This is a genomic window from Sphingopyxis sp. BE259, assembly GCF_031457495.1.
In the GTDB taxonomy this organism is placed as follows: domain Bacteria; phylum Pseudomonadota; class Alphaproteobacteria; order Sphingomonadales; family Sphingomonadaceae; genus Sphingopyxis.
Window position 1 is genome coordinate 1011062 of sequence record NZ_JAVDWM010000001.1, and the last position, 56480, is coordinate 1067541.

The 56480-nt window shown below is 60.1% G+C and carries 58 protein-coding genes and 1 pseudogene (2 of these 59 running past the window's edge); 40 read left to right on the forward strand and 19 right to left on the reverse strand.

Going from position 1 to position 56480, the window contains the following annotated elements; genetic code table 11:
- The 4 genes from J2X44_RS04880 to J2X44_RS04895 form a co-directional block, all read left to right on the forward strand.
- Positions 1–1188, forward strand: partial view of a TonB-dependent receptor plug domain-containing protein gene (locus tag J2X44_RS04880; RefSeq protein WP_310088278.1) — the 3' portion only. 906 nt of this gene lie to the left of the window's left edge; the window shows 1188 of its 2094 coding nt (coding positions 907–2094); its start codon lies off the left edge, out of view; its stop codon occupies positions 1186–1188.
- Positions 1189–1205: 17 nt separating this feature from the next.
- Positions 1206–1580 carry a reverse transcriptase-like protein gene (locus tag J2X44_RS04885; RefSeq protein ID WP_310088279.1) on the forward strand — a complete coding sequence of 125 codons (375 nt, stop codon included), beginning with the start codon at positions 1206–1208 and terminating at the stop codon, positions 1578–1580.
- Positions 1581–1673: 93 nt separating this feature from the next.
- Complete coding sequence (locus J2X44_RS04890) at positions 1674–2150, forward strand: hypothetical protein (RefSeq protein ID WP_310088280.1); 477 nt, start codon at positions 1674–1676, stop codon at positions 2148–2150.
- 223 nt (positions 2151–2373) lie between these two features.
- Positions 2374–3414: a rod shape-determining protein gene (locus J2X44_RS04895; RefSeq protein ID WP_310088281.1), complete on the forward strand. Its 1041-nt coding sequence runs from the start codon at positions 2374–2376 to the stop codon at positions 3412–3414.
- Between the two features lie 378 nt (positions 3415–3792).
- Here the strand turns inward: J2X44_RS04895 and J2X44_RS04900 are convergent, their stop codons facing one another.
- Together J2X44_RS04900 and J2X44_RS04905 are read right to left on the reverse strand one after the other, a co-directional pair.
- Positions 3793–4818, reverse strand: a complete 1026-nt coding sequence (locus J2X44_RS04900; RefSeq protein ID WP_310088282.1) for an adenosine deaminase — start codon at positions 4816–4818, stop codon at positions 3793–3795.
- The gene (locus J2X44_RS04905; protein WP_310088283.1) at positions 4811–5386 is read right to left on the reverse strand and encodes a phosphoribosyltransferase family protein; all 576 of its coding nucleotides are present in this window, start codon (positions 5384–5386) and stop codon (positions 4811–4813) included. The genes J2X44_RS04900 and J2X44_RS04905 overlap by 8 nt, the downstream gene beginning before the upstream one ends.
- 118 nt (positions 5387–5504) lie before the next feature.
- Between J2X44_RS04905 and J2X44_RS04910 the strand changes: the two genes are divergently transcribed.
- The 6 genes from J2X44_RS04910 to ligA all read left to right on the forward strand — a co-directional run bounded on the left by J2X44_RS04910 (position 5505) and on the right by ligA (position 12141).
- On the forward strand, positions 5505–6233 hold the full coding sequence (locus J2X44_RS04910) for a peptidylprolyl isomerase (protein ID WP_310088284.1): 729 nt from the start codon (positions 5505–5507) through the stop codon (positions 6231–6233).
- A gap of 90 nt (positions 6234–6323) precedes the next feature.
- Complete coding sequence (locus J2X44_RS04915) at positions 6324–6590, forward strand: GIY-YIG nuclease family protein (protein WP_310088285.1); 267 nt, start codon at positions 6324–6326, stop codon at positions 6588–6590.
- 104 nt (positions 6591–6694) lie between these two features.
- Positions 6695–7486: an outer membrane protein assembly factor BamD gene (locus J2X44_RS04920; protein ID WP_310088286.1), complete on the forward strand. Its 792-nt coding sequence runs from the start codon at positions 6695–6697 to the stop codon at positions 7484–7486.
- A gap of 146 nt (positions 7487–7632) precedes the next feature.
- The gene (gene recN, locus J2X44_RS04925) at positions 7633–9303 is read left to right on the forward strand and encodes a DNA repair protein RecN (protein WP_310088287.1); all 1671 of its coding nucleotides are present in this window, start codon (positions 7633–7635) and stop codon (positions 9301–9303) included.
- Complete coding sequence (locus J2X44_RS04930; protein ID WP_310088288.1) at positions 9303–9992, forward strand: GNAT family N-acetyltransferase; 690 nt, start codon at positions 9303–9305, stop codon at positions 9990–9992. Before recN ends, J2X44_RS04930 begins: the two co-directional genes overlap by 1 nt.
- A gap of 1 nt (position 9993) precedes the next feature.
- Positions 9994–12141 (forward strand): NAD-dependent DNA ligase LigA, encoded by a 2148-nt coding sequence (gene ligA, locus J2X44_RS04935; RefSeq protein WP_310088289.1) that lies wholly within the window; start codon positions 9994–9996, stop codon positions 12139–12141.
- Between the two features lie 353 nt (positions 12142–12494).
- Here ligA and J2X44_RS04940 read toward each other — a convergent pair whose 3' ends face one another.
- From J2X44_RS04940 to J2X44_RS04955, 4 genes are all read right to left on the reverse strand, one after another.
- Positions 12495–13316, reverse strand: coding sequence for a hypothetical protein (locus J2X44_RS04940; protein WP_310088290.1), 822 nt, complete (start codon positions 13314–13316; stop codon positions 12495–12497).
- Positions 13261–14127 (reverse strand): hypothetical protein, encoded by an 867-nt coding sequence (locus tag J2X44_RS04945; protein ID WP_310088291.1) that lies wholly within the window; start codon positions 14125–14127, stop codon positions 13261–13263. The genes J2X44_RS04940 and J2X44_RS04945 overlap by 56 nt, the downstream gene beginning before the upstream one ends.
- 54 nt (positions 14128–14181) lie before the next feature.
- The gene (locus tag J2X44_RS04950; RefSeq protein WP_310088292.1) at positions 14182–15099 is read right to left on the reverse strand and encodes a 3'-5' exonuclease; all 918 of its coding nucleotides are present in this window, start codon (positions 15097–15099) and stop codon (positions 14182–14184) included.
- A gap of 189 nt (positions 15100–15288) precedes the next feature.
- Positions 15289–16044, reverse strand: a complete 756-nt coding sequence (locus tag J2X44_RS04955; protein ID WP_310088293.1) for a hypothetical protein — start codon at positions 16042–16044, stop codon at positions 15289–15291.
- Positions 16045–16370: 326 nt separating this feature from the next.
- Here J2X44_RS04955 and J2X44_RS04960 point away from each other — a divergent pair, with 326 nt between their 5' ends.
- From J2X44_RS04960 to J2X44_RS04980, 5 genes are all read left to right on the forward strand, one after another.
- Positions 16371–17036, forward strand: a complete 666-nt coding sequence (locus tag J2X44_RS04960; RefSeq protein ID WP_232014889.1) for a hypothetical protein — start codon at positions 16371–16373, stop codon at positions 17034–17036.
- Positions 17037–17278: 242 nt separating this feature from the next.
- Positions 17279–17713, forward strand: coding sequence for a transposase (locus tag J2X44_RS04965; RefSeq protein ID WP_310089486.1), 435 nt, complete (start codon positions 17279–17281; stop codon positions 17711–17713).
- A 26-nt stretch (positions 17714–17739) separates the two neighbouring features.
- Positions 17740–18066 (forward strand): IS66 family insertion sequence element accessory protein TnpB, encoded by a 327-nt coding sequence (tnpB, locus tag J2X44_RS04970; protein WP_310089488.1) that lies wholly within the window; start codon positions 17740–17742, stop codon positions 18064–18066.
- A gap of 31 nt (positions 18067–18097) precedes the next feature.
- Positions 18098–19621: an IS66 family transposase gene (gene tnpC / locus J2X44_RS04975; RefSeq protein ID WP_310089490.1), complete on the forward strand. Its 1524-nt coding sequence runs from the start codon at positions 18098–18100 to the stop codon at positions 19619–19621.
- A gap of 166 nt (positions 19622–19787) precedes the next feature.
- The gene (locus tag J2X44_RS04980) at positions 19788–20066 is read left to right on the forward strand and encodes a hypothetical protein (protein ID WP_310088332.1); all 279 of its coding nucleotides are present in this window, start codon (positions 19788–19790) and stop codon (positions 20064–20066) included.
- Positions 20067–20841: 775 nt separating this feature from the next.
- Here J2X44_RS04980 and J2X44_RS04985 read toward each other — a convergent pair.
- The gene (locus J2X44_RS04985; RefSeq protein ID WP_310088333.1) at positions 20842–21447 is read right to left on the reverse strand and encodes a GGDEF domain-containing protein; all 606 of its coding nucleotides are present in this window, start codon (positions 21445–21447) and stop codon (positions 20842–20844) included.
- Between the two features lie 201 nt (positions 21448–21648).
- On the opposite strand from J2X44_RS04985, the gene J2X44_RS04990 reads away from it, so the two are divergent.
- The 4 genes from J2X44_RS04990 (at position 21649) to J2X44_RS05005 (ending at position 23645) form a co-directional block, all read left to right on the forward strand.
- Positions 21649–21957, forward strand: coding sequence for a hypothetical protein (locus J2X44_RS04990; protein ID WP_310088334.1), 309 nt, complete (start codon positions 21649–21651; stop codon positions 21955–21957).
- 469 nt (positions 21958–22426) lie between these two features.
- Entirely contained in the window at positions 22427–22735 is a 309-nt protein-coding gene (locus tag J2X44_RS04995; protein ID WP_310088335.1) for a PadR family transcriptional regulator, read from the forward strand.
- Entirely contained in the window at positions 22732–23301 is a 570-nt protein-coding gene (locus tag J2X44_RS05000) for a hypothetical protein (protein ID WP_310088336.1), read from the forward strand. Before J2X44_RS04995 ends, J2X44_RS05000 begins: the two co-directional genes overlap by 4 nt.
- Positions 23268–23645 (forward strand): hypothetical protein, encoded by a 378-nt coding sequence (locus J2X44_RS05005; protein ID WP_310088337.1) that lies wholly within the window; start codon positions 23268–23270, stop codon positions 23643–23645. Before J2X44_RS05000 ends, J2X44_RS05005 begins: the two co-directional genes overlap by 34 nt.
- A gap of 252 nt (positions 23646–23897) precedes the next feature.
- Here J2X44_RS05005 and J2X44_RS05010 read toward each other — a convergent pair.
- From J2X44_RS05010 to J2X44_RS05020, 3 genes and pseudogenes are all read right to left on the reverse strand, one after another.
- Positions 23898–24092 (reverse strand): annotated as a pseudogene (locus J2X44_RS05010) (transposase); the annotation flags it as partial.
- Positions 24093–24191: 99 nt separating this feature from the next.
- On the reverse strand, positions 24192–24578 hold the full coding sequence (locus J2X44_RS05015; RefSeq protein WP_310249206.1) for a hypothetical protein: 387 nt from the start codon (positions 24576–24578) through the stop codon (positions 24192–24194).
- The gene (locus J2X44_RS05020) at positions 24575–25075 is read right to left on the reverse strand and encodes a hemerythrin domain-containing protein (RefSeq protein ID WP_310088339.1); all 501 of its coding nucleotides are present in this window, start codon (positions 25073–25075) and stop codon (positions 24575–24577) included. The genes J2X44_RS05015 and J2X44_RS05020 overlap by 4 nt, the downstream gene beginning before the upstream one ends.
- Before the next feature lie 306 nt (positions 25076–25381).
- Between J2X44_RS05020 and J2X44_RS05025 the strand changes: the two genes are divergently transcribed.
- Both J2X44_RS05025 and J2X44_RS05030 read left to right on the forward strand, forming a co-directional pair.
- Positions 25382–25681, forward strand: coding sequence for a DUF6471 domain-containing protein (locus J2X44_RS05025; protein ID WP_310088340.1), 300 nt, complete (start codon positions 25382–25384; stop codon positions 25679–25681).
- Between the two features lie 54 nt (positions 25682–25735).
- On the forward strand, positions 25736–26575 hold the full coding sequence (locus tag J2X44_RS05030) for a Fic family protein (protein ID WP_310088341.1): 840 nt from the start codon (positions 25736–25738) through the stop codon (positions 26573–26575).
- Between the two features lie 114 nt (positions 26576–26689).
- On the opposite strand, the gene J2X44_RS05035 is transcribed toward J2X44_RS05030, so the two are convergent.
- Both J2X44_RS05035 and J2X44_RS05040 read right to left on the reverse strand, forming a co-directional pair.
- Positions 26690–27169 carry a YetF domain-containing protein gene (locus J2X44_RS05035; RefSeq protein ID WP_310088342.1) on the reverse strand — a complete coding sequence of 160 codons (480 nt, stop codon included), beginning with the start codon at positions 27167–27169 and terminating at the stop codon, positions 26690–26692.
- A complete protein-coding gene (locus tag J2X44_RS05040) occupies positions 27169–27705 on the reverse strand; it encodes a hypothetical protein (RefSeq protein ID WP_310088343.1) in 537 nt (178 codons plus the stop codon). Before J2X44_RS05040 ends, J2X44_RS05035 begins: the two co-directional genes overlap by 1 nt.
- A gap of 201 nt (positions 27706–27906) precedes the next feature.
- On the opposite strand from J2X44_RS05040, the gene J2X44_RS05045 reads away from it, so the two are divergent.
- From J2X44_RS05045 to J2X44_RS05080, 8 genes are all read left to right on the forward strand, one after another.
- The gene (locus J2X44_RS05045) at positions 27907–28362 is read left to right on the forward strand and encodes a PA2169 family four-helix-bundle protein (protein WP_310088344.1); all 456 of its coding nucleotides are present in this window, start codon (positions 27907–27909) and stop codon (positions 28360–28362) included.
- 393 nt (positions 28363–28755) lie between these two features.
- A complete protein-coding gene (locus tag J2X44_RS05050; RefSeq protein ID WP_310088345.1) occupies positions 28756–29265 on the forward strand; it encodes a hypothetical protein in 510 nt (169 codons plus the stop codon).
- An 18-nt stretch (positions 29266–29283) separates the two neighbouring features.
- Complete coding sequence (locus tag J2X44_RS05055; RefSeq protein WP_310088346.1) at positions 29284–29610, forward strand: PilZ domain-containing protein; 327 nt, start codon at positions 29284–29286, stop codon at positions 29608–29610.
- Positions 29611–30265: 655 nt separating this feature from the next.
- Entirely contained in the window at positions 30266–31195 is a 930-nt protein-coding gene (locus J2X44_RS05060) for a hydrogen peroxide-inducible genes activator (RefSeq protein ID WP_310088347.1), read from the forward strand.
- A gap of 208 nt (positions 31196–31403) precedes the next feature.
- Positions 31404–31583 (forward strand): DUF465 domain-containing protein, encoded by a 180-nt coding sequence (locus J2X44_RS05065; RefSeq protein WP_310088348.1) that lies wholly within the window; start codon positions 31404–31406, stop codon positions 31581–31583.
- 3 nt (positions 31584–31586) lie between these two features.
- A complete protein-coding gene (locus J2X44_RS05070; protein ID WP_310088349.1) occupies positions 31587–31883 on the forward strand; it encodes a zf-TFIIB domain-containing protein in 297 nt (98 codons plus the stop codon).
- Positions 31884–32024: 141 nt separating this feature from the next.
- Positions 32025–33017, forward strand: a complete 993-nt coding sequence (locus J2X44_RS05075; RefSeq protein WP_310088350.1) for a TerC family protein — start codon at positions 32025–32027, stop codon at positions 33015–33017.
- Positions 33018–33213: 196 nt separating this feature from the next.
- Entirely contained in the window at positions 33214–33819 is a 606-nt protein-coding gene (locus tag J2X44_RS05080; RefSeq protein WP_310088351.1) for a carbonic anhydrase, read from the forward strand.
- Positions 33820–34519: 700 nt separating this feature from the next.
- On the opposite strand, the gene J2X44_RS05085 is transcribed toward J2X44_RS05080, so the two are convergent.
- The 4 genes from J2X44_RS05085 to J2X44_RS05100 all read right to left on the reverse strand — a co-directional run bounded on the left by J2X44_RS05085 (position 34520) and on the right by J2X44_RS05100 (position 38011).
- A complete protein-coding gene (locus tag J2X44_RS05085; RefSeq protein ID WP_310088352.1) occupies positions 34520–35104 on the reverse strand; it encodes a DUF488 domain-containing protein in 585 nt (194 codons plus the stop codon).
- Positions 35104–35688, reverse strand: a complete 585-nt coding sequence (locus tag J2X44_RS05090) for a uracil-DNA glycosylase family protein (protein WP_310088353.1) — start codon at positions 35686–35688, stop codon at positions 35104–35106. Before J2X44_RS05090 ends, J2X44_RS05085 begins: the two co-directional genes overlap by 1 nt.
- Before the next feature lie 349 nt (positions 35689–36037).
- Positions 36038–36937, reverse strand: a complete 900-nt coding sequence (locus J2X44_RS05095; RefSeq protein ID WP_310088354.1) for a hypothetical protein — start codon at positions 36935–36937, stop codon at positions 36038–36040.
- Positions 36938–37324: 387 nt separating this feature from the next.
- Entirely contained in the window at positions 37325–38011 is a 687-nt protein-coding gene (locus tag J2X44_RS05100; protein WP_310088355.1) for an MgtC/SapB family protein, read from the reverse strand.
- 402 nt (positions 38012–38413) lie between these two features.
- Here J2X44_RS05100 and J2X44_RS05105 point away from each other — a divergent pair, with 402 nt between their 5' ends.
- Together J2X44_RS05105 and J2X44_RS05110 are read left to right on the forward strand one after the other, a co-directional pair.
- A complete protein-coding gene (locus tag J2X44_RS05105) occupies positions 38414–38686 on the forward strand; it encodes a metalloregulator ArsR/SmtB family transcription factor (RefSeq protein ID WP_310088356.1) in 273 nt (90 codons plus the stop codon).
- Between the two features lie 196 nt (positions 38687–38882).
- Positions 38883–41468 carry a PAS domain-containing protein gene (locus J2X44_RS05110; protein ID WP_310088358.1) on the forward strand — a complete coding sequence of 862 codons (2586 nt, stop codon included), beginning with the start codon at positions 38883–38885 and terminating at the stop codon, positions 41466–41468.
- A gap of 45 nt (positions 41469–41513) precedes the next feature.
- Here the strand turns inward: J2X44_RS05110 and J2X44_RS05115 are convergent, their stop codons facing one another.
- A complete protein-coding gene (locus J2X44_RS05115; protein WP_310088359.1) occupies positions 41514–41876 on the reverse strand; it encodes a response regulator in 363 nt (120 codons plus the stop codon).
- Positions 41877–42565: 689 nt separating this feature from the next.
- Positions 42566–43078 carry a hypothetical protein gene (locus J2X44_RS05120; RefSeq protein ID WP_310249208.1) on the reverse strand — a complete coding sequence of 171 codons (513 nt, stop codon included), beginning with the start codon at positions 43076–43078 and terminating at the stop codon, positions 42566–42568.
- Between the two features lie 15 nt (positions 43079–43093).
- Between J2X44_RS05120 and J2X44_RS05125 the strand changes: the two genes are divergently transcribed.
- The gene (locus J2X44_RS05125; RefSeq protein WP_310088361.1) at positions 43094–44101 is read left to right on the forward strand and encodes a hypothetical protein; all 1008 of its coding nucleotides are present in this window, start codon (positions 43094–43096) and stop codon (positions 44099–44101) included.
- Here the strand turns inward: J2X44_RS05125 and J2X44_RS05130 are convergent.
- Positions 44089–45243: a hypothetical protein gene (locus J2X44_RS05130; protein WP_310088362.1), complete on the reverse strand. Its 1155-nt coding sequence runs from the start codon at positions 45241–45243 to the stop codon at positions 44089–44091. The genes J2X44_RS05125 and J2X44_RS05130 overlap by 13 nt on opposite strands.
- Before the next feature lie 755 nt (positions 45244–45998).
- On the opposite strand from J2X44_RS05130, the gene J2X44_RS05135 reads away from it, so the two are divergent.
- From J2X44_RS05135 to J2X44_RS05170, 8 genes are all read left to right on the forward strand, one after another.
- A complete protein-coding gene (locus J2X44_RS05135; RefSeq protein WP_310088363.1) occupies positions 45999–46661 on the forward strand; it encodes a hypothetical protein in 663 nt (220 codons plus the stop codon).
- A 2-nt stretch (positions 46662–46663) separates the two neighbouring features.
- Positions 46664–48898, forward strand: a complete 2235-nt coding sequence (locus J2X44_RS05140) for a hypothetical protein (protein WP_310088364.1) — start codon at positions 46664–46666, stop codon at positions 48896–48898.
- A 2-nt stretch (positions 48899–48900) separates the two neighbouring features.
- Positions 48901–49887, forward strand: a complete 987-nt coding sequence (locus tag J2X44_RS05145; RefSeq protein ID WP_310088365.1) for an ATP-binding protein — start codon at positions 48901–48903, stop codon at positions 49885–49887.
- Between the two features lie 205 nt (positions 49888–50092).
- On the forward strand, positions 50093–52024 hold the full coding sequence (locus J2X44_RS05150; RefSeq protein WP_310088366.1) for a hypothetical protein: 1932 nt from the start codon (positions 50093–50095) through the stop codon (positions 52022–52024).
- Between the two features lie 215 nt (positions 52025–52239).
- Positions 52240–53409, forward strand: a complete 1170-nt coding sequence (locus tag J2X44_RS05155) for a sterol desaturase family protein (protein WP_310088367.1) — start codon at positions 52240–52242, stop codon at positions 53407–53409.
- Between the two features lie 131 nt (positions 53410–53540).
- Positions 53541–53933, forward strand: a complete 393-nt coding sequence (locus J2X44_RS05160) for a DUF2946 family protein (protein ID WP_310088368.1) — start codon at positions 53541–53543, stop codon at positions 53931–53933.
- A gap of 139 nt (positions 53934–54072) precedes the next feature.
- Positions 54073–56082, forward strand: coding sequence for a TonB-dependent receptor domain-containing protein (locus tag J2X44_RS05165; RefSeq protein WP_310088369.1), 2010 nt, complete (start codon positions 54073–54075; stop codon positions 56080–56082).
- Positions 56083–56097: 15 nt separating this feature from the next.
- Positions 56098–56480: the beginning of a PepSY domain-containing protein gene (locus tag J2X44_RS05170; protein WP_310088370.1), read on the forward strand. The gene runs 973 nt beyond the window's last position; the window shows 383 of its 1356 coding nt (coding positions 1–383); the start codon lies at positions 56098–56100; its stop codon lies beyond the right edge, outside the window.

The following is a 56480-nucleotide window of genomic DNA, read 5'->3' on the forward strand; positions in this document are numbered from 1 at the left end:
AGTCACGAGCCCTATGTGCAGGAGATTGTGACGACGCCCGAGGGCGGGACCCCGATCGGCGACCGGTTCGCGCAGACGGGCGACCTGGGCGAGACGATCGGACGCGGCGAATATCAATGGAAGATGCTGGGCGGCGACTGGCAATTGTCGGGCGAGGCAGCGTTCAACACGTTGGACAATGTCGCGTCGATTGCGGTGCTCGATCCGTCGGGGGTGTTCGTCGCGCAGCCGTTTGCCGGCGGCACCGGCGGGGTCAGCGAGGATCGCTATGAAGGATTGCTGAGCTTTGGCCGCAAGCTGACCGACAAGCTGAATTTCCAGATCATCGCAGGCGCCGAACATTCGACGATCACCCAGACCGGGATGAACGGCCTGACCCGCACCTTTTTTCGCCCCAAAGGATCGATCTCGCTGGCGTGGACGCCGACCGCCGATTTCGACGTCTCCGTAAAACTGCGGCGCCGGGTGCTGCAACTGTCCTTCTACGATTTTCTGGCGCGGGCGTTCCTGAACGACGGCAACCAGAACGAGAGCAACAACGACCTGCGTCCGCAGCAGGACTGGACCTATGAGGCCGAGATCAACAAGAAATTCGGCGCTTGGGGTTCGACCAAGCTCGTGCTGATCTATCGCGACGTCGAGGACCGTGTCGACGTCGTCCCGGTCGGCGCGACGGGCGAAGCGGTGGGCAATATCGCCAAGGCGAAGGCGGGGGCGATCGATTGGACCGCGACGATCAACCTCGACCCCGCCGGGATCAAGGGCATGAAGGTCGAAACCAGGGTGCTGCTGCAGAAATCATCGCTGCGCGACCCGTTCACCGGCGAGAAGCGCCAGTGGAGCGGCTTTACCGACAAAGTGATCGAGGCAAGTGTGCGTCACGATATTCCGGGCAGCGATTGGGCATGGGGCGCAGGCGCCAATTACGGCCATTACCAACCAAGCTACCGCCGCAGCCAGGTCGACAAGCTGTGGGAAGGGCCGGTGTTCGCCAATGTGTTCGTCGAGCATAAAAATGTGATGGGGTTGACGGTCAGCGCGTCGATCCGCAACATCGCCAATGCGCGGTCGAAGCGCGACCGGATCGTCTACACCGGGCTGCGCGGGGAGAGCCCGATTGCGTTTGTCGAAGCGCGCGATCGGTTGATCGGGCCGATTTTCTCCTTTTCGGTACGCGGCAAGTTCTGATCGGCTAAGGGGGGCGGATGACCGCCCGCCGCACCAAAATCTATTTCGATGGCGGGTGCCGCCCCAATCCCGGCGTGATGGAGATTGCCGTGGTCGTCGGCGGGGTCGCCGAAATCGACCGCGATGCCGGGACGGGCAGCAGCATGGACGCCGAGTGGCTGGCGCTGATCGCGGCGCTGCGGCTGGCGCAGGCACGTGGCATGAAGGACTTCTTGCTGCTCGGCGATGCGGCGGCGGTGGTGGCGCAGGCGAATGGCGCGGTCGCGGCGCGCGGCGGAGCGGCGGCGCATCTGGCGGCCTTTCGCGCGCTGGTCGGCGACGGCCCGCCGCCGCGGGTCCGCCATATCAAGCGCACCCAGAATCTGGCCGGAATTGCCCTGACGCGCCGCTGACGGCAATAAAATTGCCGCTTCGGTCGTAAATATATACTAGCCCATGGTAGGGGGCGCCGGTATCGCGATGCAAAATAACGAAAGACTGGTGCGTTGAAGCCGACCCATCCTTTGCCCGTTCACCATAGTTGGCCGCTGTACGAGCGCGAACGTTATTTCGAGCTGGGGCAGCTGCACGGCCCCGACACGCTGGATGCGGTTGCCGATATGGCTGACCTAGCCGCGCGCCGGAGCGCGGCACCGGGGCAGCCGGGCTGGTGGGAGTGCGACCTTACCGACAACAACCGGCTGCGCTGGTCGGGTGAAGTCTATGATATTTTCGGGTTGCCGCGCGGCGCCGCGGTGACGCGCGCCGAAACCGTCGCGCTGTATGAAGACGGATCGCGCGCGGCGATGGAAAAGCTGCGCGCCTATGCGATCCGGCACCGCCGGGGCTTTACCCTCGACGTCGAAATCAAACCGGTGACCGCGCCGTCGCGGTGGATGCGCCTGATCGCGGCGCCGCTGTGCGTCGACGACCGGATCGTCAAATTACAGGGGCTGAAGTTCATCGTGCCGACGTGCGGTTAGGGTTCGGATCGACGGTTCGGCGGTGGCAGGTTCGAGCGACGAGCTGTGGCGCGGCGACGGCGAATGGCGCTTTCGGCTCGACCGACCCTGATAAACCAACGGTCTGCGCCAGCGCCGTTGACGCGATTTAACCATCGTCACAAGCCGAAATCCACGGGTGTTGCGGGCGTGATCGCGCGCGTCCCCGATTCTCCATCCGCATGACCAGGGGCGTTCGGCGCATATGAAATTCTTTAATCGGTTCGGTTCGGCCGCGCATGACATGGCCATCGATCTGGGGACCGTGAACACCGTCGTTTATGTGCGTGACAAGGGTATCGTCTTGAATGAGCCATCGGTCGTCGCGCTGGAAACGCGCGACGGGGTGCGGCGCGTGAAGGTCGTCGGCAATGAAGCGAAGCTGATGATGGGCAAAACGCCGAGCAACATCCAGGCGATCCGCCCGTTGCGCGACGGCGTGATCGCCGACATCGACGTCGCCGAACAGATGATAAAGCATTTCATCGACAAGGCGCTGGGCGGGCCAAGCCGCCTGCGCCAACGGAGCAATGTCGTGATCTGCGTCCCGTCGGGATCGACGATGGTCGAACGCCGCGCGATTCGCGACGCCGCATCGAATGCGGGCGCGGTTTCGGTGCAGCTGATCGAGGAATCGCTGGCCGCCGCGATCGGCGCCGGACTGGACGTTACCGCGCCGCTGGGCGCGATGGTCGTCGACATCGGCGGCGGCACGACCGAGGTCGCGATCCTGTCGCTGGGCGGCATCGCGTACAGCAATTCGGTGCGCGTCGGCGGCGACAAGATGGACGACATGATCTCCTCCTACATCCGCCGCAAACATAATCTGATGATCGGCGAAATGACCGCCGAGCGGGTGAAACTGGCGATCGGCTGTGCGGTGGCGCCCGAGGGCGAGGGCATGACCATCGCGGTCAAGGGCCGCGACCTGGTCAACGGTCGCCCGGCGGAGGTGCAGGTGACCGAGGCCGAGATCGCCGAAGCCCTGGCCGAACCGGTCGGCCAGATCGTCGCCGCGGTGCGCGCCGCGCTGGAACAGACGCCGCCCGAATTGTCCGCCGACATCATCGATGAAGGCATCACCCTGACCGGCGGCGGCGCGTTGCTGCGCCGGATGGACGTCGCGATCGCCGAGGCGACGGGATTGTCGGTGCGGGTGGCGGAGAATGCGCTGATCTGCGTGGCGATGGGCGCGGGGTTGGCGTTCGAGGATCGGTCGTACCATGGAGTGCTGATCGCGGCTTGAGGCGCGGTTGGGTGAACGCGCGGGCCGCGTGATGGTCCAAAGTTCAGTAAAGGTCAGCCTTATGCGCGCCGCGATTTGGGTTTGCGCTCGGGACGTGCCCGGCGCGCGTCGCCTTGGCTGCCCGCAAGCGACCGGTTGATCCACCACATGAAAGAGCCGGATGAAGGCTGGCACAGTCGGATAATGTAGGAAAGGCCCAATTGAGGGCGATGTCGGCTTTGGGGTGGGGAGCGGATATTCCTCACGCTCGTCATTCCCGCGAAAGCGGGAACCCAGAGTGGGATCAGCGACGCACGCCCTGGGTTCCCGCTTTCGCGGGAATGACGAAGTGAAAAAACGGCGAACGTTCGCAACTGGTCGCTAGCGGATCGTCCATCTTCAGGCGTAGGCGTCGATCGTCGCAAGATGTTTTGCCTTGGTGGCGTCGTCCAAAAACGACCCGTTGAAGCTGTTACGGGCGAGCGTGACCAAGTCGGCGCGCGACAAGTCGAGCGCGTCGGCGACCGCAAGATAGTTTGCGTTGACATAGCCGCCGAAATAGCTGGGATCGTCGCTGTTCACCGTCGCGCGCAATCCGGCGTCCAGCATCGTTTTCAGCGGGTGATCGGCGATGTCGTTTACGACGCAGAGTTTGAGGTTCGACAGCGGGCAGACGGTCAGCGTGATGCCCTCGGCGGCGAGGCGCCGAACCAGTGCGGGGTCTTCGAGGCTACGGTTGCCATGGTCGATGCGATCGACGTTCAGCAGGTCGAGCGCCTCGTGCACATATTCGGGCGGACCTTCTTCGCCGGCGTGGGCGACGATTTTGAGGCCAAGGCCACGCGCGCGGGCGAAGACGCGGGCGAATTTCGACGGCGGGTGGCCGACTTCGGAGCTGTCGAGGCCGACGCCGTCGATGCGATCGAGGAAGGGCAGGGCTTCGTCGAGCGTGGCTTCGGCATCGGCTTCGTCGAGATGGCGGAGGAAACACATGATGAGTTTCGACGTCATGCCATGGCGTTCGCGGGCATCGTCCAGCGCGCGGGTGATGCCGGTGATGGCAGTGCCGAACGCGACGCCGCGTGCGGTGTGCCCCTGCGGGTCGAAGAAGATTTCGACGTGACGCACCGCATCGGCGTGGGCGCGGGCCAGATAGGCGGCCGTGAGGTCGAAAAAATCCTGTTCGGTGATCAGGACGCCCATCCCCTGATAATAGATGTCGAGGAAATCCTGGAGGTTCGAAAACGCATAGGCCGCGCGCACTTCTTCGACGCTGGCGAAGGGAATCGCGACATTATTGCGCTGCGCGAGGGCGAACATCAGTTCGGGTTCGAGCGAGCCCTCGATATGGAGGTGCAATTCGGCCTTGGGCAGCGCGGCGATGAAGGCGGCGCGATCGCCGGCCGAGGTGAAACCATCATGCATCGCGGTTGCCGTCCTCGCGCAGGATGATCGCCGCCTCGGGCTTGTGTTGGCGGATCTCCTCGATCGTCAGTCCGTCGATCTCGTGCGGAAAGATCAGCCACTGGTCGGTTTCGTGGACGAAAAAATCGGGGCGCAGGTCGGTGACGTTGCGCCCGGGTTTGAACCACACGGTCGCGATGCGGATGTCGCGCGGCAAATTGTGGCGGCAGCGTGCTTTCAGTTCGGCGATGAAGGCGCGGATGCTGCGTCCGCTGTCGAACACATCGTCGATGATCAGCAGCCGGTCGTCGGGGTCGAGCGTGTCGATCAGATAGCCCAGCGCGAACACCTTTACCTCGGGATCCTGGCGGTCGATGCCGTGGTAGGAGGAGGTGCGGATCGCAATATGGTCGCAATGCTGGCCGTGATAATCGAGCAATTCCTGCACCGCGATCCCGACCGGCGCGCCGCCGCGCCAGATGCCGACGAGGTGGGTGGGTTTGAACCCGCTGTCGATCACCTGCATCCCCAGCCGCAGCGAATCGGCGAGGAGGTCGTTGGCGCTGATAAAGATTTTGTCGGTGGTCATGGGGGAGGCGTAATCGGGTGGGGGTGGGATCGCAAGGTGGGCTGAACTCGATCTCGGGCAATGCATAGACGCAAATTCCGGCTTTCGCGGTGCTGCTGATCGGATCATAAGCAAGGTCATGCTGACCTTCATCCTCACGCTCGCTGCTGCGGCGCAAACCGCGCCGACTGTCGTTCCCCCGCCGCCGCGCCCGGTCGTCCAGCCGATGATGGCGCCGCCGCCGCCGCCGCCGGCTTTGCCGGTCCCCGTGCCAGTCCCGGTGCCGGTCGATGCGCCCGATACGCGCCCCTATGTCGCACTGGTCACCGACCTGGGCACCATCGTGGTGCGGGTCGAAAACAAGCGGGCACCGGTGACCAGCGCCAATTTCCTGCGCTATGTCGACACCAAGCGGATGGACGGATTCAAATTCTATCGTTCGACCAAAAGCTGGGGGCCGGCGAACCAGCTGATCCAGGCCGGTAATCGCGGCGACGCGCGCAAGAATTTTCCGCCGATCGCGCACGAGCCGACCAAGACCAGCGGGTTGACCAATTGCAAAGGCGCGCTGTCGATGGCGCGGCTGAACCCCGGTGACGCGACGACCGATTTTTTCCTGCTGTTGTCGGAGATCAAGGGCTTCGACAGCGACGCGCCGGGCAGCGACGGGGTGGGCTTTGCGGTGTTCGGCGAAATCGTCACCGGCGCCGATGTCGCCGATCGCATCTTTAACGCTCCGATCTCGCCGACGGCGGGCGATGGGGTGATGAAGGGCCAGATGCTGGAGCCGCAAGTGACGATCAAGACCGCTCGCCGCGTTCCGGCGGTGGCGGGAGCGCCAAAGGGGTGCGTGGTGAAGGCGCCGTAAACTGATTGTCTCTCTGCCCGTCACCCCCGCGAAGGCGGGGGTCCCGCTCAAAGCACCCAAGCCATGAGGAAGGGCGGTTGGGTTTGTATCATGGCCGACCGTTACCGTGGGGCGATGTACATTGGTGTGACGGCCTATCTGGCAGCGAGAATTGTGCAGCATCGAACCGGTGAGGGGGCGGACTTCTGCAAGCGGTATGGCCTATTCCGTCTTGTCTATGCCGAGCATCACGATGACATTGTTGCTGCCATCGCTCGCGAAAAGGCGATGAAAAAGTGGAACCGCGATTGGAAAATCCGGTTGATCGAAGATCAGAATCCCGATTGGCTGGATCTGTTCGATATGCTCAACGCCTGACAAGCGGGACCCCCGCCTTCGCGGGGTGACGTAGAGGCTGGAAGTTGGACGCGGAACCCCATCATTTATTTTGCGTTCATCGGCGCTGTGGCTATACCGCGCGCATGACTCACCGCACCCCTTCGCGCGCCGCCGTGCGCCTGCTCGCTGCCGCTCTTGTTGTGACCCCTTTGTTGGCGGCCTGTGCCGGTGCCGGGGTGAAGAAGGACACGCGCTATGTCGCGCGCGACGTCAACACGCTGTATCGCGCCGCGCAGGACCGGCTCGACCGCGGCCAGTACGGCATCGCGGCGGCTTTGTTCGATGAGGTCGAGCGCCAGCATCCCTATTCGCCCTGGGCGCGCCGGGCGCAGCTGATGAGCAGCTTCAGCTATTATATGGACCGCGAATATACCCCGGCGATCGAGGCGGCGCAGCGGTTCCTGGCGATCCATCCGGGCAACAAGGACGCGCCCTACGCCTATTATCTGATCGGCCTGTCCTATTATGAGCAGATCAGCGACGTCACCCGCGACCAAAAGATTACCCAGCAGGCGTCGAACGCGCTGGGCGAGGTGATCCGCCGCTATCCCGACAGCCGTTATGCCGCCGACGCGCGGCTCAAGATCGACCTGGTGCAGGACCATCTGGCGGGCAAGGAAATGGAAATCGGCCGCTTTTACCAGCGCAGCTCGAACTGGCTGGCGGCATCGATCCGCTTTCGCGAAGTCGTCGACAAATATCAGACCACCAGCCACGCGCCCGAGGCGCTGTACCGTCTGACCGAATCCTATCTGGCGCTGGGCGTCCCGGCCGAGGCGAAAAAATCGGCGGCGGTGCTGGGCGCCAACTATCCGGGCAATGAATGGTATGAGCGCGCCTACAAGCTGATGCAGAAGAACGCGCCGTCGGCTTGAACGTCAACCGTCGCGCCCGCGAAGGCGGGGGCCGTTGTCGGTTTACTCGACGATGCCGGATTGGGCCTCTAGCGGCCCCCGCCTTCGCGGGGGCGACGTGCTACTCCCGAATAGATTCGTGCTTTGTTCTGCGGTAAGGACGGCTCGTGCTAACCGCTTTGTCCATCGCCAATATCGTTCTGATCGAACGGCTCGACCTCGATTTCGCGGCCGGGCTGGGGGTGCTGACGGGCGAGACCGGGGCGGGCAAGTCGATCCTGCTCGATGCTTTGGGCCTGGCGCTTGGCGCGCGCGCCGACAGCGCACTGGTGCGGCAGGGCAGCGGACAGGCGCAGGTGACCGCGAGTTTTCTTGCCCCCGTCGCGGGGACGGCGCTCGCCGCGTTGCTCGCCGGTAACGAAATCGCCCTCGAACCCGGCGAGCCGTTGCTCGTCCGCCGGACGCTCAAGGCCGATGGCGGCAGCCGTGCATTTCTGAATGACCAGCCTTGTTCGGCGGCGCTGCTGCGTGAGGTTGGCGGGCATCTGGTCGAAATCCACGGCCAGCATGATGATCGCGGGCTGCTGGCGCCCGCGGGACATCGCGCCCTGCTCGACGCCTTTGCGCGCGCCGACACCGGGGCGGTGGCGGCAGCGCATATCGCGTGGCGCGGCGCCGAGGCGAAGCTGGCGGCAGCGAAAAGCGCGCTCGACGAGGCGACGCGTGACCGCGAATGGCTGGCACATTGCGTCGCCGAATTGCAGGCGCTCAGCCCGCAACCGGGCGAGGATGCCGAACTGTCCGAAGCGCGCGCGGCAATGCAGAAGGGCGAAAAGATCGCCGGCGATCTGGGGGCGATCCTGGAGGCGTTCGAAGGCAGCGACAGCGGCCCGGCGCTGCTGCGCGGTGCGGCGCGGCGGCTCGACCGGCTGGCAGGCGATCACCCGCTGCTTGCCGAGGCGCTGGCCGGGCTCGACCGCGCGATCATCGAGGCCGACGAGGCCGAAACGCGGCTGCGCGAGGCGGCGCGCGCGATGGAGTATGATCCGGAGCGGCTGGACGCGACCGAAACCCGGCTTTTCGAACTGCGCGCGATGGCGCGCAAACATGGGTGTCAGCCGGACGAATTGACCGAGCTGACCGGAACGCTGGCGGCGCGGCTCGACGCGATCGAGGGCGGCAGCGCCGGACTGGCCAAGCTGGAGGCGGCGGTCGCCGAAACCGCCGCCGCTTATACCCATGCCGCGAGCGCGCTGTCCGACGTGCGCGCCAAGGCGGCGGTGCGGCTTGACGCGGCGGTCGCGGGCGAACTGGTGCCGTTGAAGCTCGACGCGGCGCGGTTCCAGACGCTGGTCGAGCGCCTGCCCGCCGAGCGGTGGGGCCCGGAGGGTATGGACCGCGTCGAATTTCTGATCTCGACCAACCCCGGCGCACCGTTTGCGCCGCTGGCCAAGATCGCATCGGGCGGCGAATTGTCGCGCTTCATCCTCGCGCTGAAGGTTGCGCTGGCCGAAGAGGGCGGGGCCGACACGATCATCTTCGACGAAATCGACCGCGGCGTCGGCGGCGCGGTGGCGAGCGCGATCGGCGACCGGTTGGCAAGATTGGCCGGACGGGGCAAACAATTGCTGGCGGTGACCCACAGCCCGCAGGTCGCGGCCAAGGGCGCGGCGCATTTCGTCATCGCCAAGTCGAGCGAGGGGGTGGTCACCCGCACCAGTGTGCATGCGCTCGACGAAGCGGGTCGCCGCGAAGAAATCGCGCGGATGTTGTCGGGCGCCGAGGTGACCGCCGAGGCGCGGGCGCAGGCGGAAAGACTGCTCGAGGTGGCCGGGTGATGGCGGCGCATCCGCTCGACCGGCCGATCTGGAATATGCTCACCGGACGCCAGGCGCATCTGGCCGAGGGCGATGCGCGGGCGCTGCGGATCGACCGGGGTTATGGCGTGTTCGGGGTGGCTGCGGATACTGGTGTCGAGGCGCAGGCAGCGCTCGCGGCGCTGATCCCCGACGGCGAGGAATTGTGGATTGTCGAGGGCGATCCCTGGCCGGTCCCGACAGGCGCGCGCGAAGTGAAGCGCGCCGTGCTGACCCAGATGGTGGCGGACGGTCCGCCGCCGGCGCCGCGCGTGGATGAGCCAGCGATCGTGGCGCTGGGTGAAGCCGACGCACCCGACATGGCAGCGCTTGCCGACCACGCCAAGCCCGGTCCATGGGGGCCGCAGACGCATCTCTACGGGACTTTTTACGGCATTCGCGATCAGGACGGTCGCCTGTTGGCGATGGGCGGACAGCGTATGTTGATGCCCGGGATGGCCGAGGTCAGCGGGGTGTCGACCTGGGCCGATTGCCGCGGGCGCGGCTATGCACGGACGCTGATCGGCCATGTCATGCGCGGCATGATGGCGCGTGGCGAGCAGCCGTTTCTGCACAGCTATGCCGACAATGCGGGGGCGATCGCGCTGTATGAATCGCTGGGCTTTCGCATCCGGCGCAAGGTGCATGTGCTGGTGATTGCGAAAGATTGACATGACCGACCCGACCGCCCTCTCCGAAGCCGAGGCCGCCAATGAATTGATGCGGCTGGCGAAGGCGATCGCGCGTCACAACCGGTTGTATCATGCCGACGACAGTCCGGAGATAAGCGACGCGGATTATGACGCGCTGGTGCGGCGCAACAATGCGCTGGAGGAGGCTTTTCCGCATCTGGTCCGCGCCGACAGTCCGAACCGCCAAGTCGGCGCCGCGGTCGAGGCATCGCCGCTGGCGAAGGTTGCGCATTCCCAGCGGATGATGAGCCTGGACAATGCGTTTGCTGACGACGACGTTGCCGAGTTTGTCGCGCGGGTGCGGCGGTTCCTGAACCTGGCCGAGGACGCCGCGGTCGTGCTGACCGCCGAGGACAAGATCGACGGCCTGTCCTGTTCGCTGCGCTATGAACGCGGCGTGCTGGTGCAAGCAGCGACGCGCGGCGACGGCAGCGTCGGCGAAGATGTGACGCCCAACGTGCGGACGATCGCGGACATCCCGGAAACGCTCGCGGGTGACGTGCCCGACATCTTCGAGATCCGCGGCGAAATCTATATGGCCAAGGCAGATTTTGCTGCGCTGAATGCTGCGCAGCAAAAGGCCGACGCAAAGGTCTTTGCCAACCCGCGCAACGCCGCGGCGGGGTCGCTGCGCCAGAAGGACGCGAGCATCACCGCGGCGCGGCCGCTGCGCTTTCTGGCGCATGGCTGGGGCGAGGTCAGCGACGTTCCTGTGGCGACGCAATATGACATGATGCGCCTGATCGAAAGTTGGGGAGTGCCGGTCTCGCCGCTGCTCGGCCGCTTCGACAGCGTGGCTGACGTGCTGGCGCATTACCGCAATATCGAGGCACGGCGCGCCGAGCTGCCCTATGACATCGACGGCGTCGTCTATAAAGTCGACCGGCTCGACTGGCAGACGCGGCTGGGGTTCGTCGCCAAGGCGCCGCGCTGGGCGATCGCGCATAAATTCCCTGCCGAACGGGCGCAGACGACGCTGGAGGCGATCGACATCCAGGTCGGTCGCACCGGCAAGCTGACCCCGGTCGGGCGGTTAACCCCGGTGACCGTCGGCGGAGTCGTGGTGTCGAATGTGACGCTGCACAACCGCGACGAGATCGGGCGGCTGGGCGTGCGCCCCGGCGACCGGGTGGTCGTGCAGCGCGCGGGCGATGTGATCCCGCAGGTGGTCGAGAATCTGACCCGCGATGAGGCAAGCGCCGCCTATGTGTTTCCCGACCATTGCCCGGTGTGCGGCAGCGAGGCCGTCGCCGAGGAGGGCGAGGTCGATGTCCGCTGCACCGGCGGGCTGATCTGCGCCGCGCAGAAGTTCGAGCGCCTCCGCCATTTTGTGAGCCGCGGCGCGCTCGACATCGAGGGGCTGGGCGAAAAGAGCATCGCCGAATTTCTGGAGCTTGGCTGGCTCGACAAAGGTCCGGCGGATATTTTCCGGCTGCACCGGCACCGCGACGAATTGCTGGGGCGCGAGGGGTGGAAGGAAAAGTCGGTCGACAATCTGTTTGCGGCGATCGAGGCAAAACGGCAGCCTGACGCGGCGCGGCTGTTGTTCGGGCTGGGCATCCGCCATATCGGCGCGGTGACCGCGCGCGACTTGCTGAAGGGTATCGGCGACATCACGTTGCTGCCCGCCAAAGCGGCCGAGATCAACGCTTATGTCGAAGCAAATCCGCGCGTCGAGGGCGAGTCCGACGGCAAATATGCGGCGCGCAAGATGGAGGCGATCAAGGCGATCCTGGACGTCCGCGCCGACGGCATCGGTCCGGCGGTCGCCGAGGCGCTCGGCGATTTTTTCCACGAACCGCATAACCGCGACCTGTGGGACGACCTGCTGTCCGAGGTGTCGCCGCCGCCGTTCGTGGTCGAAACGCGCGCGAGCGAGGTGTCGGGGATGACGGTAGTGTTCACCGGCAAGCTGGAGACGATGAGCCGCGACGAAGCGAAGGCGCAGGCGGAGGCGCTGGGCGCCAAGGCAGCGGGATCGGTGAGCGCGAAGACCGATCTGGTAGTCGCCGGGCCGGGCGCGGGGTCGAAGCTGAAGCAGGCGTCGGCGCTGGGGATACGCGTGATCGATGAGGTTGAGTGGGCGGCGATTGTCGCGGCGGCGGGCCCTCGGACAACCTTACCCTGACCCGCTACAAGGTTAACGGCCCAATGATGCGTAAGTGGGCGTCATGATCGGGCTGTATTAGTGTCGTGGGATGTGGAAAAGCTGCTCTTCTAATTCGCTTCCACGCAACGGTCGAGGTTGCTCGCGGAGAAACCGCATCCTGTCTCAGAACGAACTGGCCTCGCGCAGTAGCAGCCGCCCGGGGATTTGGTTGGACGCGTGTAGGATACAGAACACTCCGCCCATGCCGTCAATTCCCCCGACGGGACTTGCCCAGCGGCAGGAGATGCCGATCTTTACGGCGGTCAAATTTGGTGTTGCGCGTAACTTCCGCGGATCGACCATGTCAAAGCTGTTTTTCCTGCAACGATCGGTCACCGAGACAGCCCGCCCGCGCCGACGATGACCGACAACAAATGACTTGTCAGCGCCGACGCGCCCTTACCGTAGGCGATTTCACCCCAATCATCCCAACGGTGCACCCGCTCGGCGAGCCAAGCGAAGAGGTCATCACGCGATTTTGCATCGGCGAAGGACTGCGACCACGCGATATTGCGCGTCGGCATCCGCGCGCCAACCTTAAGTCCGGTCAACGTCACCAGGTATCGACGTCCCAAATCTTCGCGCGCGAACAGATGGCGACGAAACCCAACCTGCTGCTCAAAGGCGACCAGCGCCCGCTCTCGTGCCTCGGCGTCCAGTTCCTTGCTCGCACTTACCGCAGCGACAACCGCCGACATTGGCAAGCGCTCGAATTCCGGCTCGCGCGTGGCCTGCAGCATCATGAGGACCGACTTGCCCAATAAGGTCAGTCCTCCGTCGAAAAAATTCCTCTCGTTCGATTTCCCGATCATTCCGATGCTGGCGAGCCAGCACTGATAGAAACGCCAGAACATCATGTCCCCGCGAAAGATGTCGTGCTGACGCTCTTCGCCGCACCACATCGATTTTATCGCGGTCATCACCCTCAGCATCAGTTCGTGCTGTTCGGGCGCGAAGTGGACCGATGGGAAGCCAAGCTCGCCTACCCAGAATGCGTCCCTGACGCTCGCCCAATTTCGCCCGGATGCATCCTCGTAGCCGCGCGGATTGGCTCGAAGCCACCAGCCCCAAGGGAGTTCGCCGACGTGACGCTCAAAGTCAGCCACGGCGAGCCCCGCGACCAGGATCGAGGCCGAGCGGCGGCGGCGCGCCATCGCGCGCGGGCGCCGCGCCTCCTTCAGCGATCGCTCGCAGCTGAGCCGCGAGGGCAATTGTTTCCCTGACAACATAGGCGTCGTCACGATATATCCGGGCAAGCTCCGACGACTTCGATCCGGAGGAATTCGGCCGATCGTTCGGAATAAGATCGTAGGCATGATCGCAACTGAAGCCGAACCACCACGCATGCGAATCTTCGACCCGGTGGTCGGTTGCGTGTTCTACCGGATGGTAGACCGCCGGTCGTAATGTCACGTGGCAGATGCGGCGCGCCTCGACGGCTATTCGACGCGTTGGACTTGGCCCTTCCTCGCACAGTCGTGAATAGGTCAAACCGCCATGCACATCGATCCCGATGTCCGGCGGAACTGCGTTGGCATCCCAGCCCCAGAGAGGGTGATCCTGGGGAATGCCGACATATCCGCAGAGAAAGCCATCGTCCGTGTTACGCAACATGATGCAGTCATAGCCACTCACCTCGTCGCGCCAGCTGACCTTGTCCGCCTCTCCGAGCCACGCGCCCTTGCCACCAGGCCGCGCGGCCTGATCGTAGAATATTTCTTCTGCGGGAACGACGCATTCGCGGGTTGCATAGGCGCGGCCGGTGACGAGACCGACGCCGCCTTCTCGCGCGACATCGCCTCCAGCGCCGATTAGTTTCGCCAGAGCGAGTTCGGAGTCGACGATTGACAGCAGCGTGTCGTCCGTAGCGGGCACGACCGCAAGCGTGGCAGCCTTTCGTTTGACGGGCGCCTTATGCCTGCCGGTCGGGACGAGCGCGGTGGACTTGGTGGACTTTTTTTCCATGCCTTTTCTCCAGTCTAATAAGGGGTATCGCTGCACATAGTTCTGGGCCGAGCATCATGGCGATCGCTTCGATGACGCTGTCGGCGCGTAGCGCTCCCGCCACGTCAGCCGCTCGATGATCGGTCCAAGAGCTCGGGGATTGGCCTCCATCGAGTAGACATGACTGGCGAGCCACCATTCCTCCTCGGCGCGACGGGCGTCGGGCACTTCTCGCCACCAGCATTTCGGATTGCTCGCAGCGTCCCAGCGGTAACCCCGCAGTCGCAGCAAGTCCTTCACCTCGAAGGAGGCGCCGACCGCGCGGAATCGCCAGCTGGGCGCGCGGGCGGTGGTCAGCATCTGCGCGAGCGCAGTCGTGCCATCAGGCATATTCTGTCGTAGAATTTGAATCACCGCGTCGACATCGTCCACGGCGCGGTGCGCACCGTGGAAGTATCCGCTCTGCGCAAGAAGCCACCCCAACGACCGGCCGTCGAAACCATTGGCGCGCCAGTCGATGTCGTTGCAGCTGCAGCACCAGGCGAGCCCCGCAGCCTCCGGTAGCCGGCTCTCAATATGCCGACGGTCGAAAGCAGCATTATGCGCGCAGACGAACGTAGCTGATTTGAGAAGCCGCATTGCCGCCGTCTCGTCGATGGCCTTGCCGGCTACGTCGGCGTCGGTAATGCCGGTCAGGCGCACGATGTCCTCTGGCAGATCGCTTCCCGGATCCTCTAGCCACGAATATGGCCGGTCAATCTTGACGATCACGCCAGATGGATCGACGCGGAAGCGACGCAAGGCGAGTTCGATGATTGCGTCGTCGTCACCGATACCAGTCGTCTCGCAGTCGACAGCGACGCCGATAAAAGTATCGACGCGGCCGCCAACGCCAGTCTCGCCCTCGCGGACATCGAGCCGGCGCAGCAGGCGCACATCATCGTCGCCGTCCGGCACGCACAGCGCAGCCGGATCAGGAATCTCGTCCTTCATTGTGTCTCCGATGCTTGAAAGAACTTCGCCCGAGCCAAATGCGCCGGTGTTCGAGTCCGGGTCCGTGCCCGGGCCCGAGAGCGAGCGCGGTCCACGATATTGTCAGGCCCGAAAGTGCTTCTCGATGCCAACGGCCAAGTCGGCGGCAAGCGGCGACATAGGCTCGGCGTCGATCATCATATTCTAAGATCAGACGTCGATGCGCTGCTCGATGGTCACGGCGAAATCATGGTGCAATGGATGATCTGCTTCAGGCGCTACACGGCGGATAAGTTCCGCGACAGGCTCTTGGACCAACGCCATCGCCACTGGTGTTGATTGATGAAAACCCTCACGAATGTCGGCGACATCAGCGGCGGAGTGCCCGAAGCGTTCACACAAACGGGCCGAGATCTCGGACGGCTCATGCGCGATGGAGGCATGGAATGCCTGAAGCATCAGTTTTCGGTTAGAATAGATGATGGTCGCCGTGAACAATCGGGGCGCTGCCAAAGGAAGACTGCCGGAGAGGTGATCCCTTTTTCCCGCCTTCCGTTTGGACGACATATGTTGCCGTGATCGCCGGCGCTTGTCCTCATCATCCTCCGATAGAAGAGTATCGACCGCTGTGGGCGCAAGATCGAGCCCCAAGGACAGTCCGTGGACGAGAATGCTTCGCAGGCAGTGCTCGCGCTCGAGGCAAGCATCGATCGCCGCGCGACCGTTGAACAGCCGTCGCGGAGCGAGCATCCATGACATAGGGTCATACTCAATACCCTCGCGCTGAAACCTGCTTCCGGTCTCGACTGCAACCAAAGCAACGCGTGTGATTGCGCGCCGCGTGGTGATGATGGCGGCGTCGTCGTGAAGGCAGTCTTCCGCGAGAGGATCGAGCACGATCGGATCCGCCTTGATCGACGCAGCGCTGCCGGGAATGCTTTTGGGGGCAATGGTCATCAGGTCCATTGAACGTCTCCTGGTCGCCAAAGTGGCAATTTTGCAAGTGCAGAGGCGGGGCGACACCGCCGGCAAATGACCATATGGAAACTTAGATAGATAATTCAATAGTTCGCGAATGATTGAATGTTAATTTCTGTTAACCGAGATCTCTGGAGACTGCAGTTCATGGGAATGCGGGAGGGCGCGCCGCAAAACGATTGTCCGATGGCGAACAATCCTAGTCGCCGATCGCGTCCTGTTTCTCGGTTGTCCTCGACGTCTGTAACTACGGCAACCATTTCTCAAGATTGTTGATGCATCCCATATAGGCACCAACGGGAGAGAGCTTGAGCATGCCGTCTGAATTCCTCGCTGAACAAGCTAAAAAATTCTCCCGCCTTCACAGTCTCGACGAAGAAGGGCGGGTCAAAGATCGTCAAGAAGGCGCGGCGATCTTCTTGCGGCTCAACGATCGCGAGCGTTTGGATCTTATCGCTTCAATGATCGAAGCTTGGGCATGCTATCTGCCCTTGAACAGGCCGATGATCAGTGGAGCGTTGCGCCATGCTTGGGACAGCGAGCCTTACATAAATGGCGGCCGGCTTGGATCATATGTCAGTGCTGTTGCACATTGTCCTGGCGGAGAAGAATGGACGATGCAGGATTTCGTGGAAGACTGGGGTCCGGATCTCATGACGGCGGACGAACATGATCAGCTCAACGCGATGGAATTCCCCCTAACAGTATACCGCGGCGGCGCGGGCGACTTCGACGAGCTCGCGGACGGCGTAAGCTGGACCTTAAATTTCGAAATCGCTTCATTCTATGCAACCACGTGGCCAAAATCATGGGGAAATTTGGGTCAGCCATTGATCTTGTCGATGACAATTGAATCGGAAGATGTCGCTGCATTTCTGAACGATCGGAAAGAAGAAGAATTGCTAATCCCCGACGTAGGTCGCATGCGAGAGTCCATACGGATCGTGGACCAAGAACAGACGTCTGCCGCAACTGCGTGATTGCGGCTTTTCGTCTGAGCTTCGGCTGACTTTGAAGCCTCTGGCGGCTTGTTAAAGCATCGATGCGCTCGCGCGTCTCCCGATCGGTCGGAAGCACATGAAACGCTGTCTGTGGAGTTCCTTTTCGCCCGAGGAAGCAGCGCGAGTAAACGGCATATTTGATCTTCAGGTTGGGACGCGGTGTAAGCGCTGTTTCCGGGCCACCTTGCGTCGTGGGGTGATCGCGTCAGATGATGGGCTGTATGGATGACGACAGCCTTGCGAGCGCACTGGACACCTACACTGGAGTGGCTCGGGAGCCTGTTTGTCGACCGGAGTTGCTCGGTGCGATGGCCGGTCGCCGCCGGATCTGGACACTGGAGCAGAAGCTGGCGATTGTCGCCGAGCTGGAGCATTGCGACAACATAGCCGCATTTGCGCGCCGCCACGACATTCGGACATCCTTGCTTTATACCTGGCGGCGGGAGCTTCGCTATGCACGGGCTGCGCGTCAGGCCAGCGATGGCGGTAGTGAGCGTCAGGCGATGTTTGTTCCTGTCGTAGCTGACCGCCCCCAGCCGATGTCGCACGATGGGGCGATCGAAGTTGAGGTTGGCGGTGCTGTGGTCCGGATTGGACGAACGGCTAGCACGGACCTGGCGACGGCCGTGCTCCAGGCTCTGCGGGTGTCGCCTTGATCGGGCTCGGTCCAGGCACGCGCGTGATGGTGGCAACGCGGCCCGTGGATTTCCGCAAGGGGCCCGATGCCCTGTCAGCATTGGTCAGTGCCGAGTATGGCGGCGATCCCTATTCCGGCGTGATCTATGTCTTCCGCGCCAAGCGTGCCGACCGGATCAAGCTGGTCTGGTGGGACGGAACGGGCCTGTGCCTGATGGCCAAGCGGCTGGAGTCCGGCGGGTTCAAGTGGCCGGGCATACAAGACGGCGTGATGCGGCTCACGGCCGCGCAACTTGGCGCTTTGCTCGAGGGTTTGGACTGGCGCCGGGTGCATGGCGGACGCCGCCCGATAGCACCGCAGATTGCCGGTTGACGCGGCTTTCATCTGCTGATTCACTGTTTCCATGCTCATGGAAGCGGACCTGCCTGAAGACGTTGACGCGCTGCGCGCGCTCGTTCTCGAACAGGCCCGCGAGCTCGATGCGCTCAAGGGTTTCAAGGTTGAGGTTGAACGCCTGAAGGCGATTATCGACGCCTTGCAGCGTCACCGTTTTGGCCGTCGTTCCGAACAGCTAGACCCCGATCAGCTCCAGCTTGCGCTTGAGGAAGTCGAGACGGCAATGGCTGAGGCGGAGCACGCCAGGGACAAGGCGAGCCGGACGCCCGCCGATCGCCCGCGCAGGACCAACCGCGGTTCACTGCCGGCGCACCTCGAGCGGGTCGAACAGATCGTCGATGTCGAGAGCAAGGCTTGCCCTTGTTGCGGCGGCGCGCTTCACCAGATCGGCGAGGATGTGGCCGAGCGCCTCGACGTAGTTCCGACCACCTTCCGCGTCTTGGTCACCCGGCGACCGCGTTATGGCTGCCGTTCGTGCGAGAGCGCGATCGTGCAGACCCCCGCGCCGGCACGGATCATCGAGGGCGGTATTCCCACCGAGGCGCTGATCGCGCATGTTCTGGTATCCAAGTATGCCGATCACTTGCCACTTTACCGGCAGGCCCAGATCTACGCCCGGCAGGGCATCGAGCTCGACCGATCGACGCTCGCCGATTGGGTTGGGCGAGCCGCCTGGTATCTGCGTCCCTTGCGTGACCACATTCTCGGCGCGCTGCGAGGATCCGAGCGATTGTTTGCCGACGAGACAACCGCCCCGGTCCTCGATCCGGGGCGCGGACGGACGAAGACAGGGCAGCTGTGGGCCTATGCTCGCGATGATCGGCCATGGGGCAGCTCCGATCCGCCGATCGTGGCCTATGTCTATGCGCCAGATCGCAAGGCAGAGCGCCCTCATTCCCATCTTGGCGATTTTGCGGGCATCCTGCAGGTCGATGGCTATGGCGGTTACACCGCGCTCGCCCGGCGGCGCCAGCAGGTCCGGCTCGCTTTCTGCTGGGCGCATGTGCGCCGCAAGTTCTATGAGCTCGCCGACAGCTCGCCGGTCGCGACTGAAGTGCTACGCCGGATCGCCTTGCTCTACCGTGTCGAGGATGAGGTCCGTGGTTCAACCGCCGAGCAGCGCTGTGCCGCTCGGGCCGAACGCAGCCGCGTCATCGTCGAGGAGCTTCACCAATATCTTGCCGCGCGCGGCCGCCAGGTCAGCGCCAAGAGCAAGCTCGGCGAGGCGATCCGTTACGCGCTCACCCGCTGGGATGGACTGTCCCGGTTCATCGACGACGGCCGCATCGACCTCGACTCCAACACCGTCGAACGCAGCATCAGGCCACTCGCACTGAACCGGAAGAACGCTCTGTTCGCCGGATCCGACGAGGGCGGCGACAACTGGGCGGTGATCGCCACGCTCATCGAAAACTGCAAGATCAGCGGCATTAACCCGCACGACTGGCTGACCCAGACGCTCAGCAAACTGGCAAATGGTCACCCTGCAAACAACGTCGGAAATCTCATGCCCTGGACCGACGTGGGCTGAGAACACCGCTTACGACGCGGTGACGCGCCCGACCGTCGCTTCGACGTCGGACCGATCGGCGGGTCAGGGGCTTGGCGTCCACTTAGCGCGTGATAAAAATACTACTCCTGCGACTTTTTTTGTAATAAAGTGGCGGGGATAATGGTGACACATCGGAGTGACGACGATGGAGCCGAATTTAGAGGATGTTTGGGAACAGGCGCTTGCTGCGGAACGGCGCTATGGGGACGATGCTATCGAGATGATCACCGTGCGTATGATCGAATGCCTGAAGCTCAGAGATTATATTGAAGCAGGATTTTGGTCAGCAGTTGCAAATCGTTTGGGCGATCTGCACGCAATCAAAACCAAAATTTGCCCGATTTCGTTTTCAGGGGACCATATTGCGCCTGTGGGCATGGATAGTGACACCCCCTCCGTCAGTGTAAACAAAATCGGCGTTTAGGTTTTTGAAAATGCTGCTTCGCCTTGTTATGGCCGACGTGGTGGAAACACCCATGTATGGCGCATTGGTGTCGGCGCCGTGCTACCAAAGAGGAGAATATAGCTCAGTTGAATAACGCATATTCAAGGTGCCAGCCCTAGACCTCGACGGACGCACCGAAACCAACAAGCCGAGGCATCCGGAAAGGCAAGCCACGGAATAGTCAGTCGGTTTAGCAGAATATATAGTTTGCTCATTCTGCGATCATCCGAGTTGGCAGCCTCGGTCAACTGACCCTCGGAAAGCGACTCAGCTTTCCCAGCTCCGTCGTTGGGTCCGCGGAAGACACGATGCAAAGCCTTCGTTAACTAACTTGGCCTACGCAGTGAATTGCGTCGAAACTGGGGACGGCTCTCGACCAAGCGTTTCCAAATTCGGCCGCAGGGGTTCCCACTGGGTGGGGCCAGCCGGGAACCCCGATCTGTGTGTCAAATTGCAATGCCATTGATCGACGGTGGTGGTTGCTATGGTATGCACGGTTCGGACCCCACTCAGAAAAGCTGTCCATGTGAAGCAGCGCTTTGATGGCAATAGATATTGCAGACGTGAGGCTAAGGTTGAGCCGTTAATCGGCAGCTATGCCGACGGTTTTACGCTGCAATTCCTGAGGGAATTGAATAGGCGTTCCGGCCACCCCTTTCGGCAATATCGAGCTGTTCGTCCGCTCGCCGCAAAATTTGGCCAACGGTTTCCGCGCGGCTTCCGATCGCAACGCCTGTGCTGACGGTCAGCGGAATTAAAGTTCCTTGATAGCCGCACGGCGATCGTTCGACCGAGCGGAAGCAGATTCTGCCAGACTGCGGGTTTCCGCCAAGCTTGTCCAGTTAGCGAGGATCGCGAACTCCTCCCCACCCAGCCGGGCAATTATTACGCCGTCCGGACTGAGTTCCGTTAATATTTGCGCGACGTGTTTGATCGCTTCATCGCCCGCATCATGACCCAGACTATCGTTCACTTTCTTGAAGTGGTCGATGTCGGCTAGCAAGAGAATGACCGGCCGAGCGAGACTTATATCACTTTGCTGGTCCAGCAATCTCGAAGCAGCGAGTTGGAATGCTCGGCGGTTCAATAAGCCTGTCATTTCATCGTGTTCGGCCAGCCACTCAACCTTGCAGTGCAACTTATAATATCGGTAATTCATCATTCCCACCCAGAACGAGATCGGCGGCGAGATGAGTAAGGGGATTAGCACTGCCGCGTGGATTGACCGACGGTAGCCGTGAGGCGGCAGGTCAGCGCTAATCCACGACACGATAGCAACGGACGCCGTTATTGCGACCAGAAGGATAAACGCACCTCTGACCACGAGAGTTAAAATCATTCTGTTGCGGTGCATATGCATCGCTATCACGCTCCCACGCGGGCGCCTTCGTTGCTCCAGTCTATGACCGACTAGCTTAAAAAGACGGAAAAGTGACCCGCTAAATATTTCCGCGCTCACCCGATGCCTTCGCTACCGCAATCGAGCCAATTACTGAATTAAACGTCGCAGGTCGTTAGCCGCCGGATTAGGTTGCCGAGTTGCAGTATGGAGGTGCGAGCGATGTTGTGGAAGGCCGCCGGTGCAGTGATGATTGCATTCATATTATCTATGTGCAGTTTGCAAATCCATCCCAGCACGAGTGAGTATGGTGAGTATGGCAATGTCGGTTCGCCCACTGAAAATTGGCGGAAGCGCTTGGTGGCGGGCTGGCCGGCTCCGTTCGTTGCAGATGTCCCGTCGATTTCTGTGCCCCGGCAGATCGGCCCGGAGGACGAATTCCGCTTCGGAGCATTTTTAGGGACCTTCAGTTTCTGGCTTTTGGTAACCCTGTTTTTCGGCTCTATTGTCCGCTTTTTTGGCCGCCGTTAGTAGTAATAGTGTAATTGGACAGGCGACTTCGATTCTTTTCGAGCTCTTCGCTATCTACAGCGCCTGAGCTGGCGCTTCCATTCGATGATGCCAGGCATCGGTAACCGCTGCGTGTGATCTACGGTCAACTCGGGCGTCGCGCGTCCGCATTGGTTTAGCGAGATAGCACCCCAGTCGACGCAAGCGTTTACGCACCTCGGTTGATCCGTCATCCAGTAATCCGTCTCCCGCGCCAAAAGGCAGACGAGCCACCCGAGCGGATGTGTCAGGGGCGAGCTGCTATGGCAGGTAAGGCACAGATTCAGGCTAACAGCGAAACTCAGGTCGGTCACACTTCCGGCGCAAGCGTCACTTTTTCAGAGCATCGGACCTGTCATTCCTCCAGCGGTAAGCGCAGTTGGCGAGACATGCCGCGATCCCACGCCACAAACGGGTTGCAATAGAAACTCTATATATGTAGATAATCAATATGGCTCGGCGCATCAACATTTCGCGGCAGACTCTGACGGTCTTGTCGGCTTTCCTCGAAACACCCCAGGGATGGCGGTATGGGTATGATTTAATCAAAGAAACCGGCCTCAAGTCCGGCACGCTTTATCCGTTGCTCATGCGTCTTCACGATCAAGGGTTGTTAGATTCAGAGTGGCATCCTTCGCCTCAACAAGGTCGACCGGCTCGCCATGCATACCGCTTGTCCCATGCTGGAATTGCTTTGGCGAAGCAGGCACGTTCGTCTGAAACGCCGCCGTTGCAATCCGCAGTCGAGGCGTTCGCATGACCTCTGGTTTGACCCGCATTGCACGTGCTGCTCTTCGAGTGGCAGTTGCGCTTTCACCTCCCGAGCGGCTTGAGTGGTCGAAAGCCATGCAGTCTGAAATGCATCACGCGTCGGGCGGCAATGCGCTGCCCTTTGCTTTAGGGTGCTTATGGGCGATGGCAAAGGCGCGGGCTACGACGCAAACGGCAATCGTCAACGCCTCTCGCTGGACGCTGGTTCTCTGTGCCGTAGCATGGAGTGTTCTCCATATCCGTCTTGCCGGACGGCTTTCGACCGTTGGTGCGACGGCACCATCGATGCTCGCCTACTTTGCGGCAGCGGCAATTGCGGTAGGTGCGTTTTTTACTGCGGTGAGAGGACTGCGCGCCGCAGTATTGCTGGCTATCCCAGTGATTATCTTGTCTAGCTTTGTCGCTATAGGCATCGATCAGATGCTGCCTCCCCAGGCATTTGCCCGCTTCTACAGAGCGATTGCCATAGAGTATGTCGTCATTCTCTCGACGGCTATGCTGATTGCGATCGGCGTCCCGGCTTGGGTGAAGCAACAAAAGAGGTCCACGATATGACGCGACGTCGAATTACGATCGCCTTGGCGGTCGTTGCTGGTCTGCTGGGGATCGTGCATCTTGCTTTAGCCACATTGATCTTTGGCATATGGACCACCGACGTCTTATGGTTCGTCGGCACCGGAGTCGCCATTGTGATTGCAGCAGCGGCAAACCTGATTGCCGTGAACGCTCCGGATCGCGCCGGTCGGTCAATCTTGGTGATCATAAACGCGATGATGGCTGGATTCTTCGCAGCAGCTTGGTCGGTCCTGCCCGGACCACAGGTGATTGTCGGAGGAATATTGTTTGCTGGGCTTGCAGTGTGCGCATGGACGACGGAACGCGGGCACAGGCCATCTTAGCCCACGGGCAAACGGCGCATTCTCGTGCTATAAGATCGAAATAGTCCGCAACGTCAAAGAACGCCCTGCGACCGGTATCTAAGATCAAGACTCATCGATCAGGGTCAGAAGATGACAGTAGCGGCGAAGGCTACGGCGGAAAAAAAAGGCCTTCGGGCACCGATCGTAGCGCCTGGCGACGCGCTGGGCGCCTATGGACGATGTCGCCAAGGCCTTCCATCATGCAGATAAAGATGTCTTGTCGCTTCACTACTTGCAGCGATCGAAAAGCGTTTTTGCCGAGCCATATTCTCTCGGCGATTCCGACCACCTCAGCTAATTGCGATTGACGAAGATGATGCCGCTCGAAACCCGCCGATCATCGACCCGCTCCCGACCTTGGCTCTTCGCAAACTACGGCTGAAGACGCGCCGTCTGTTCGTCCGTCAACCAATACAAATTACGCATCATTCAGGCTCCTCGTTGTGAAGCTGAATCACAGCGCCTGCTGAAATCAATGGTCCGGAGCCCAGGTATCGGCATGTTAGGAGTTGGTAAAAAGGCGCATCAGAGCCGAGCAGGCGTAAGCTCTATAGCAATGGGAACCGCGAGCGGATGCCACCCATGATGGGCCAGAACAGCGTTGCTTTCGATGGCCCGCCGTCCTCTGTCGCGATCGAGAGACCAGGTGATGTGGAAAATACTGCCGTCAGGCCGGCTGCAATTCCCAGCTATCGAGACCACGAGTGCTTCAAGCCCGTCACCGTCATCGGCATGGCCGATGACGGCGGCTTCCGATTTGGGGGGCACGGGATCGCTCAACGAAGCCTGCGTATCAAACGTGATATGATCGGCAACAAGATCACGCCAGCGTGGCGGAAAGATATCGACCAGAAACTCCCGACTAGCGCGATCAAGCTTCCACCCTGTAACCGCCATGGTCCAGAACCTCAAACGCGTATCGTCGCCAGCTGCGCTGGCGGCAGCCCGGTGCTTTCGGCCTGCGCTTTCAACTCTTCCTTGCGTGCCAACATAGCCTGACCGAGCGCTTCAAGATCGACGTCCGCGGCGCGCGCCTGCTGGAACATATTGTCTTGCTGCTTTTCTTCTTCCTTGACGTGATGCTTGATCTCTTCCGATAACACGGTGACCTTGGCGTCAAAGAACTCGTCTTCGGGACCCGATGCTTCGATGTCGTTGATCAACACCTTGGCGCTGTCATGCTCGACCCAGGCTTCCTTCAGCAAATCCTCGTCGATCTTACCCTTCAAAGCGGGATAGAAAACTTCTTCTTCAATCTGCGCATGGATTTTGAGTTCAGTGCAGATTTGCTTGGCGAGCTTCGCCTTGCGGTCGTTGCTTGTTGCCTTCTCGAACTCTTCGAAGAGGCCTTCGACGGTGCGATGGTCGGCAGCGAGAATGTGGGTCGCATCCAAATCGACGGATTTCATTGCAGTCTCCTGTTTTCAAACTCCCGTAAGTGCCATTCGAACGATTCGACAATGCGAAGGTTGCGCGATCTTCTGCCTGCAGGCTGAAAATCGCGTGCATTGATAGCGCCTAAGTTTCAGTCGAAAGGAGGAAGTGCTGCACCACGCCGATAATGATCCCTGTTACGATTTGATGGCATATTCGCTTTGTATAGCTAATTCATCATCACAAACGATTACTCCAATCACGCAAATTGACGATAACCACTTGGCATGGGCCCATATTAATCCCTACAAGTCCTGTGTGAACTTGGAGGAAGCAAAACCATGCCGATCGAAGGGAAGGTCTGGGAAAAAATGGTCAAGAACATATTGCGCGCAGAGATGATGCGCAGAGGCGTGTCCTATGCTGGTCTCGCCGAGCGGCTCCAAAAGCAGGGCGTCGAGGACAATGAGCTCAATCTGCGTAACAAGGTCAGCCGGGGTCGTTTCACTGCCGTCTTCTTCATGCAGTGCATGCAAGCGCTCGGCGTCGATCTTCTTCAGATCCCCCAAGCAACCGAGGAGGCGGCCCGAAGAGGTGGAGCCCAGAAACTTGCTAGAGGTCGGCCGGCTACAGATTCCTGATCCCTGATCGAGTATAAGTATAAAACTCTAATCAAACGCAGAAAGGATTGAGAAATGAAAATCGTCGAACAGATTCAAAACCTGCGTGATGAACTATCGGCCATGAGACCCCTCCCGCCTTCGCTTTTGGCGACCTTGCGTGAGCCGATCGACCTTGAACTGACCTACAGCTCGAACGCAATCGAGGGGAATACGCTGACGCTGCGTGAGACAGCTGAGGTCATTGCACATGGCATTACGATCGGCGGCAAGCCATTGGGAGATCACCTGGAAGCCATAGATCATCATCATGCTCTCGCGTGGATGTATGAAATGGCCAAACAGGATCATACGCTGACCGCCTTCGAGGTGCGTCAGTTGCACCAACTCGTTCTGCAACGAAGCAAGCCAGATCTCGCCGGACAGTATGCCGTGGCGCAGCGAGGAATCACAGGATCACCCGTCGTCTTTCCACAGCCATCTGAGGTGCCACACCTTATGGAAGACTTCGCGGGCTGGCTTAAAGATGCGCCTCTCAATCCTGAAAACGCTTTCGAGGCACATTATAAGCTGGTTACCATCCATCCATTCCAGGACGGCAACGGCAGGACCTCACGTCTGGTCATGAACCTTCAACTGGTGCGCGGAGGGTATTGCCCGGTCGCGGTAAGGCCAAATCATCGAATGGAGTATGTGAACTCACTGGAGGATGCACAGCTCAACGGGAACAAGACTCGTTTTCAAACTTTCATGCACCAGAGACTGCTCGAAACCATGGAGGGCTATCTGGGCATCATTCGCGAAGCGACGACCAACCTCGCAAAACGGGAAATCGAATCAAAGCCTGAGGACGATCGACGAAAACCCACCGCAGCACAGATCGCGAGGATGCGCGCAGACCGGGGCATCACCTAAGGTCCGCCGACCGAAAGACGGAGCAACCCACCCCGGCGATCGCTCGCAAACGCGAGAACTCTGCGCGCGACCGTTGGAATTTTGACCATCTATATGTCTTTAGTTTGGCGCACGTCAGACGATGTCGTCCGCATCTTGTTTCGGCGTCGCCGCGCCGTCCTTGCTGATAAAGCTGATCTTGCCTTGCGGCTCAAGAATAGCCCACTCGACATTGGCAAGCCGGCCGATTCCGGCAAGGCGCATCTCGGACAATATCTCGTCGCGCGTCAGTCGGTCACGCCGAAGATTCGCCTCGATAATCTTCCCATTTTTTACAACGACGCGCGGCTCGCCTTCGAGAGCATTTTTAAGTTTAGGAAAGAGATAAGTCGCCCAGCTCAGCGTCAGCGCCCAGAAAGCGAAGGTGCCGATTGCAAGCATTCCGCCCGTGAGGCTAAAGTCATTGTGGGTCACACCCTGTTGGATCAAGTCGCCCATGACGACCAGCAGCACGAGTTCGAACGGTGTCATCTGTCCGAGCTCGCGCTTCCCCAAGAGACGGATCAGCGCATAGAGCAGCGCAAACATCGCGGTCGCGCGCAGCACGATGTCCATCAGGGCAGAACCTTGATGCGGAAAACCTGGCGGCCGAGAAGTCGCTCGCCGTCATACACTGCGATCACGCCTTCATTGCCCGCGAAAAGCGGGGGATTTATCTGTCCGTCGATCTTGACCGAGAGCGTTTCTCCCGCTTCGAGTGGACCATAAGAAAAGCGATATTCGCCGTTCTTATATTCTTCTTCGGCGGCTGCCGGAATCATCGTGTTGATTGTCATGTCGCGCCAAAGTCCAGCCTCGACTGCAAGGGTCGCATCGGTGAGTGGCTCGTCGGCGCGGATATCTATCGCGGTTTCAAAAAATTCGCCGTTGCGAATGACCGTGGGCGTCAAGACGCTGAGCCGGGCGAGTCCGAAATCTGCATCGACACGCGGGCTCGGCTGGCCGCCGAAATGACCGGTGACCGCGGCGGCGACGAGGCTCCCCAAGATAAGAAACGAAATCGGGCTGGCATGGCGGTCCCAAAATTGAGCACGGTCGACAGGGTCCGTTATCCCATCGGGCGGATCAAGCGGAATTTCTGCTTCTTCCATAGTCGCACTACGCCCCAGTAGCGATCTTGTTGCTAAGGATGGGGGGGGCGTCCGATTGCCAATATTGGCCTCGTCGCTGTTTAATCACCATAATTGTCTGGTCCGCAATCGCTCGCCGGGAGGCAACTTTGTGAGCGCGGACCCGTTGATGGGGGCTGGCGCAGACATAATGTCAGGTGCCATCTTTTGAAAGGATCCCCCATGTTCGACAACAAGAATGTTGCAACGCTCAATTCGTTGATCGCGACGACGCTCGACAGCGTCGATGGATATCGTAAAGCCGCCGACGAAGCCAATGCGGCTCAGTTCAAGGACCAATTTTTAAGCCGTGCGAATGAGCGCCAAGCCATCGTCGCCGACTTCCAGGCAAAAGTTCGCGAGCTCGGCGGCGAACCCGAAGATGACGGCACCGTGTTGGCCTCTGCCCATCGTGCATTCCTTGGCCTGCGTGACATGCTGACCGGTGAGCGCGACGACGCCGCGGTCGTTGCCGAGGTTGAGCGCGGCGAGGACCACATCAAGTCGAAGTTCGAGAGCGCGCTTAAGGATGAAGACCTAGATCCAGCTGTCCGGGGAATCATTCAGAGCGCATTTACATCGGTCCGCGAAGGCCATGACCAGATGTCGGCGCTCAAGCACGGGCTTAGCTCCACCTAGCGAATAGACGCTCCAACCGAGCTGAATAACGGCGGCCCCTCTTGCGGGGCCGCCGTCTTTGCGTTTTGCACGCTTTTAACCTTCTGAAACCTTAGGCATAACCATACCACGATCCCGATTAGCACCGCCGCCGCAGCCTTCCTAGGCCGCCGTTCGTTGTCGCCGCCGAAGTTCAACATGGCCCAAGTCTGGCACACGACGGCTCGGTGTAGGATCAGACTGATGATACCGTGCCAATGCCGTTAGCCACGCGCGGGTAACTGGCGAAGAATGCCAGGCAGCAGCCGTCCGACATCCTCAGCATCAAACGACCATGGTGCAGCTTTTGGGCCCACCGTGCGTAACAATTAAACGTCCTGTGCGATCGACCGAAAATTTGGAGAGAACGGCGATATGGCTAGTCTTGCACACCCATCCAGCGGCGAATGCGCTACAGCATTTTCTAGCGTCAGAAACGCATGCGAGCACCGCAATCGACCGGTAGAAATCGCCGACTGGGTGATGATCAATATCCCATGGACAATCGCCGTGCCAGACTACGCCGATTTCCATGACCGGTGGGCGCTGCTAAGCCGCGGCGAACTTTATGCTGTTGAAGAAGAACTGCAACGGCGCACAAGCGCGCTCAACGCTCCCGATGCCGATCTCGACGCGGCCGCAGCCAAGCTGACTGGTCGTTCAAGCCACTGGACGGCGGCGGCGGAGTGGTTATCGCGTAATCCGCGTCGCTCCACTTCCCATTCAGAGTTCATTCTTCTTTTTGGCCAAATGTCGCGAGCTGAATTGCTCCTTTCCGCCATCGAACACAAGCGGCGGGGCCGGCTTACGTCTGACGGGACACCCGCTGGAACGCCGACTGTGACGGGGTCGAGCGCCTCAGTGCTTCGTCTAGACGTCGATTGAAAAATTTCAGTTAAAACAATGACCGAGCGCAAAACGGGTAGCACTGATAGCAAGCCGCAACGGCGGGCCGCGGAGCGGGCAAGAGTATCCGCGACCGCGCGACTTCGCGAAGCGGGCCGGACGCCCTTTGAGGTCACCCTGTCCGACCTTTCGGCCACAGGCTTCCGAATGGAGACTTTCGCGCGGTTGCAGATCGGAAGCAAAATATGGGTAAATCTTCCAAGTTTGGCGCCCTTGGAAGCTTTTGTCCGGCGATGCGATGGGAAAATCTACGGATGTGAATTCATGCGGCCGCTCCATCCTGCCGTCGCGGAACACTTGCGCGAACGATTTCAACAATCCTGAGCGCGTGATTCCGTCACCGATCATTGCTATTCGGAACTTAGGTATCGACAATCGAGATTGTCCGATCAGCTCATCAAACTGAACCTAAACACCCGCAAATGCGCCGATCGATACCTGGGCTCCGGGCGACGAGTTCGCTGTCAAATATCAAGGAACTAAGTTTCGAGCGCGCGCGGCGGATCGGATAGCTCATATTGATTGGTATCAGGTTCGTCCCCTAAGCCTTGCAGCACCGGAAAGGCAGCATCGGAAGGGCAGCATCGTTCTGGAACCATGCTGGTTCGAGGGATTTTATGTAAAGTTTTCTAGATATGGCCAGCGCGTCCACCCGCGCGCTGTTATCGGAGCATTGGACACCGGTCCATCACACCCTGTCACTTGCATTCGGGCTGCAACCGGACAAGCGCACGCTAGAAACGGAGAACGGCCGTTGCCTTCGTGGATCCGTGCTGCATCCGAATTTTTGGTAACTTCATTAAAGTCCGCCGAAAGCGGCCCGGTCGGCGAAAGGTGTTCCTTCCGGCCCTGCAGTAAGAGGCGGCGGAATTTACTGCAACCACATCAGGCTGTTTTTCCGTCGATATCCATCTCTCAACCACCTAAGCAATTCATACTCAGCTTATCAGAGCGGATTTGAACGGCAAAGATATGTGCAATGCCAACATTACGACAGCTTGAATATCTTATCGCAATTGCGGATTTGAAGAACTTCGGTCGGGCCGCTCGCGCCTGCAATGTGTCGCAGCCCACCCTTAGCCATCAGCTGCGTGCGCTCGAAGATCGGCTCGGGGTGAAGCTTATCGAGCGGAACACGGCTGGCGCTGACCTTTCGCCGATCGGTCGTGAAATCACCATGCGAGCAAGGCGTCTGGTCGTCGAGGCGCAGGATATTCGCGATCTTGCACGCCGTGCTGGCGACCGTTTGGCCGGAACGTTACGCTTCGGTGTGACACCGACGCTTGGCCCCTATTTGATGCCGCCGATCGTCGCTGCGCTTCATCGCGAACAGCCGGATCTGCGGCTGCACATCAGGGAAGGCATTCCTGAGGATCAGGCACTTGCCCTTTCGCGCGGTGGCCTCGACATGCTTTTGGGGCCTTTGCCGATCGAGGGAAGCGATCTTGAAGTCCAGCCGCTCTTCCGCGAGCGGTTGTTTCTTGTCGCCACCGCCGACCATCCGCTTGCGCAGCTTCGAGACCTGCGCGTCGAACATCTTGAGGGTGCACAGGTGCTTAGCCTTGATCGGCGCCATCACCTCCATCGCCAGGTCGCCGCAATCTGCTCCGAGCTCGGTATGGAATTATTACGAGATTATGAAGGCACCAGCCTCGACAGCATCTATCAAATGGCAGCATCGGGGATAGGCCTGGCGGTGCTTCCCGAGTTGTATATCCGCTCCGATGTCGCGGGCGGGACGGGGGTCGTCATACTCGAGCCGAAGGGGTGGAGCTTTACACGTAGCATTGCGGCAGCATGGCGTTCGGGCGCAGCATATGGCGATGCATACGCCATGATTGCCAGCCGGATTGAAGGCGAGGCCAGCGCGCTGATCGGATCGGCGGATGAAGCCCGGAAGCGGCGATAGTTTTTATCTATTGGAATTCCGCTAAATTCCGATTGGCCATCTATCGCCCACATGCCTATTCATGGCTGTGCGGCCCGGGCCCCTCTGGCGGCTGTCTCCAGTGACAGCCGCGATGTCGGATCGCATCGGACGAGATTGATCAGGTCCACGCATCAGCGGCGCCACATCGATCCTGTCCGATCGCTCGAACATCGAATGGAGAGAGGCTATGAATTTCGTGACGTATCGCTTGGCGCTAGCCCATAGTAAGTTGGACGCGGAGATAAGCCGCGAACAGAAGCGCCGGATACCTGATAGCTGGCGCTTGCTGCGACTGAAGAAGTTGCGGCTCGCGATCAAGGATCGCATGCACCGGCTGATCGGGTCGCGCCAGCAAGGGATGGCTTGAGCCATGCGCAGCGCCGATGCGGTAGCCGCCATGCCGTGCCCGAATTGCAGAACGGGATTGACCTTGTCCGACCGTTCGGGCGTCGAAATCGATTATTGCCCGACTTGTCGCGGCGTTTGGCTTGATCGCGGTGAACTCGACAAAATCATCGAACGCAGCGCCCGCGACGCGCCGTCAGCATCCCGCCAAGACGATCAGCCGCGTCAAGACTATCGGTCGGATGGCTATCGCGGCGACGACGATCGCCACTACCGGCCGGGGAAACGCAAAAAGTCCTTTTTGTCGGATCTGTTCGACTGATACTTACCGCCGCCGACTGCCGTCGGCGGCGGTTTTTCCTGCACAATGATTCCGGGCCCCTCTGGCGACCTCAACCTGGGTTGCGATGTCGGACAATCACCAACCGCCTGACGCCAGGCTGACCCGGATCGGATCGAACCTATGGAATTCCTCGAATATATATGGCTCGGGAAGCCGCTTTGGATGTGGCTCGCCTTTCTTGCCATCGTCGTGACCCTATTGGCGCTCGACCTCGGTGTCTTGCACAAGCAGCAGCGCGAGATCGGGGTGAGCGAGAGCCTGGTGCTGTCAGCGGTCTATATTGGCCTTGGCCTGCTCTTCGGCGCATGGGTCTGGTGGTATATGGGCGAAACCGCCGGGCTTCAGTATGTCACCGGCTTTGTCATCGAGAAAAGTCTCGCGATGGACAATGTCTTCGTGATCGCGATGATCTTCACCTATTTCGCAATTCCGAGGCAATATCAGCACCGCGTGCTGTTTTGGGGGATTCTCGGCGTGATCGTTCTGCGCGCGATCATGATCGGGGTTGGCTCGACCTTGGTCGAGCAGTTCAGCTGGGTTCTCTATGTGTTTGCGGCATTCCTGATCCTGACCGGGGTCAAAATGTGGATGACCGCGGGCAAGGATTATGATGTCGGATCAAGCGGGGCACTTCGCTTCATTCAGAAGCATCTCCCCGTGACCGACAAGCTGCACGGCGAGCGCTTTTTTGTGCGGCAGCCCGACGCGGCGACCGGCAAGCCGAAGCTGTGGGTGACGCCGCTGTTCCTGGCCCTCGCCATGGTGGAGATCGTCGATGTCGTATTCGCGGTCGACAGCGTCCCCGCGATCTTCGCGATCACCACCGATCCGTTCATCGTTTACACCTCGAATATCTTTGCGATCCTCGGGCTGCGAGCCCTTTATTTCGCGCTCGCAGCGATGGTGCACAGGTTCCACTATCTCAAATATGCGCTGGCCCTGCTGCTGATATTCATCGGTTCGAAGATCTTCGTTGCCGACGCGCTCGGTCTCGCGAAAATCCCGCCGACCGTATCGCTCTCGATCACCTTTGCGATCTTGGCAGCTGGCGTTGGCTGGTCGTTGTGGAAGACACGCACGCCCTCCAATGTCGATGCCGAGGCGCCGCGATGAACGACCGTGGACATGTCCTCAGATACCCCGCCGCTTTCTCTTCGGCAAGGGCGGGGCACACCCAGCCATCAGGATTTCAAATCGCAGCTTCTCATAGGAAAGACTTCAATCAAATGACTTATGCTCGGTTCAAGCTCGGCATCTATGCCGGATGGGCTGCCACGACAGCGGCGCTCGCAGTCGCGGTCGCACACGCATGATGGCCCCGAAGGAAGCGCTTGACCTTCTGCGCGAGGGGAATCAGGCCTTTCTTAATGACGAAGGCGTAATTCCGCCCCTCGACCGAGACACCCGGCTACGGTTGGCGGCGGGACAGTCTCCCTTTGCGGCCTATGTCAGCTGCTCGGACTCGCGGGTCCCACCCGAGCTCCTGTTTGGGCGCGGCCTCGGCGAACTGTTCATCGTTCGGAACGCGGGGAACACGCTGGATACCGCCGCCTTGGGTAGCCTCGAATTCGCGGTGTCGGTATTGGGTGTGCCGCTCATCGTCGTCATGGGCCACGAGGCATGCGGCGCGGTCCAGGCGGCCGTGTCGGTCGTTCACGATAAGGCGCGATTCTCCGGAAACATCGGCAAGATGATTCAACCGATCATCCCCGCGGTGTTGGAGGCAAACCTATCGTGTCCATCAGGTATCGAACCCGCCGTTCGCCAGAATGTGAGACGCGTGGTGCGCGAATTGCGCGAGGATTCTTCGCCCATATTCCTTGAGCCTCAGACACACGGCAAGCTGATGGTCGTCGGCGCCTATTATCGGCTGACGAGCGGAGAGGTGGACTTCTTCGACTTGGCTGGCGAATGAAAATCGCGGCGCGACGGCGACGATAGAACGACGATCTCCTCGCAGCTAACATACGGCAGAATGATTTCTCGACATCTGGACTCTGGGAAAAATAGGCCTAATATTGAAAAGCACTGGTTTTCCTGCGACCCGGAAAGCCAATGGAGGCTTCCTTTGGCCAAAAACGACAGAGGGCAGAAGGGCTTCGTTACCCGGCGAGGCCCTTCTTTGTTTGGCTAGTCCAGTCTTTCGGCGATAAGCGCGGCATCAAGCCCGGCATGGGATCCGTTAACGCTTCCTGTTCCCGCACTAATCAGCGAAATTGGCCGGTTTTTCGGATCTCCAGTCGACTATGCAGCATCGTATTGGCGTGCTGATCCAAGACAATAATTACCCGGCGCAGATTTTTCGATTACAGCCCCGACCCAGTCGACACTTTCGTTCAATATATAGCGAGATTTAGTTCACAACACGCCAAGGTCTGGCACTTGGGGGGCGCCGGAACGCGTGCGCGGACCTCGCTGCTCTCGCTGTAATCGCGGCTACGTCGTTTTTAAACGCCGCGGCTCGCGGCGGCAGAGAGCGCCGCTCCGCACGAACTTGAACGGGAGGACTATTGGTGAGGCGCCTCTGCTTCAATTCAGGCTAACTCGTCCCTGATCGAAAGTCGCGTCTTCTTGAGCTTGCACAGCACGAATGTCTGATTGCGCACTTGCTGAGGTCAAGTGTCTCGGTCTGATTCTGTTCCTTTCTGGAAGTTCGCATCGGAGCCCTTCGGATAATGAAGGATCGGTCCGACGTCGACGGCGACGGCGGTTATTTTAGCGGGCTGAGACTGGTCACGAGCCATGAGGTGAATAACTGACCGTCCCGCGTGAAGCAGATAATCGGCAATAATCCGACGATGGCAGCGCCACCACACCGCCTCGGCACACATGATCGCGCTGCTCTTGCCATCGCTGCGCGTGAGTAGTTCTTGCAGCCCAGCTTGGAACGGCGCCGTGGTGGCGTAATCGGCATAATTGTGAAAACTTTGATTTTGCCAAAAGTCGTTGGTTCGCGGGTCGAGTGCAGCCTGCCGCGGACGCCGACCGCCTAGCTCCTTCAAAAAAATATGGTTGATCTGATATTCTGCGAGCGTGGCGGGCAGGGTGTCTAGATTAAATTGAGGATTGGTCCGAGACCGTGGAATGGAGCGGACGTCGATTAATTGAGTGACGCCGGCATTTCGCAAAATTTCGACAAATTCCTGGATCGATCGCGTCGAGTGACCGATTGTGAAAATCGTTCCGTCAATTCCTGCCATTAGCTTTCGCTCGCTAGCAGGGCCTGGTTGACAACAGAGCGCAGTTCCGGGAGCACGTCAATTTCGAACCATGGGTTATTCTGCATCCAGATCTGCGATCGCCATGATGGATGAGGCAATGGAAAATATCGGGGGAGATAGTTGCGGAAGTCGCGCACACGATCTTCCACCCGACCGCTACCGAGCGCAGCAGCCTGCGCATAACTGCCAACTAGAAGAGTGACACTTATTTCGGGCATTTCGGAAAGGATGCGAGTTCGCCACAATGGCGCACATTCGCTTCGCGGCGGCATGTCGCCGCCTGCGCTCCGGCCCGGATAGCAAAATGCCATAGGCACGATCGCAACTTTTTCCGGGTCATAAAATATGGACGGTGGCAGTCCTGTCCAATGCCGCAGCCGGTCTCCGGATCGGTCCGCAAAAGGGATGCCCGAATTGTGAACTTTTGAACCAGGAGCTTGGCTCGCTATCAGGATACGTGCGGCTTTGGATGCCTGCAAGACCGGGCGGGCTCCTAGCGGCAACAGGGGGGCGCACATTCGGCATCCGCGCACCTCATCCAGCATCGTCTCGAACGCACTCATCTACTCGGCCTAAATATCCTGTTTCCTTCTCGCCTAAAGGTCAACGCCGCGCTCGGAAGACAGTTGCGCCAGAAGGCGGGGTGCCGACCGGCCCGTTGTATTCGAGTGCGGATTAAACGCGGCGCGACGCGGTTTTTCGCGGCACAGAGAATAGCGGGCCAAAAGGCTCGCGGACGGATTTAATGTCCCCGACCTGCCTGTGTAGAGCAGCAACCATGGCGCCCCGTGCGGAAATTCTCCAAATCCCACAAGGAATTTGCAGCTAAGGCATATCGTTCGCGCTCAAGCCATCCAATGCCGTCGATCCTGCGGAAGCATCACCGCTCCAATTAGCGTCCGGGCCAAGCCATTATCGGAGGCTGTTACTGAGCATTTGGTCAAGCTCACCATATCGCCGCGTCAGATAGGTCCGCTCGTCGGCGTTATAGCCGCCGGGCGCATAAGCGGTATCGAGCCGCATCAGGTCGCTGAGTTGGGCCCGTATCTGCACTGCATCGTTACGGCTGATACGGCCATTGCGTTCGGATGTCGCCAGACGCGATTCCAGTTGGCTCCACCTCGCGATGTTGCCGTCATTCCCAAAGCCTCCCCCAAGGCGGCTGTCGATTGCATTTAACCGCGACCACAGATCGGCCTGCTCGCGTGCATCGAACCCGCCGCGCTGATAGTTGGCTTCGAGCTGCGCCAACGACCGCCAATCGCTGCGAAGCCGCCTCGCCTCCGCCTGTGTCAGGCTCCGATTTCGCAGCCCCGTCGCTATCCGGAGTTCGAAGTCGGCATTGCGCGTGGACAGCATCTGCCATTGACCTTCATCTTGATAACCCCCCTGGTCGATTGGCTGACCGTTATTCTGACCGCCGATCCGCTGGTTCAAGGCGCGATACCGCATCCGCAAATCACTGCGCTGCTGCTGCGACATATTGCCATTTGCCGAATATTGCGCCTCGAGACGGACGATCTCTTCATACTCTCGGCGCATCTGATCGGCCTCGCGTCGGCTGAGCGAGCCATCGCGCACAGCGCTGCTGATCCGCTGCTCCAGTGCTGCCCGACGCTGAGCGAATGGTCGTCGGCCCTGGCTCCAGTCAGTTTCCAGCGTCTGCTCGCTCGCCTGTTGGTTCGTGCCGAATACCGAACCCAGCAGCTGCTCGAGGATGTTACCCTGCTGCTGACGTTGCTCCTGCGCCAAGGCCGTCGTGGAGAGCAGGACTGCACCAGCAGCGGCGCCTAGGATGAAAAAGCTTTTCATGGGACTGGACCTTCATCGAAAAAGCGGGTGGCTCTTGAGCCGGAGATTTGGTGGGCAAATCCGCCGCTATCGCTCAGGGAAGTTCATTCTTCGCAAGCGGTGCGGATATCCCGGCCCACCATTTAACGCTCGGGGGTGCCTCGGTTGCTAAGATCGCATGAAATAGGGGGTATTCGGATTTAATGTGGAAATATATCCAGCACGAAACATCTTGGTGCACACGTCCGGCGGCGGTTAGGCTGCAAGCCACGACAAGCTTTGCGAGGCGCCTCGCCGCATCGAGCGCGACAAGGCCGCGCTTCCGCAAGTTGATCGCGGCATTGTGATCCCCACGCCGATCAGCGGCATGCCGACATGATGACTGCTCAAAAAGCGTTGATCGTCCATTCAGGCCTGTTGCGGGCGAATTTCAAAGCTGGTGACGTTTGGGTCACCCGACAGGCTGGCGGCCAGCTGCTCGGCGCGGTTTTCGCTATAGCCTTGCGCGATGGCGCCATATTCTACGACATCATCGTTCATCGACTGGTCGATGGTGATGGATCGGAGCTTGTGGTCAGCGAGCAGCGCGCCAAAGTCGCTCAGCGCGATGGCCTTTGACCGGCGATAGCGGGCCTTCAGATGCACGATGCGCTGTTGCGGAGCGCGCCGATCGGTGATCGTGACGGCGGCCAGCACCAGCACCGTCGCGGTCGCCGCAAAGATCGCCAGCTCGTAAAAGCCGATGCCGAACAATATGCCCAGCGTCGCCGTCATCCAAAGCGAAGCGGCGGTTGTGAGCCCGTGGACGTTAAACCCTTCGCGGAAGATTGCCCCGCCGCACAGAAAGCCGATGCCGGTCAAGATACCATGCGCCATGCGCACCGGATCGATGCGGACCACCTCGACCGGGGCGTCGCTGAGCCACGCCATCTGATGCACCGCCGACAGCATCAATAGGCAGCAGGACAGGCCCACCAGGATATGTGTGCGAAGTCCAGCAGGGCTGGCCCGATATTCGCGTTCGGCGCCGACAATCGCGCTCGCCACAATCGCGCCGATGATCGGCCAGAACAAGTCGGCGTCGAGCAGCTCCAACTATTTTGTCCAGATAATGGCGCTGGCGAGACAGCGGATACGGAATGCTACGCAGCGGGATGGCAAGGAAGATGTCACAAATTTGTAACGCGCGCTGGCTGCGGCGGTTGCAATACGCATTATCGCCGCCGCCGTTGTCGCAAATCTTTGAATCATTGAGAAACGGTGCTGCCGCGACAAGCGGTTGGAAACAGGAAGACCGACGGGAGGATAATCGGCGATGCATGTGTCGTCGAGACACCGACTTAACCAGCGCAGCCTAGGATTTGAGCTTTTGGCACGACTGCTGAGGACAATAAATCGTTTCATAATTTCGCGAATTGTTGTAGGTTAACGCTTCTTAAGGATAGAAAGTGAATTTCTGACGCTTGTCGGCGCTGCGCTTTCGTTTGAGGAGGCGGAATGGAAAAGAAAAAAGCCCGGATGGTGATGAGCGCTCTGAGCCAGGAAACGCGGCTCACGGTGTTCAAGCTGCTTGTCGATGCAGGCGACGATGGAATGCCGGCAGGAGCGATATCGGAGACGACAAAAACATCGCCCACGTCAATGAGCGCACATCTTGCCATATTGTCGCAAGCGGGACTGGTAAAATCAAAGAAAGTCGGCCGTAGCGTGATTTATCGGGCAGTGCCGCGAGTTATCGATGAGCTGGCCGAATTTCTGAAAAGCATTTAGAGACACGTTTAACTGATCATGTGCTCGGCGTCGGATGTGGGATCCACGGCTACAACGGATTTTCGCTCCAACGAAAAGATCGCACCATCGAGCCGTGAAACCAAAACAACCCATCCTCATTGGGTAAAAAAGGGCGTCAGGTCAGGCATTACAATTTTGCCTGTTCCCACAAAAATGAAATGCTATCTGTCCGCTGATGAAATCAGGAATTGAATCAGGCAAGCCGCCGGTAGTGGCAGCAGGGTGGTCCGAAACCGATCGCGTCGCCGCACTAGCGAGTTATGCTATCCTCGATACCCCGATCGAATCCGAGTTTGATGACGTCGTTCGGCTTGCGGCCGAAACATTCGCAGCCCCGATTGCGGTCATAAATCTGGTTTCAGATAACCGGCAGTGGTTCAAAGCTGAAGTCGGCATCGGAGCGCGTGAGCTACCGCTCGACGTATCGATCTGCGCACACGCCATCTTGCAGAATGATTTCCTGGTGGTGCCCGATACACGTCTGGACCAACGGTTCGATTGCAATCCTTTGGTTCACGTGGAGGATGGCCTTCGCTTCTATGCTGGGGCGATCCTGCGCAGCGCCGCCGGGTTGCCCATCGGCACGGTCTGCGTGCTCGACCGCGAAGCGCGGCCCGAAGGGGTCACAGCCCACCAGCGCCTCGTGCTGGAAGTCCTGGCACGCCAGGTGATGACCCAGCTTGAGCTGCGCAAGGCACTCGTCGATCAGACTCTGCGCAGCAAGGAACTGGCGGTCGAGGTCCGGCAGCGCGCTGACGCCGAAGATGCGCTGCGCGGAATAGAAGAACGCTATCGTCTCGTAAGCCGCGCAACGAATGATGCGATCTGGGATTGGGATTTGGCTACCAATCATGTTGTATGGAATAAGGCACTCGAAGCGGCCCATGGGCATAAACTGCATGATGTCGAACCCAGCGGAACTTGGTGGATTGATCATATTCATCCCGATGATCGGGCGCGAATTGATGCCAGCATACATGTAGCAATCGAAGGCGATGCGGACAGTTGGTCCGATGAATATCGTTTTTGTCGCGCTGACGGTAGCTACGCCGCCATATTGGATCGCGGCCATATTATCCGCCGCGGTAGTGGGACCGCGGTGCGGATGATCGGGGCCATGCTGGATCTTACCGAACGCCAGCGCACCAGAGCGGTTTTGGCCATGAACGAGGAGCGGCTGCGACTTGCAACGGAAGCGGCGGAGGTAGGCTTCTGGGATGTCGACATCGTCAATGACGTCCTCATATGGCCGCCAATCGTGAAAAGCATGTTCGGGATTTCGCCCCAAGTGGCAGTGTCGATGGACGATTTTTACGAAGGCATTCACCCAGATGACCGAAGCGCAACGGGCAAGGCGTTTGCCGACGCCTGTGATCCTCTCCAGCGCGCGCTCTATGACGTCGAATATCGCACGGTTGGCAAGGAGGATGGTCAGTTGCGCTGGGTGGCCGCGAAAGGACGCGGTTTGTTCGATGACGAAGGTCGCTGCGTTCGCGTTGTCGGAACCGCGATCGATGTCACCGCGCGCAAGTTCGCCGAGGCCGAACTTTTGGACCTGAACAATCATCTGGAACGACGAGTGGCGGAGGCAATTGGTGAGCGCGAAAAGGTCGAGGAAGCTTTGCGCCAGTCTCAGAAGATGGAGGCAGTGGGCCAATTAACTGGAGGCATCGCTCACGATTTTAATAATATGCTGGCGGTAATCATTGGCTCGCTCGATCTACTGGGCCGACGCCTTGGGAACGACGACGCTCGCGCGCGACGATATGTCGATGCAGCGGCAGATGCATCGCAGCGTGCCGCCATGCTTACCCAGCGGCTCCTTGCCTTCTCGCGCCAACAACCCCTCAATCCGGAAATTCTCGATGCCAATAAACTGGTGCCGGCAATGTCTGACCTGCTCGCGCATACGCTTGGCACCGGAATTCGTCAGGAAACGGTGCTTGCAGCCGGCCTTTGGTGCACCCACGCCGACCGGAACCAGCTCGAGAGCGCGATCCTCAACCTTGCCGTCAACGCGCGCGATGCCATGTCCGATAGCGGAAGATTGACCATCGAAACGCATAACACCTTTATCGACGAGCGCTACGCTGCCGCAAATATCGGCGTTCCGCACGGGCAGTATGTCATGATTGCGATCTCAGACACAGGTGCCGGGATGGAGCCCGAAGTCATCGCAAAAGCATTTGATCCCTTCTTTACGACCAAGAGCGTTGGCAAGGGAACCGGCCTTGGCTTGAGCCAGGTTTACGGCTTTGTAAAACAGTCAGAAGGCCACATCAAAATCTATTCCGAGCCGGGCCACGGAACGACCGTCAAAATTTATCTGCCGCGTTTCGTTGGTGAGATCGTTGAGAACGCAGTTCAAAAGTATAGCGATCTGCCCCGCGGCGAGCAAAATGAAGTGATCCTCGTCGTCGAGGATGAGCCTGCAGTGCGCCAGTTCAGTATCGATGCGCTTACGGAGCTTGGGTATCGCGTAATAGAGGCCGACGGCGGGCTGGCGGCTTTGCGCCTTCTCGACGCTCATCCCGAAATTTCTCTGCTGTTCACCGATATCGTGATGCCAGATATCAATGGGCGTAAGCTGGCCGATGAGGCGGCGCGGCGTCGTCCAAATCTCAAGATTCTTTATACGACCGGTTACACGCGCAACGCGGTTGTCCACAATGGAGTGGTCGATGCGGGCGTGGAACTGATTGGTAAGCCGTTCACTGTCGAGCAGCTCGCTGCAAAAATCCGCGCCGTTCTTGAAAGCTGATCGGCCGAGAGGATGATTTCCCCCCAGTCCGGTCGATTAATGGCTCTAGCGTTTTTGAGCTCTATCGATTTCATCCAGCACCTTTTCCAGACTGGAAATGGTGAACGGTTTGTGAAGGATGGGATGGTTCGCATACGCTGAGCCCGGTGGCGCGATAAATCCACCAGTGGTGATGACAAACGCAACGCCACGCTCGTTAAGCCTTTCGACGATGGCCTCGGACGTTTCACCATTTCCGAGATGGACATCGACAATCGCTGCGTCGACGTTGCCCTCTTCTATCTTCGCAAGCGCTGCAGTTACATTGTCGAAAGGGCCAACTGGTTCTCGTCCAAGCGCCGCGAGACAGTCTTCAAGCATCATGGAAACGAGCGGGTCATCCTCAACGATCAAAATTCTGCTTTGCATATTTTGTTCAAACGCAGTTGAGCGCAAACGTCAAGAAGTGAGTAAATGCAGTAGATTGAGCTTGGGAAAATGGCCCCGTCGATTATCCAGATCGGTCACCCCCCCAAAAAAGTGGTTCCGACCAGGAAAATGAAGCTCCTAACTTGGGCCGTCATGTCTGCCATTTGGCCACCTCGGCATCCCTTGATGCACCGAAATTGAGATAGATCAAGGAAACCAAAGAAGCGGAGCTTAGCGACGTTGAGCCTGATAGCCGGCATATGGCTTGTGCTGCACCTTCGCGATCTAGCCAGCCTTTTCTCGGCTGACGCTTCGAATGATATCGTTCGCGGTCCAGGCAGACGGAGAGCATCCCGTGCGCGAGTTTGGCTGGCCCTGATAATCTTTAACACTGGCTGGATCGCATCAATTTTAATCTGGATCTTCGTGATCGAGGGTTATGCGAACGCAGTTACCGACGCCGCAGGCTAATCTGGCACCGTTAAGACACGGCGACGCTGCCGTAGGGTTTAAGCGACTAAAGATCAGATGACCCGACCAACAGACACTCCTTGTCTTTCTGACGAGCGAGGCGGGTCAATATTGGCCGAATTCCTGTAATTTTAAGTCGATCTCACGCCTGCGTCTGAAATTCCGCAGCATGGTTCACCGAACGCTCGCACGTTGAGCGTGGTCGGCTGCGCGAGGCATTAGCAACCGGCACGGCGTGCGCCGATCTGATCCTCAACATCCTGTCGCGGCGCCGCGAACCGCCTCGACCGCTCACCATCATCATCTCCGAGAACAGCGCCTCGCGCCATCCGCCGATCGCCGACTGCGCCCGTTACGACCAGCTGAGGACCTTCGATGCAGCGGCAAAACATGATCGAAGCGATGCGCGGGCTCAAGGCATGGCGGGCGCGTTCGACGATGCGATCACCACCGGCCTTCAGCGCCAGCGCACCACGATGGAGAAACTGACCGACCCTCTCCGCGCGTAAGCAACATCGCCAAGCTGCCTCGATCTGATACCGGATGGCGGCCGCCCGGCTGCCAGTCGGAAGGATGTCCCTCATCTTGAGCCTTATCTTAGCTGACCATTCGGCCGCGACACAGCTGTTGGAGCGAGCGAGTCCAAACTCGCGCTCCATCACAGAACTGAAGATGTCCAAAGTCGTGAAGGCTTTCACAATCCTAAACAGCTGAATTTTGTTATCTTTCATCAAGGGGAAAAAGCTATGTCCCACGACCTCATGTTCGTGGCACCCGAGCAGCGCGACGAGGTGCGTCGCAGGATCGCAGCCGTGGAACAATTCATTGCCGCGCCCGGGCGCAGGGCCGCCGAGGCGGCCGCTGCGAGACTAGGCCTCAGCACGGCCCAGTTCTACAACCTCGTCCGCGCTTGGCGGGCGAAGCAAAGACCGGAAATAATGATGGGTCGCCATTCGCCGCGCGAGATGCAATCCCGGATCGACCCATTAGTGCTCGATCTCATTGACGAGGTGATCAGCGCGGATCGCCGAGCTGCCGCCAGCGTCCTTGTCGAGCGAGTCCGTTCGTTGGCGGCGATCCGCGGTATTGAACTTCCGGACCCGAGCACTGTGGCGCGCTCCGTCCGACGCAAACGGCCGATGCTACTGACCGAAGAGCATAGGCGGGATGTCGATCTCATCATCGACCATACCGTCGTTGATCTGCCTGTCGACTTCGGTGATGGCCAAGCCCGACGCCCTCTCGTGACTGTCGTCATCGACGTCGCCTCCGAGGCTCCCGTCGCGTTGTCTATCTCCCGCTCGGTGCCGAGCCAGGCGGCCACCGCCGAAGCAATATTCGATGCGCTCCGCGGCGGCATCCGACACGCCAACGGTAGGGCAGCGAAGAGACGCATGAGCATCGTCGCGATGTCGGAGAAAGAGGGTGCCAATGTGGTCGCCACCCTGCGGCAGGCGGGTATCGATGCGGCCCTCATAATGACGGGCGCCCACGGTGGCGGGCTGGTCGTGGAATCGCTACTCGGACCGGAACCTGTCGGACTGCGGCTTAAGCAACGGCTCGTATGGCATCATGGCGAAAAAAGGATGGCTGCAGTGCGGTCAGGCGCCGCGCCGCTGACAATCGCCGAAGCCGAGACGCTCATCCGGGGACGCCTACTTCACGGTCGTCCCACCACGGTGTTCAGCTCTTTAAGCAACCGCGACCAGGCATATCTGGCCAGGAGCTTGGCGAAGATCGCTCAGGCCGACTGAAGCGCGACCAGCGAGGCACGGATCACGGCGGCTAGACGTCCGTCGGTTACGCCACCACCAATGATGTTGGCTCGGGTCAGAGCGACAATGCGATCGACGTTGTGACGTTCAACCTCCCGCATCCAGATTCCACGTGCTTCTTCTAGCGCCACAATGGGGGCAACTCGACTCTTGAGGTATTCGTCGATGTCCATATCTGCCAGCAAGGTGCGCCGGGAATTCAACGGTATCCTGCCAATCCGCGGACCAGTCACCTGCTGGACTTGCTGACCAAAGGAAAACCCGCCAGCCCGGCCCATCACCAGTTCGCTGACATGCGGCTCCAGCGTCTGGATCAACGACTCAGCGTGTATGTCCGGTGGCAACATCCAGCCCAAACCCGGCATCGTATCGGGCTGGGGCGGCAGATCGGCCCTGTTAAGCTGAAGAAACGAAAGGCCGGCGGATAAGGCTTCGCGCTGGAGCGCACGGCCGTCATCTTTTCTGCCGAGCGCCGAGCCTAGAACGATGCCACTAGCTGTTTCCATCAAGATGGCCGCTACCGCGAGGGCACGCTCTGTTCCGTCGAGAACAATCTGGACAGCGGTAAGGTCCAAGACCATTTCGCCACCAAATGCAGCGCGGACAAATTTGGGATCCCCAGTAAGCCGCCGACGTTCATCGCCGACTAGCCGCTGAAGGCGCTGGAGGACGGTGAGTGCGTAGTTGGCACCCGCGTCGGTCCGGACGAGATCCGGGTTCGCCTCCATGATACGCCTCGCCACATCAACGTTACGCGAGAGCGGGTTCGAGCGTAACAGGGTCTCGGCTTCTTTCCGAAGCGGACTCTCATCGCTGGCATCTACGCGCCTGCCGCTACGAGTGTCGTGCGGGACCAGACCGGCGAGCGAGTGGGTGCGCCACGCAACGCGCAAGTTGTAGAAGGCTGCGCGCTTAAGGCGAGCCAGATCGGCGAGCGGCCCGAGTGGCTCGCCCCGTTCTGCGCGCCAGACGGCTTCGAGCCGATCGAGAAGATTCTTGCGATTCGAAGCAGGAACGGCGTCCATCACCACCCGATCCCGTTCAGAGATACCATCGGGCCACACCAAGGCGATCAGTTGCTGCTGTCGCCGCTCGATATCATCCTGAGCCTCTAAATCCATGCGGTTTGGTTAACAATGCAACTGATCAATGTCTAGTGGTATGTGCCTGCTTGACGAAAGATCCCGCAACACCTACTTATCCGATGTCTAGTGCAGTTCGCCTAGAAATGATTCGGATTGGAGGTGGCGGATGCCAAAAGATCACAGCGAAGCGACAGGTGCAGACGAGACCTTCGAGCGCCCGCCAATACTGCCGCTGCCCACCGAGGCCGCCGCGCGCCTCTCGACGTGGCGTCGGCGCAAGTCTCAACGGCAGCGTCAGCCGGTGCGTATCTCGGGATTTTCCCGATGACGATCTTTGGCGGACCGGCGAGCGCCACCGCTTGGCGCATCGCTGTTGTAAAATCGCGCGGCGGCGGATTGAGGTCCTTCACAGTCGATGCGCGGAACGCGTCAACAGGGAATAAAGCGTCACTCCTGTTCGAGGGGCACGACGACCTGTCGGTTGACGGTCGCGGATATTGCCGCGCGGTGATGCAGGGCCAAAGTCGATGACCCGCGTCAAAGCACCGAGCAGGACGATCGAATGCGGTCTGATGGGCGAAGATCCGTCGTCGCCCGCCCGCATTGCCCACGTAGTGAACTCGGGTGATCCCGTTCCCAAGTTGATCCTGCCCCATCCACACAGTCTCATTCCCCGAAGGCCACCGCGGTGGGTAAGCCGCGCCCCCAGTCGTGACGCGCCGCACGCGCTCCGTTCGAGAAGTGAAGGCTGGCGTAGTCCTCGCCTACGCACTGATCCTGCCGGTGGGCCCATGCGCATCAACATGACCTATAGAAATTCGTGCACGACTTCGGCCGACTTCTGCCCGACGATCGGCCACGACGTTTTCACGGAAGGCGCTTTCGAGGGGATCTATCGGGCGATCCTAACCACAGACGAAGATACCTGCGAGTTTCAGTTTCAGGTCGCGACCATCACCTGGACCACCAAGGACGGGCAGGACCGCCACTACACCTTTGACGGCGGGCGGATCACTGTGGATGGCGTCGAGCGGTGGTTCGAGATCAAGGCTCACGCCAGCTACTTCAAACTGCCCGACGTGGCCGACGTGCTGGACCAAGCGGAACGCGCACTTGCCGCACACGACATCGCTTTGGACCGAATAGATGGATCGGCGTTGCTCGATCACGTGCGGCTCCGCGCGGTAAACGGCGTTCTGCGCCATCGGAATGTTCCCTACAGCCGCCGCGATGTGGCTGCTGCGCACGATGCGATTCACCGCGCTGGTGGCGTCGCTCCGCACGGCGCTGTCGCCGCTGCCATCGGGAGGGGACAGCGCAACGCCGAGGCGATGATGTCGGCAATGCTGATCCGCCGCGAGATTGGCTTTCCGGTCAACGGCCCCGTGACGGTCGACACGCCAGTCACTCTCTTGCGCCGATCCAACCGACGCCTTTCCCGCTTCGGCACCTAGTCGTGTCTCTCCCGTGCACCATCGCCATCGGCGACATCATCCACCTCGGCGAGCGCCGGATCCGTTTCGAGGCGGATTTGGGAGACGGGGATTTGCATTTCACCGACGTGCGCACCGGCGCGCGCGTCCGCGTCGAAGATCCTGAGACTGGCGAGCCGTCCAGCACGACCATCGAGTGGCTCTTGAGATCTTTGAGAGCAGGGCAGATTTATTATCAACGCGCTAGCGAGCCCCGGCCCGATGATCGTCGCGGAGACCTGACGCAAGTGGACGAGGACGCCGCCGACACAATCGATCCACTTACGTCTTGGCGCAGAACATGGGTGCGAGAGGCACGCGCGAATAAGGTGAAGTGCGAGGCGGCCTGCAAGGCTTTCATCGCTCATAGTTACGAGCGAATCTCTAGCGAATACCGCGAGCGGAAGGGACGGACATACAAACGTCCGGGAGCCAGCACGCTCAAACGGTGGATCATCAGAACCCCACAAGATTTCGCGCCGGGCGCCCACGTATCAAAGGCTGGTCGCCAGAAGGGGCAGTCTCAACTGACAAACGCAGAAGATGCTCTTGTCCACGAAGCCGCGCTCTACTTCTGGGCGGACAAAGGCGCGTCGATCGTCGACGCCGAGGCTGTCATGGCGCGAGGATGGAACTCATTGAAACTTAAGGGCGATATTGACCTTGGAGAGAAGAGACCTTCCTATGAGGCGGTCCGCCTCCGCGTCTGGAGCATTGCCACCTTCGCGACCGTCTTTGAAAAGTTCGGACGAGAGCGGGCCGAAAAGATGTTTGGAGCGGTCGGCGAACCGATCGAAGTTCATCGCGCATTCCAGCGGATATTCGTCGACGGAACCGAACTCGAGCAGGTGTGCCTCTTCGGTGAAGACTGGCAGCTGCCTGGAGGCAAGATGAAGTGCGTAGGCGCGATGGACGCCTTCTCGACCTTTGTCTTCGATCCGACAATTTTTGCCGGTCCCTACCGCGAGGAGATGTCGATCGAGGCGCTGTGCCGAGTAATGACGCCACCGGATCATCTCACGGAGGAACAACTGGCGTTTCATCCATACGTTGGATGGACGTTCGGAATTCCCGAAGCATGGACGCCTGACAATGATCGGACGCTGATAGGACCCGCCTATATTCCCGCGCTGCTGGACTTGGGTTCGCGGTTAGAGCTGCCCGCAACTTACCATTCGGACGCAAAAGCACCTCTGGAGTGGTGGTTCGGGTGGCTAAAGTCACGCCTCAAGGGATTGCCCGGCACCGTTCTTTCGCCACGCCACAGCCGCGATATCAAGCAGGATCCGGTCAATGGCGCGGAAATGGTATCGAGCCAGCTTGTCTACGCCGTCCGGGCCTTAACCTGGGAATACAACACCACTCCCGTGGAGCGGCTCAACTGGCGTTCGCCGTTCGACGTGCTGATCGCCAGTATGATCGCCAACGGTTCTGCAACCCTAAGCAACCCCCAGCGTATCCGGGCCGAAATGGAGAAAACGGTCAACGACCGCGTCCTAGCCGACGATGGACTTGAATACGACGGAATCCAGTATCGCGGGCCCGAGGTGGAGGACATCCTTCGTCGGAACTACCACGCCGTTGCATCTTCTCGTGACGGTCATGAACCCGTCCGACTAAAGGTGTCGATCCGAACCAATGAGGCAAACATCGATTACATCCGTGTTTGGCACGACGACGCGAGGCAGTTCGTGAAACTGTGGTCCACGCAACCGACCTACACAAATCTGCTTAGCCGATGGGAGCACGACGAATATCGCCGGATGGCCAAGGCGCGTAAGGAAAGATTCGATTCGGAGGGACAGCGAGTGCGGTCTCGGACTCGCAGTCTTGAGCAGATCGACGAACAAGCGCCGAAGATGGCGTTCCGTCGGCGTTCAAAGATGTTTACACTTTCGCAGTGCGAGGAGGTCCGCCAGCGCTCGGGCGCGCGCGCGCGCCGCCCTGGATTTCTAACATTTCCAGAGCATTTTGTCATTGTCGAGACGTCCACCGTTATGCGCGGCGATCCCGGAAAGCCGCCGCCCGGTCCGAAGAAGGAAACTGGCGGAGGCCCGCCCGGCAAGCAGTTCGCAGCCCCCAAGCGTGACGGCCGTCGCGGCATCTCGCCGGAGCGGCGGCACCCAGAAGACGACATGCAAGACGCCGCAAGCAACAGCATTGACTGGGATGCGCTGAGCCACGTGGCACCCGACGACGAATATGACGAAGAGGACTGAGTATGGCCAAAGATCCACTCGGAAAGCGGCCCCGCCCGCTCACTGGCAGACGCTTCGCCGACTATGCCGATCAGGAAACACAGTTACGAGAGGCGAAGATGCGAAAAGTTGTGAAGAATATATGGGTCGAGCACCCGCCGCAGGCAAACGTGATCGGCCGTATCCTCGCATACCGCTTCGCCACCCTTGAGGGTGCGGAAATTGGCGGGCAAGACGGACTATGCTTCAGCCAGGACAGTCAGATCGGCAAAACGGCCACTGTCACGCGCGTGAAGCACATTCTCGCCGAGGAACGCGCCGCGAGGGGTGAGTTGCCGAATCCTTATCAGATCATCGTCGTGGGCCTCGATCAGAAGACGTCACTCAAGAGTGTTCTGCAGGACGTCCTGATACAGATGGAGGACCCAGATTGGGATTATGGCACCGAGAAGCAGCTCAGGCAACGGATCCGTAAGTTCGTCAAACGTCTCGGCGTTGAACTGATAATTATCGACGAATGCCAGCACTTACAGAAGGGCGGGAATGACGTTGCCGACGTGACGGACGCCTTTAAACGCTTCCTCGACATGGGCATCGCACCGTTGGTGTTAGTGGGAAACCTCGATGCTAAGCGAGTGTTCGATCGCAATCCGCAATTCCGCGCCCGTCTTGGGCTCCCGCTGACACTGCCCGCGCTCGATGTTAAGAAGCGCACCGCGGACGCCGTGCACTTCCGCAACTTCGTCATGGGTTTCGATGCGGCACTCGCGCAATTGGAGGCCTTCGGTAAAACCTCAGATCTTTCCGCCCCCGCCATGCTCGACGCCTTGCAGGAGGCATCGGGCGGATATTTTGGCCGCGTGGCACGGATAATCCAAAACGCGGCGATTCATGCAGCGGCCAGGGGAGCGCAGTTCATCGAGGCCTACGACCTCAGCTGTGTTGTTCGCGACTACGCCATCCCCGCAGGTTGGGTCGGCGACGATCCTTTTTCGACGCCTAATGTCTGATCATCTCGTTAGGAAACCCGACAGCAGCCTGGTGTCTTCCACGACGGACGTAGCGTTTGATTGTGGATCGGGCTTTGACACCAAGAAGCGTGGGCCGAGGGGCGTGCGCAACCGCAATGCTTTGCCACCTGGGCGGCGAATCCTTCGCCGCAACGTAAAGCGTCCGCACCTACACGCGTCGGGATGGAGCGTCCCCGAACGCAAGATGAAGATCGGCCAACCGCTTCGCTTTCCGACGATTCCGGAAGAATACGAAAGCCTAATCGGGCTCGTGGCGCGGGCTACTGCAGACCATGTGCTGCTCGACCTGAACAGGGTGCTTCGTCGGGCAGGCATAAGCATGGACCGGCCCGGATACCTTACTCGACTCGATTCAGCCACGTTGGAACGCCTCGCTCCCATCATCGGCTGCCCGGTCGAAGAGGTATTGTCTCGAACGATGTGGACCATGTTGCCTCATGCGAAAGCCAGGCGCGCTAGGCTGCGGGCCAACCACCTCAGCGTGTGGGACATAGAGACCGAGCACCGCAGGATTTCTCCGCTCGCGATTCTCGCTGGCTCCCGCCACCGCGAGTCATGGCTTCTCCGGATACTGCCATATTGCTCTGTCAGTTTCGAACTCCTTCGATCGGACTGCTCAGAATGCAGTGCGCCTTTGCGATGGAAGAAGTCCGTTGGGATAGATGTCTGCGAGACATGCGAACAGGTGGTCGGACCCACCGACGCCGCGTTGCTAGACGAGGAAATGAGGTCAGATTATGCGCTGTTCGCACGCCTCATTTCTGGTCGAGTCGAAGTGCGCAAGAAGGCTTTTAGCGAACTGAGCCCTGCCGTCCAAGACTTGGATGTTGAAACCCTGATCCGAATGGTCATAGGCATAGGGGCCTGCTTCCACTTAAAGGACCGCTTCGTAAATCGAAAGTCGATCCACAGACTTCCGCCCGCCCAGCAGGCTGCCATTATATCGACCGGCACCGAAATTCTGAGGGAATGGCCCGGCGCGCTGCAGCTCCGGTCACAAGAGGAGGCCACCCGGCTAATTGCGGGTGGCAGCGATTACCGAAAGCTGCGGGCCAGATTGCAAAAGCTGGGCCATCGGTGGTTCGTAAGCCAAAAACAAGCAGACCTCATACGTGACGCGCTCCCCGACATATTTTGCAACGTGCAACGCAGCTTCAAGCCTCTTTCGGACACGCTTCTGCGCCGTGAAGCGGGCAAACTCCTTGGCTTGGCCGTCAGGCATGTCGATTTGGTTGATGCCGGGCTTCTTGCGGCGGAGGAACTGGGAGGAGGCGCAAATCGAAGGTTTCGTTTCGATCGTTCGGTCGTGGAGGCGCTACGCAGGCGTATAGACGGATCAATTTCAATGGCCCTGTTTGCGCGGCAGACCTATCTTCCGACCTACGCGATCGAGAATCTTTGTGACCATGGGATACTCGAGCGCGAAAGTGACCCAGCACTGTTTCACCTTCGCCATGGCTCCAGCATCACCCGGACGTCCATCGAGTCGCTTCGCGCGGCGATATTCGAATTGGAACGCGGCACAGCCCCGAGCGATGCCGTCCCGCTCGGGACCGCCACGCGGCGGATTGGAGGCCGCTTAAAGCCATGGGCCGATATCGTAGTCGCATTGCGAGACCGGTCGCTTACGTGCTGGATAGCTCCCAACGCGACTTCGGAGACACCCTGGCTACGCAGCATCCTGATTGCGCCTCCCCAATTCGCTCAGTTCGACAATATCGCGATGACCGAGCCACCCGGACAAAGCCCACGATCGCTCGCCGACTGTTCGTTGTCCGATGCAAAGGAAATTCTCAACCTTCGAGGCACACCATCAGTTGATCTTCAGGACGTCTTCGCAAAAGAAATCGCGGCATGCGATCAACGGGGCCCGCGCAAGGCAGTTCCGATGGCGAAGGTCCTCGAGAAGGCTGAACAAGAAATCGGCATCGGCGAGATCTGTGCACGTGCTAATTGGAACGCGCGTCAGGCAAAATGGGCGCTGGCACTCTTCGCGAATGATCGCACGGCATGCGGGTGGAACCGCGCCGCAATCGAGAAATCGGGGGTTTTGGAGACGCAAATTAACTGGAGCGTCAGAGCGCATCGCCGCGATCCAAGGACGTTGGGGTCGTGATAGCTTGTAACCGGTCGTATTAGGTCAAATTAGCTTGTAGCCTGTCAGCTTGTTCTACCCAAGGAACGTGGGTCGTTTCAAGATTGGGCGAAGGGCGGGGTAGGTGCGATATTGCACTTCGTCACCCCGGACTTGATCCGGGGTCCATGACGTCGAGGGTGGCGATGGATGCCGGATCAAGTCCGGCATGACGAATGAGGGGGTTGGGGGACCAAATGGCGAGATGTGACTATCTGAACCACCTGATGCGCGATCTGGAATCGCATACCGAGGTGCGGCGGTTCGGCAGCGGGTGGTTGTCGGGCTTTTTCGCGCTGCTGTTCGCGATCGTCGGCTTTGGCATGGTGATCGCGCTGCGTTTTCCCGACTGGTTCGCGACGCCCGAACTGGCGATTATCAAGGATTGGGGCGGATTTCGTGGGCTGGTGCATCTGGTGCTGCTTGCCAGTTATGGGCTCGCGCTGCTCAGCCTGCTGCTGCGCCCGCGCAAGGTGCTCGGCGCCACCGCGCTGATCATTGCGCTCGCCGCGACGCTGATCGGCGGCGCCAATGTCCAGCCCGCCGAAACGCAAAGCTGGGGCATTTTCTTCGGGCTGGACTTTTTTGTCGTCAATCTGCTGATCACCGGCTTCATGTTCGCGCCGCTCGAACGATTGTTCCCGCATCGCCGGACGCAGCGCCTGTTCCGCACCGAATGGCGCGAGGATCTGTTCTATTATCTGGTCAGCACGATGTTTGTGCAGGTGCTGGGGTTCCTGGCGCTGGCGCCGTCGACGATCATCAACGAGAATACGTCGAGTTGGCAGGCGTTCCGGGCCGGGGTCGCGTCGCTGCCGTGGATCGTCCAGTTCGTCGTTGTCGTCTTTCTCTCTGACCTGGCGCAATATTGGTACCACCGGCTGTTCCACAAAGTGCCGTTCCTGTGGGGGTTCCACGCGGTCCACCACAGCGCCAAGTCGATGGACTGGCTGGCGGGGTCGCGGATGCATTTCGTCGAGATCATCCTGCTGCGTTCGATCACCTCGCTGCCGCTGTTCACCTTGGGGTTCAGCCCGTCGGTGATGCAGGCCTATATCGGGTTCGTTTACGTGTGGTCGTCGCTGCTTCACGCCAATGTCGGGGGCAATTTCAACCGGCTGGGCCACTGGATCGCGACCCCGCGCTTTCACCACTGGCATCATGGGTTGGAGCGCGAGGCGTTCGACGTCAATTTTGCGATCCACTTTCCGTGGCTCGACAAGATTTTCGGGACCTTTCACCTGCCCAAGGATCGCTGGCCGGAGAATTACGGCATCCCCGAGGACGTGCCGAAAAACTATTGGGGTCAGTTTCTGTATCCGTGGAGGCGGACCGGGAAGAAGGTGGACGAGACGCCGGCGGAGTAGTAACTCCGTCATTGCGAGCGAAGCCAAGCAATCCAGAGTAGGCGTAACCCGCTCTGGATTGCTTGGCTTCGCTCGCAATGACGAGGTGAGATGGCTTGCCACTCCGGCCCCGCCGCCATAAGGCCCGCCGCGTGAGTCTGCTCGCCGTCTTTCGCCGTCCTGGCATCTTGCTGCTGCTACCGCTGCTGCTCGCCATCGCCGCGCGGGTGCTGGTCGCGCCGGGGTGGATGATCGAGAGCGATGCGGGCGGGTCGATTACCGTGCGCATCTGTTCGGACCCGACCGATCCCGGCAAGACGGTGACGATCCCGCTGGAAAAGGCGGGGAGTCACGACGCGGGTGAGACGCAGCAGCATTGCCCATGGGGCGCGCTGGCGAATGCGCCGATCGTTCCCGCTGAGCCGATTCTGGTCGCCGCGCCGATGGTGGCGGCGCCGACTCCGGTTGCGGTGCGCTCGCTGGGCTTTGCGCCCGGCATCGCCTCGCCTTTGCCGCCAAGCACGGGGCCGCCTTCCCAAGCATGATGTGTCGTTCCGGTTCAGGCCGGAGCCTTGCCGCTGCGCATTAATGCGACGGTGAGATCCCGGCCTCGCCGGGATGACGGATGCGTTGCCGCGCGAGCTTGCGCGGCCCGAAAATCTGCATATCGGGAAGAAATCACCCATGACCAAAGCTGCCTATCGGGCGGCGCCATTGCTGGCGCTCGCCTTCTCGCTCGTCCCTGCCGCGGTTCATGCCGCCGAGGCCGAAGCCGATCCGACCATCATCGTTACCGCGCCTGAGCTCACCAACGAGGCCGAAGCGCGCGTCCAGAAGACTGCGGGCGGCGCCGATGTCGTCAGCCATCAGGATTATGCCGACAAGTCGATCATGTCCTTGCGCGACACGCTCGCCTTTTCGCCCGGCGTCTATCTCCAGCCGCGGTACGGGCAGGAGGTCCGCATCTCGATCCGCGGCTCGGGGCTATCACGCGGTTTCCATATGCGCGGACTGACGCTGCTCCAGGACGGGGTGCCGATCAACCTGGCCGACGACAATGGCGATTTCCAGGAGCTGGAACCGATCTTTTTCGACCATCTGGAGGTGTATCGCGGCGCCAATGCGCTGCGCTTTGGATCGGGGACGCTGGGCGGCGCGGTCAATGGCGTGACGCCGACCGGGCGGACGGCCGAGGGCTTTTACCTGCGCGGCGATGTCGGCAGCTTCGACAGCTATCGCGGGCTGGTGTCGGCAGGGGTTGCGGGCAACCATGTCGATGCGTGGGCGGCGGTTAGCGCCGACACGTCGGATGGCGACCGCGACAATGTCAAACGTCGCAGCTTCCGCTTCCACGGCAATGTGGGGCTGAAATTCAGCGATGCCGTTTCGACGCGTTTCTATGCGAGCTACAACGACATCAAACAGGAAATCCCCGGCGCGCTGACCTTTGATCAGGCGCTGACCACGCCGCGGATGGCGAGTGCGGCGGCGGTCGCGGGCGATCAGGCGCGTGACATCGTGTCGCTTCGTTTGCAGAACCGCACGACGTTCGACTGGGGCGCGTTCAAGCTCGACGTTGGCGGGTTCATCAATGCCAAATCGCTCTATCACCCGATCTTTCAGGTAATCGATCAGGACTCGCTCGACGTCGGCGGCTTTTTCCGCGCCGATTATGCGAGCGGGCCGATCGAGGTCACGCTGGGCGGCGAGCTGCGCCGCGGCAGCACCGATGCGCGGCAATATGTGAATATCGCCGGGCGCCGCGGGGCGCTGGTGTTCGATGCCGACCAGACCGCGCGCACCGCCAATATCTATGGCGAGGTGCGGGTGCGGCCGGTGGAGCCGCTGACCTTGATTGCGGGCGGGGTTTATGCCGACGGTTTCCGCAAACGGCGGGTCAATCTCTCGACCTCGCGCGATGGGCGGATCGACTTCGACGCCTTTTCGCCCAAGTTCGGCGTGCTGTTCGAACCGAGCGACAATGTGCAATTCTTTGCCAACTACAGCCGCTCGGCCGAATTTCCGGGGTTTGGCGAAGTGTTCCAGACTATCGGCACGCCGCCGGTCAGCCAAGTCGTGTCGACGATCAGCCCGCAACGGGCATGGACGGCCGAGGTCGGTACCCGCGGCAAAACCGGCATTCTCAGCTGGGATCTTGCGCTCTATCGCTCGACGCTGAAGGGCGAATTGCTGCAATTCACCACCAATGTCAGCATTCCGGCGGCAACCTTCAACGCCGACCGCACGCTGCATCAGGGGGTCGAGGCGGCGCTGGAAATCGCGCCGACCGACTGGCTGCGCCTGCGGCAGGTCTATACCTATAGCGATTTCCGGTTCCTCAATGACAGTCAGTTCGGCGACAATCGCCTGCCGGTGGTCCCAAAGCATGTCTATCGGGCCGAAGCGCGGATCGGCGGCGATGCGCTGCATATCGCGCCGAATGTCGAGTGGGTGCCGGATGGGCCGTTCGCCGATTACCGCAATCTGGTGCAGACGCCGGGCTATGCCTTGCTGGGCGTGACGGGCGGGGCGCGGATTGCCGAGGGGGTCGATGCTTTTGTCGATGTCCGCAACATCACAGGCAAGAAGGCGATCGGCGACATCAGCGCAGCGATCACCGTGACTCCGACATCGGCGGTCTATTACCCGGTTGAGCGCCGCGCGGTGTCCGCCGGTATTCGCGCGCGCTTCTAAGCGAAAGGACAGGGGATGACCGACATCAACCGGATTCCGCTCTATCGCACGATCTGGCGCTGGCATTTCTATGCCGGGCTGTTCGTCATCCCCTTCATCCTGATGCTATCGGTGACGGGGGCCGCCTATCTGTTCAAGCCGCAGCTCGACCGGTGGCAGGAGCGCGCATGGCGCGGGCTGCCGGTCGCCGAGCGCGTCGATGCCGATGCGCAGGTAAAGGTGGCGCTGACCGCCTTTCCGGGCGCGAACTTTCATTACTACCGCGTGCCGCAGGCGCCGGGCGATGCGGCGGTCGTTCACGTCGGTTTGCCGAGCGGGGGGATGCGCGATGTCGCGGTGTCGCCAAAGGGAGACGTGATCGGGTCGGCCAATCCCGACGATCGCATTTCGGCATGGCT

Coding starts and splice junctions, on each gene's coding strand:
- J2X44_RS04885 (WP_310088279.1), top strand. CDS start 1,206: ATGACCGCCCGCCGCACCAAAATCTATTTCGATGGCGGGTGCCGCCCC.
- J2X44_RS05165 (WP_310088369.1), top strand. CDS start 54,073: ATGACCAAAGCTGCCTATCGGGCGGCGCCATTGCTGGCGCTCGCCTTC.
- J2X44_RS05040 (WP_310088343.1), bottom strand. CDS start 27,705: ATGGAAGAAGCAGAAATTCCGCTTGATCCGCCCGATGGGATAACGGAC.
- J2X44_RS05035 (WP_310088342.1), bottom strand. CDS start 27,169: ATGGACATCGTGCTGCGCGCGACCGCGATGTTTGCGCTGCTCTATGCG.
- J2X44_RS04950 (WP_310088292.1), bottom strand. CDS start 15,099: ATGAAGGACGAGATTCCTGATCCGGCTGCGCTGTGCGTGCCGGACGGC.
- J2X44_RS05065 (WP_310088348.1), top strand. CDS start 31,404: ATGAATTTCGTGACGTATCGCTTGGCGCTAGCCCATAGTAAGTTGGAC.
- J2X44_RS05075 (WP_310088350.1), top strand. CDS start 32,025: ATGGAATTCCTCGAATATATATGGCTCGGGAAGCCGCTTTGGATGTGG.
- J2X44_RS05055 (WP_310088346.1), top strand. CDS start 29,284: ATGACCGAGCGCAAAACGGGTAGCACTGATAGCAAGCCGCAACGGCGG.
- J2X44_RS04985 (WP_310088333.1), bottom strand. CDS start 21,447: ATGCATATGCACCGCAACAGAATGATTTTAACTCTCGTGGTCAGAGGT.
- J2X44_RS05045 (WP_310088344.1), top strand. CDS start 27,907: ATGTTCGACAACAAGAATGTTGCAACGCTCAATTCGTTGATCGCGACG.
- J2X44_RS04990 (WP_310088334.1), top strand. CDS start 21,649: ATGTTGTGGAAGGCCGCCGGTGCAGTGATGATTGCATTCATATTATCT.
- J2X44_RS05110 (WP_310088358.1), top strand. CDS start 38,883: ATGAAATCAGGAATTGAATCAGGCAAGCCGCCGGTAGTGGCAGCAGGG.
- J2X44_RS04905 (WP_310088283.1), bottom strand. CDS start 5,386: ATGACCACCGACAAAATCTTTATCAGCGCCAACGACCTCCTCGCCGAT.
- J2X44_RS05105 (WP_310088356.1), top strand. CDS start 38,414: ATGGAAAAGAAAAAAGCCCGGATGGTGATGAGCGCTCTGAGCCAGGAA.
- J2X44_RS05155 (WP_310088367.1), top strand. CDS start 52,240: ATGGCGAGATGTGACTATCTGAACCACCTGATGCGCGATCTGGAATCG.
- J2X44_RS05145 (WP_310088365.1), top strand. CDS start 48,901: ATGGCCAAAGATCCACTCGGAAAGCGGCCCCGCCCGCTCACTGGCAGA.
- J2X44_RS05085 (WP_310088352.1), bottom strand. CDS start 35,104: ATGGCAGGAATTGACGGAACGATTTTCACAATCGGTCACTCGACGCGA.
- J2X44_RS05095 (WP_310088354.1), bottom strand. CDS start 36,937: ATGAAAAGCTTTTTCATCCTAGGCGCCGCTGCTGGTGCAGTCCTGCTC.
- J2X44_RS05030 (WP_310088341.1), top strand. CDS start 25,736: ATGAAAATCGTCGAACAGATTCAAAACCTGCGTGATGAACTATCGGCC.
- J2X44_RS05115 (WP_310088359.1), bottom strand. CDS start 41,876: ATGCAAAGCAGAATTTTGATCGTTGAGGATGACCCGCTCGTTTCCATG.
- J2X44_RS05080 (WP_310088351.1), top strand. CDS start 33,214: ATGATGGCCCCGAAGGAAGCGCTTGACCTTCTGCGCGAGGGGAATCAG.
- J2X44_RS05020 (WP_310088339.1), bottom strand. CDS start 25,075: ATGAAATCCGTCGATTTGGATGCGACCCACATTCTCGCTGCCGACCAT.
- J2X44_RS04930 (WP_310088288.1), top strand. CDS start 9,303: ATGGCGGCGCATCCGCTCGACCGGCCGATCTGGAATATGCTCACCGGA.
- J2X44_RS04965 (WP_310089486.1), top strand. CDS start 17,279: ATGGATGACGACAGCCTTGCGAGCGCACTGGACACCTACACTGGAGTG.
- J2X44_RS05000 (WP_310088336.1), top strand. CDS start 22,732: ATGACCTCTGGTTTGACCCGCATTGCACGTGCTGCTCTTCGAGTGGCA.
- J2X44_RS04940 (WP_310088290.1), bottom strand. CDS start 13,316: ATGGCGCGCCGCCGCCGCTCGGCCTCGATCCTGGTCGCGGGGCTCGCC.
- J2X44_RS04960 (WP_232014889.1), top strand. CDS start 16,371: ATGCCGTCTGAATTCCTCGCTGAACAAGCTAAAAAATTCTCCCGCCTT.
- J2X44_RS05135 (WP_310088363.1), top strand. CDS start 45,999: ATGCGCATCAACATGACCTATAGAAATTCGTGCACGACTTCGGCCGAC.
- J2X44_RS05125 (WP_310088361.1), top strand. CDS start 43,094: ATGTCCCACGACCTCATGTTCGTGGCACCCGAGCAGCGCGACGAGGTG.
- J2X44_RS04980 (WP_310088332.1), top strand. CDS start 19,788: ATGGAGCCGAATTTAGAGGATGTTTGGGAACAGGCGCTTGCTGCGGAA.
- J2X44_RS04895 (WP_310088281.1), top strand. CDS start 2,374: ATGAAATTCTTTAATCGGTTCGGTTCGGCCGCGCATGACATGGCCATC.
- J2X44_RS04910 (WP_310088284.1), top strand. CDS start 5,505: ATGCTGACCTTCATCCTCACGCTCGCTGCTGCGGCGCAAACCGCGCCG.
- J2X44_RS05090 (WP_310088353.1), bottom strand. CDS start 35,688: ATGAGTGCGTTCGAGACGATGCTGGATGAGGTGCGCGGATGCCGAATG.
- J2X44_RS04995 (WP_310088335.1), top strand. CDS start 22,427: ATGGCTCGGCGCATCAACATTTCGCGGCAGACTCTGACGGTCTTGTCG.
- J2X44_RS05050 (WP_310088345.1), top strand. CDS start 28,756: ATGGCTAGTCTTGCACACCCATCCAGCGGCGAATGCGCTACAGCATTT.
- J2X44_RS04900 (WP_310088282.1), bottom strand. CDS start 4,818: ATGCATGATGGTTTCACCTCGGCCGGCGATCGCGCCGCCTTCATCGCC.
- J2X44_RS05060 (WP_310088347.1), top strand. CDS start 30,266: ATGCCAACATTACGACAGCTTGAATATCTTATCGCAATTGCGGATTTG.
- J2X44_RS04945 (WP_310088291.1), bottom strand. CDS start 14,127: ATGGAAAAAAAGTCCACCAAGTCCACCGCGCTCGTCCCGACCGGCAGG.
- J2X44_RS04920 (WP_310088286.1), top strand. CDS start 6,695: ATGACTCACCGCACCCCTTCGCGCGCCGCCGTGCGCCTGCTCGCTGCC.
- J2X44_RS05130 (WP_310088362.1), bottom strand. CDS start 45,243: ATGGATTTAGAGGCTCAGGATGATATCGAGCGGCGACAGCAGCAACTG.
- ligA (WP_310088289.1), top strand. CDS start 9,994: ATGACCGACCCGACCGCCCTCTCCGAAGCCGAGGCCGCCAATGAATTG.
- tnpC (WP_310089490.1), top strand. CDS start 18,098: ATGCTCATGGAAGCGGACCTGCCTGAAGACGTTGACGCGCTGCGCGCG.
- J2X44_RS05025 (WP_310088340.1), top strand. CDS start 25,382: ATGCCGATCGAAGGGAAGGTCTGGGAAAAAATGGTCAAGAACATATTG.
- J2X44_RS05120 (WP_310249208.1), bottom strand. CDS start 43,078: ATGAAAGATAACAAAATTCAGCTGTTTAGGATTGTGAAAGCCTTCACG.
- J2X44_RS04955 (WP_310088293.1), bottom strand. CDS start 16,044: ATGGACCTGATGACCATTGCCCCCAAAAGCATTCCCGGCAGCGCTGCG.
- tnpB (WP_310089488.1), top strand. CDS start 17,740: ATGGTGGCAACGCGGCCCGTGGATTTCCGCAAGGGGCCCGATGCCCTG.
- J2X44_RS05070 (WP_310088349.1), top strand. CDS start 31,587: ATGCGCAGCGCCGATGCGGTAGCCGCCATGCCGTGCCCGAATTGCAGA.
- J2X44_RS05150 (WP_310088366.1), top strand. CDS start 50,093: ATGAAGATCGGCCAACCGCTTCGCTTTCCGACGATTCCGGAAGAATAC.
- J2X44_RS04915 (WP_310088285.1), top strand. CDS start 6,324: ATGGCCGACCGTTACCGTGGGGCGATGTACATTGGTGTGACGGCCTAT.